General features: G+C 31.7%; 44 protein-coding genes, 1 tRNA gene and 3 pseudogenes (2 of these 48 only partly in view). 29 read left to right on the top strand and 19 right to left on the bottom strand.

Annotated elements, in window-relative coordinates:
* On the bottom strand, positions 1-342 hold the 5' portion of the coding sequence (locus AC0L4B_RS05810; protein WP_473438947.1) for a hypothetical protein. The gene continues 9 nt to the left of window position 1, outside the view; the window shows 342 of its 351 coding nt (coding positions 1-342); it begins with the start codon at positions 340-342; its stop codon lies beyond the left edge, outside the window.
* A 5-nt stretch (positions 343-347) separates the two neighbouring features.
* Entirely contained in the window at positions 348-1322 is a 975-nt protein-coding gene (locus AC0L4B_RS05805; protein ID WP_473438946.1) for a polyprenyl synthetase family protein, read from the bottom strand.
* Positions 1323-1449: 127 nt separating this feature from the next.
* Here AC0L4B_RS05805 and AC0L4B_RS05800 point away from each other — a divergent pair, with 127 nt between their 5' ends.
* The 7 genes and pseudogenes from AC0L4B_RS05800 (at position 1450) to AC0L4B_RS05770 (ending at position 12041) form a co-directional block, all read left to right on the top strand.
* The gene (locus tag AC0L4B_RS05800; RefSeq protein WP_473438945.1) at positions 1450-2058 is read left to right on the top strand and encodes a TetR/AcrR family transcriptional regulator; all 609 of its coding nucleotides are present in this window, start codon (positions 1450-1452) and stop codon (positions 2056-2058) included.
* Positions 2058-3365: a TolC family protein gene (locus AC0L4B_RS05795; protein WP_473438944.1), complete on the top strand. Its 1308-nt coding sequence runs from the start codon at positions 2058-2060 to the stop codon at positions 3363-3365. Before AC0L4B_RS05800 ends, AC0L4B_RS05795 begins: the two co-directional genes overlap by 1 nt.
* A 22-nt stretch (positions 3366-3387) precedes the next feature.
* On the top strand, positions 3388-4557 hold the full coding sequence (locus AC0L4B_RS05790; protein ID WP_473438943.1) for an efflux RND transporter periplasmic adaptor subunit: 1170 nt from the start codon (positions 3388-3390) through the stop codon (positions 4555-4557).
* Positions 4558-4569: 12 nt separating this feature from the next.
* Complete coding sequence (locus AC0L4B_RS05785) at positions 4570-8082, top strand: efflux RND transporter permease subunit (RefSeq protein ID WP_473438942.1); 3513 nt, start codon at positions 4570-4572, stop codon at positions 8080-8082.
* A gap of 94 nt (positions 8083-8176) precedes the next feature.
* Positions 8177-9931 carry an aspartate--tRNA ligase gene (gene aspS, locus AC0L4B_RS05780; RefSeq protein WP_473438941.1) on the top strand — a complete coding sequence of 585 codons (1755 nt, stop codon included), beginning with the start codon at positions 8177-8179 and terminating at the stop codon, positions 9929-9931.
* A 47-nt stretch (positions 9932-9978) separates the two neighbouring features.
* Positions 9979-11758: pseudogene (locus AC0L4B_RS05775) on the top strand (chloride channel protein).
* 43 nt (positions 11759-11801) lie between these two features.
* Entirely contained in the window at positions 11802-12041 is a 240-nt protein-coding gene (locus AC0L4B_RS05770) for a hypothetical protein (protein ID WP_473438940.1), read from the top strand.
* A gap of 138 nt (positions 12042-12179) precedes the next feature.
* On the opposite strand, the gene AC0L4B_RS05765 is transcribed toward AC0L4B_RS05770, so the two are convergent.
* Positions 12180-12629, bottom strand: coding sequence for a nucleoside deaminase (locus AC0L4B_RS05765; protein WP_473438939.1), 450 nt, complete (start codon positions 12627-12629; stop codon positions 12180-12182).
* Between the two features lie 65 nt (positions 12630-12694).
* Here AC0L4B_RS05765 and AC0L4B_RS05760 point away from each other — a divergent pair, with 65 nt between their 5' ends.
* From AC0L4B_RS05760 to AC0L4B_RS05750, 3 genes are all read left to right on the top strand, one after another.
* Positions 12695-13024, top strand: a complete 330-nt coding sequence (locus AC0L4B_RS05760; RefSeq protein WP_473438938.1) for a hypothetical protein — start codon at positions 12695-12697, stop codon at positions 13022-13024.
* 121 nt (positions 13025-13145) lie between these two features.
* Positions 13146-14144 (top strand): energy transducer TonB, encoded by a 999-nt coding sequence (locus AC0L4B_RS05755; RefSeq protein ID WP_473438937.1) that lies wholly within the window; start codon positions 13146-13148, stop codon positions 14142-14144.
* 22 nt (positions 14145-14166) lie between these two features.
* Positions 14167-15939 (top strand): 1-deoxy-D-xylulose-5-phosphate synthase, encoded by a 1773-nt coding sequence (locus AC0L4B_RS05750; protein ID WP_473438936.1) that lies wholly within the window; start codon positions 14167-14169, stop codon positions 15937-15939.
* A 40-nt stretch (positions 15940-15979) separates the two neighbouring features.
* Here AC0L4B_RS05750 and AC0L4B_RS05745 read toward each other — a convergent pair whose 3' ends face one another.
* The 3 genes from AC0L4B_RS05745 to AC0L4B_RS05735 form a co-directional block, all read right to left on the bottom strand.
* Positions 15980-16681 carry a hypothetical protein gene (locus AC0L4B_RS05745; protein ID WP_473438935.1) on the bottom strand — a complete coding sequence of 234 codons (702 nt, stop codon included), beginning with the start codon at positions 16679-16681 and terminating at the stop codon, positions 15980-15982.
* Between the two features lie 6 nt (positions 16682-16687).
* Positions 16688-20653, bottom strand: a complete 3966-nt coding sequence (locus AC0L4B_RS05740; RefSeq protein WP_473438934.1) for a thrombospondin type 3 repeat-containing protein — start codon at positions 20651-20653, stop codon at positions 16688-16690.
* Positions 20654-20743: 90 nt separating this feature from the next.
* Positions 20744-22087, bottom strand: coding sequence for a deoxyguanosinetriphosphate triphosphohydrolase (locus AC0L4B_RS05735; protein WP_473438933.1), 1344 nt, complete (start codon positions 22085-22087; stop codon positions 20744-20746).
* A 221-nt stretch (positions 22088-22308) separates the two neighbouring features.
* Here AC0L4B_RS05735 and AC0L4B_RS05730 point away from each other — a divergent pair, with 221 nt between their 5' ends.
* Positions 22309-23586, top strand: coding sequence for an autotransporter outer membrane beta-barrel domain-containing protein (locus AC0L4B_RS05730; RefSeq protein ID WP_473438932.1), 1278 nt, complete (start codon positions 22309-22311; stop codon positions 23584-23586).
* Between the two features lie 85 nt (positions 23587-23671).
* Positions 23672-26524, top strand: a complete 2853-nt coding sequence (locus tag AC0L4B_RS05725) for a TonB-dependent receptor (protein ID WP_473438931.1) — start codon at positions 23672-23674, stop codon at positions 26522-26524.
* Positions 26525-26603: 79 nt separating this feature from the next.
* On the opposite strand, the gene AC0L4B_RS05720 is transcribed toward AC0L4B_RS05725, so the two are convergent.
* The gene (locus tag AC0L4B_RS05720) at positions 26604-26960 is read right to left on the bottom strand and encodes a toxin-antitoxin system YwqK family antitoxin (protein WP_473438930.1); all 357 of its coding nucleotides are present in this window, start codon (positions 26958-26960) and stop codon (positions 26604-26606) included.
* A 284-nt stretch (positions 26961-27244) separates the two neighbouring features.
* On the opposite strand from AC0L4B_RS05720, the pseudogene AC0L4B_RS05715 reads away from it, so the two are divergent.
* The 3 genes and pseudogenes from AC0L4B_RS05715 (at position 27245) to AC0L4B_RS05705 (ending at position 31261) form a co-directional block, all read left to right on the top strand.
* Positions 27245-29541: pseudogene (locus tag AC0L4B_RS05715) on the top strand (anion permease).
* Positions 29542-29624: 83 nt separating this feature from the next.
* On the top strand, positions 29625-30344 hold the full coding sequence (locus AC0L4B_RS05710) for a DUF6503 family protein (protein WP_473438929.1): 720 nt from the start codon (positions 29625-29627) through the stop codon (positions 30342-30344).
* A 65-nt stretch (positions 30345-30409) separates the two neighbouring features.
* Complete coding sequence (locus AC0L4B_RS05705; RefSeq protein ID WP_473438928.1) at positions 30410-31261, top strand: OmpA/MotB family protein; 852 nt, start codon at positions 30410-30412, stop codon at positions 31259-31261.
* A gap of 54 nt (positions 31262-31315) precedes the next feature.
* On the opposite strand, the gene AC0L4B_RS05700 is transcribed toward AC0L4B_RS05705, so the two are convergent.
* The 7 genes from AC0L4B_RS05700 to AC0L4B_RS05670 form a co-directional block, all read right to left on the bottom strand.
* On the bottom strand, positions 31316-32062 hold the full coding sequence (locus AC0L4B_RS05700) for a lysostaphin resistance A-like protein (protein WP_473438927.1): 747 nt from the start codon (positions 32060-32062) through the stop codon (positions 31316-31318).
* Positions 32062-32340: a hypothetical protein gene (locus AC0L4B_RS05695; protein ID WP_473438926.1), complete on the bottom strand. Its 279-nt coding sequence runs from the start codon at positions 32338-32340 to the stop codon at positions 32062-32064. Before AC0L4B_RS05695 ends, AC0L4B_RS05700 begins: the two co-directional genes overlap by 1 nt.
* Positions 32341-32351: 11 nt before the next feature.
* Positions 32352-32570: a hypothetical protein gene (locus AC0L4B_RS05690; protein ID WP_473438925.1), complete on the bottom strand. Its 219-nt coding sequence runs from the start codon at positions 32568-32570 to the stop codon at positions 32352-32354.
* Positions 32571-32692: 122 nt separating this feature from the next.
* Positions 32693-33616 carry a hypothetical protein gene (locus tag AC0L4B_RS05685; protein WP_473438924.1) on the bottom strand — a complete coding sequence of 308 codons (924 nt, stop codon included), beginning with the start codon at positions 33614-33616 and terminating at the stop codon, positions 32693-32695.
* A gap of 513 nt (positions 33617-34129) precedes the next feature.
* Positions 34130-35926: a ribonucleoside-diphosphate reductase subunit alpha gene (locus tag AC0L4B_RS05680; protein WP_473438923.1), complete on the bottom strand. Its 1797-nt coding sequence runs from the start codon at positions 35924-35926 to the stop codon at positions 34130-34132.
* Between the two features lies 1 nt (position 35927).
* Entirely contained in the window at positions 35928-37202 is a 1275-nt protein-coding gene (locus AC0L4B_RS05675; protein WP_473438922.1) for a ribonucleotide-diphosphate reductase subunit beta, read from the bottom strand.
* A gap of 681 nt (positions 37203-37883) precedes the next feature.
* Complete coding sequence (locus tag AC0L4B_RS05670) at positions 37884-38453, bottom strand: DUF3109 family protein (protein WP_473438921.1); 570 nt, start codon at positions 38451-38453, stop codon at positions 37884-37886.
* Between the two features lie 153 nt (positions 38454-38606).
* Between AC0L4B_RS05670 and AC0L4B_RS05665 the strand changes: the two genes are divergently transcribed.
* The 3 genes from AC0L4B_RS05665 to AC0L4B_RS05655 are packed head-to-tail and all read left to right on the top strand — an operon-like array spanning position 38607 to position 40027.
* The gene (locus tag AC0L4B_RS05665; protein WP_028289722.1) at positions 38607-39188 is read left to right on the top strand and encodes a MarC family protein; all 582 of its coding nucleotides are present in this window, start codon (positions 38607-38609) and stop codon (positions 39186-39188) included.
* A gap of 30 nt (positions 39189-39218) precedes the next feature.
* On the top strand, positions 39219-39416 hold the full coding sequence (locus AC0L4B_RS05660; protein WP_473438920.1) for a hypothetical protein: 198 nt from the start codon (positions 39219-39221) through the stop codon (positions 39414-39416).
* Entirely contained in the window at positions 39416-40027 is a 612-nt protein-coding gene (locus AC0L4B_RS05655) for an FAD-dependent oxidoreductase (protein ID WP_473438919.1), read from the top strand. The genes AC0L4B_RS05660 and AC0L4B_RS05655 overlap by 1 nt, the downstream gene beginning before the upstream one ends.
* Before the next feature lies 1 nt (position 40028).
* Here the strand turns inward: AC0L4B_RS05655 and AC0L4B_RS05650 are convergent, their stop codons facing one another.
* From AC0L4B_RS05650 to AC0L4B_RS05640, 3 genes are all read right to left on the bottom strand, one after another.
* Complete coding sequence (locus AC0L4B_RS05650; protein WP_473438918.1) at positions 40029-41624, bottom strand: S41 family peptidase; 1596 nt, start codon at positions 41622-41624, stop codon at positions 40029-40031.
* Positions 41624-42055, bottom strand: coding sequence for a deoxycytidylate deaminase (locus AC0L4B_RS05645; RefSeq protein WP_473438917.1), 432 nt, complete (start codon positions 42053-42055; stop codon positions 41624-41626). The genes AC0L4B_RS05650 and AC0L4B_RS05645 overlap by 1 nt, the downstream gene beginning before the upstream one ends.
* 118 nt (positions 42056-42173) lie before the next feature.
* Positions 42174-42764, bottom strand: coding sequence for a HupE/UreJ family protein (locus AC0L4B_RS05640; RefSeq protein ID WP_028289717.1), 591 nt, complete (start codon positions 42762-42764; stop codon positions 42174-42176).
* A 190-nt stretch (positions 42765-42954) separates the two neighbouring features.
* On the opposite strand from AC0L4B_RS05640, the gene AC0L4B_RS05635 reads away from it, so the two are divergent.
* Positions 42955-43965, top strand: a complete 1011-nt coding sequence (locus AC0L4B_RS05635) for a LacI family DNA-binding transcriptional regulator (protein ID WP_473438916.1) — start codon at positions 42955-42957, stop codon at positions 43963-43965.
* Positions 43966-43999: 34 nt separating this feature from the next.
* On the opposite strand, the gene AC0L4B_RS05630 is transcribed toward AC0L4B_RS05635, so the two are convergent.
* Positions 44000-44081: transfer RNA gene (locus AC0L4B_RS05630), tRNA-Leu, on the bottom strand.
* Positions 44082-44224: 143 nt separating this feature from the next.
* On the opposite strand from AC0L4B_RS05630, the gene AC0L4B_RS05625 reads away from it, so the two are divergent.
* The 3 genes from AC0L4B_RS05625 (at position 44225) to pth (ending at position 46549) form a co-directional block, all read left to right on the top strand.
* Complete coding sequence (locus AC0L4B_RS05625) at positions 44225-45166, top strand: ribose-phosphate pyrophosphokinase (protein ID WP_054852078.1); 942 nt, start codon at positions 44225-44227, stop codon at positions 45164-45166.
* 46 nt (positions 45167-45212) lie between these two features.
* Positions 45213-45836: a 50S ribosomal protein L25/general stress protein Ctc gene (locus AC0L4B_RS05620; RefSeq protein WP_028289714.1), complete on the top strand. Its 624-nt coding sequence runs from the start codon at positions 45213-45215 to the stop codon at positions 45834-45836.
* A gap of 146 nt (positions 45837-45982) precedes the next feature.
* Entirely contained in the window at positions 45983-46549 is a 567-nt protein-coding gene (pth, locus tag AC0L4B_RS05615) for an aminoacyl-tRNA hydrolase (protein WP_473438915.1), read from the top strand.
* Between the two features lie 52 nt (positions 46550-46601).
* Here the strand turns inward: pth and AC0L4B_RS05610 are convergent, their stop codons facing one another.
* Entirely contained in the window at positions 46602-49625 is a 3024-nt protein-coding gene (locus AC0L4B_RS05610; RefSeq protein ID WP_473438914.1) for a reprolysin-like metallopeptidase, read from the bottom strand.
* Between the two features lie 152 nt (positions 49626-49777).
* Here AC0L4B_RS05610 and AC0L4B_RS05605 point away from each other — a divergent pair, with 152 nt between their 5' ends.
* The 7 genes and pseudogenes from AC0L4B_RS05605 to AC0L4B_RS05575 form a co-directional block, all read left to right on the top strand.
* On the top strand, positions 49778-51778 hold the full coding sequence (locus tag AC0L4B_RS05605; protein ID WP_473438913.1) for a M43 family zinc metalloprotease: 2001 nt from the start codon (positions 49778-49780) through the stop codon (positions 51776-51778).
* 82 nt (positions 51779-51860) lie between these two features.
* Positions 51861-52774 (top strand): annotated as a pseudogene (locus tag AC0L4B_RS05600) (bifunctional riboflavin kinase/FAD synthetase).
* On the top strand, positions 52764-54083 hold the full coding sequence (locus AC0L4B_RS05595; protein ID WP_473438912.1) for an HTTM domain-containing protein: 1320 nt from the start codon (positions 52764-52766) through the stop codon (positions 54081-54083). Before AC0L4B_RS05600 ends, AC0L4B_RS05595 begins: the two are co-directional and overlap by 11 nt.
* Positions 54084-54289: 206 nt before the next feature.
* The gene (serS, locus tag AC0L4B_RS05590; RefSeq protein WP_473438911.1) at positions 54290-55561 is read left to right on the top strand and encodes a serine--tRNA ligase; all 1272 of its coding nucleotides are present in this window, start codon (positions 54290-54292) and stop codon (positions 55559-55561) included.
* Between the two features lie 397 nt (positions 55562-55958).
* On the top strand, positions 55959-56576 hold the full coding sequence (locus AC0L4B_RS05585) for a tetratricopeptide repeat protein (RefSeq protein ID WP_473438910.1): 618 nt from the start codon (positions 55959-55961) through the stop codon (positions 56574-56576).
* Positions 56477-57577, top strand: a complete 1101-nt coding sequence (locus AC0L4B_RS05580) for a tetratricopeptide repeat protein (protein ID WP_473438909.1) — start codon at positions 56477-56479, stop codon at positions 57575-57577. The genes AC0L4B_RS05585 and AC0L4B_RS05580 overlap by 100 nt, the downstream gene beginning before the upstream one ends.
* Before the next feature lie 5 nt (positions 57578-57582).
* A protein-coding gene (locus AC0L4B_RS05575) for a GNAT family N-acetyltransferase (protein WP_473438908.1) crosses the window boundary here: on the top strand, positions 57583-57671 show its start. Its footprint extends 424 nt past the window's final position; the window shows 89 of its 513 coding nt (coding positions 1-89); the start codon lies at positions 57583-57585; its stop codon lies off the right edge, out of view.

Raw genomic sequence — 57671 nt, 5'->3', positions numbered from 1 at the left:
TTTTTGTCTAAACCACACTTTTTGCCATTCTCGTTTTAAGATTAAAAACGAAACGTCTTCAGACAGTTGCAATGTATCACTACCATCTAACTTTTTAATCACGTCTTCTGACACATCTATTATATAAAGCAAGTTAAGATACTCGGCAAACTTTTCTTGAATCAGTTTATAAACCGTTTCATGTAGCATTAACTTTAAACTTGCTGGCAATATATCCTGACTAAAATCTAAATCTATATTAGCATACAAAAAATCTTTATTTAATTGTTGTACTAATTTTTGATACAGATTTTGTGTGTTTGCCTGCTCTATTAATTGGTTAAAATCTGATGGTAAATCCATAAAAACTAAACACTTCTTGTCATTAAATTTGTACCAAAAGTTTTAAGCATTTGTTTTTTATCTTCAGATATACTTAGCGTGTCTAACACTTCAAAAGCCTTATTGGTATATTCTTTAATAGCTTCCTTAGTAGCTTCAGCAGATCCAGAGGCTACAAAATACTGTTTTACAGTTTCAATTTTATCGCTATTATCTTCTAAATTAACTGAAAATAATTGTTCTAATCTATACTTATCACTTCCTTCTAAAGCTTGCAATGCCTTTAAATAAAGGTAGGTTTTTTTATTTTCAATTATATCTCCTCCAACTTGTTTACCAAAAGTTTTTGGATCGCCAAATGCGTCTAAATAATCATCTTGTAATTGAAAAGCTATTCCTAAAAGACGACCAAATTGATAAATACTATTTTGATTATCTTCAGAAGTTTCGGCTACAATTGCTCCCATTTTCATAGCTGCTCCAACCAAAACAGCTGTTTTGTATTCAATCATTTTTAAATACTCAGGTATAGTTACATCATCTCTGGTTTCAAAATCAACATCATATTGCTGACCTTCGCAAACCTCCAAAGCTGTTTTGCTAAATAATTTTGCTAAAGCCTGAAACACTTGTGGATTATAGTTTTCAAATAGTTGATAAGCCATAATCAACATAGCATCACCTGACAAAATACCTGTGTTTATATCCCATTTTTCGTGCACTGTTTGTTGACCACGTCTTAAAGGTGCATCATCCATAATGTCATCATGTACCAATGAAAAATTATGAAACACCTCTATACTCAAGGCAGCATCTAAGGCCTTAGTATGATTGGATCCAAAAATTTCTGCAGTCATTAAAGTTAACACTGGTCGCAAACGTTTACCACCTAATTGCAATATATAATGTATAGGATTGTAAAGGTTAGCTGGTTCTTTTGGTGACGAATACCCTTTTAGGTAATCTGTAAAAGCAGTTTGGTATGATAAAATATTTTGCATTCTGCAAAAATAACGCAAATCCTATTAACAAACTAAAGTCTATGTAAAGAGCTGTGTTAAAAAACTATTAATACTTTGGAAACTTTTATTGTTTTTAAAGTTTCCTGTCGTACATTTGTGCCAAATTATGAGAGAAAAAATTATACTTAAATCTGCCGAACTATTTTTAACACTTGGTTTTAAAAGTGTTACAATGGATGAGATTGCTAATGCCTTAGGCATATCAAAAAAAACAATCTATCAACATTTTGCTAATAAAACTAAATTAGTAGAAGCAACAACAACACAAATTTTTGAAAATATTTGTGGAGGAATTGATTGCATTTGTGATAAATCACATAATCCAATTGAAGAACTATATGATATTAAAATGTTTGTTATGACGTACTTAAAAAACGAAAAAGCATCACCACAATATCAGTTAAAAAAATACTATCCACAAATACATAACAACTTGCATTTAAAACAATTTGAAAAAATGTATGTATCTGTAAAAGAAAGCATGCAAAAAGGTGTAGACACAGGATTGTTTAGAAAAAATATAAATGTCGATTTTATTTCAAGAATGTACTTTAATGGTATGTCTGGTATTAAGGACGAAACTATTTTCCCGTCAAGTATTTTTACAATGGAGTATCTAATGGAAAGCTATTTAGAATATCATTTAAGAGCTATTTGTACCGAGAAAGGATTACAAACACTAAATAAATTTATAAACAAAACCACCCTTAACTAATGAAAAACTTAATCTTAGTATTTAGTTTAATTCTGACGTCCTTAGCAGTTGGACAAGAAGCTCCAACCAATCTATCTTTACAAGAAGCTATTGATTATGCGTTAGAAAACAACAGAACTGCAAAAAATGCAGCGTTGGATATAGAAGCTGCCATCAAACAAAAATGGGAAACTACAGCTACAGGTTTACCTCAACTTAATGCTGCGGTAGACTACCAAAACGCACTAAAACGTAATGTATTTGTATTTGGAGACCAAGTCATTCAAGTTGGTTCTAAACATACTTTAACTGGTACTGCTACTTTAAGTCAATTATTATTTGATGGGTCTTACTTAGTAGGACTACAATCTGCAAAAGTGTATTTAGAAATTTCTAAAAACGCAAAAGCAAAGACAGATTTAGAAGTTAGAAAAGCTGTAATTAACGCCTACGGAAATGTGCTTTTAGCAGAAGAAAGTGTTGCCATTTTAGAGCGTAATATTAGTGTATTAGAAAAAAACCTAAATGACATTACCAAGATTTTTGAAAATGGTTTAGAAGAAGAAGAAAGCGTAGAGCAATTAAAAATCACTTTATCTAGTGTTAAAAGTAATTTAAATAACACAACACGTTTAAAAGACTTAGCTTATCAAATGCTAAACCTAACCATTGGTAAACCTATTAACGACACTACTGTTTTAACAGAGGACTTAGATGCTTTAGCACTTCAAAACATTAAATTAGAATTATTAGATACTGATAACAACATAGAAAATAATATAGATTATAAAATAGCCCAAAACGACAAAACGTCTAAAGAGCTATTAGTTAAGTTAGAAAAAAGCAAAGCATTACCTAGTTTAAGCGCCTTTATAAACGGAGGGTATACAGGAAACAGAGAGTCTTTTAATTTTACAAATACAAACGAAAAATGGTATGGATCATCAATATTTGGTGTGAGCTTAAATGTACCAATATTTAGCTCTGGTATGCGCAGTGCGGCAACACAACGTGCTAAAATAAATTTAGAAAAAGCAGACATTAATCTTACAGAAACAGAGCAAATGTTAAATCTGCAAATAGAATCTGCAAAAAGCGATTACCAATTTGCTATTGAAGATTACCAAAATAAAAAAGAAAATCTGACACTTGCCGAGCGTATTGAAACTAAAAACCAAACCAAATTTTTTGAAGGTATTGGTTCTAGTTTTGAACTAAGACAAGCACAAACGCAATTATATACAGCACAACAAGAATTACTTCAGACTATGCTAGATGTAATCACAAAAAAAGCAGAACTAGAAACTTTACTTAACACTACAAACTAATCAACCTTACAAAACAATAATTATGAAACATATAATAACACTTTCATTTGCTGCTATTTTATTAGCTTCATGTGGTGGAAATAAAAAGAATTCAGTCGAAAATATATTAGAAAAAAATAACCTTGAAGACATTCGTACTAAACGTGCAGAATTAGTTACAGATCAAGAAGCTATTCAATCTAAAATAAAATTATTAGACCAAAGAATTAAAACTTTAGACACCACTCAAAACATTCCTTTAATTACAACTATCAAAGCTAAAGAAGAAGTTTTTGATCACGTATTAGAATTGCAAGGTAACGTTACCACAAAAAACCTTTTAACTATAACACCAGAATACAATGGGATTTTGACCAATGTTTATGTAAAAGAAGGACAACGTGTCTCTAAAGGACAAACCTTAGCAAAAATTGATGATGGTGGATTAAGCCAACAATTAGCGCAACTTAAAATACAGTCTGCTTTAGCTAAAACTACATTTGAGCGTCAAGAACGATTATGGAATCAAAAAATTGGTAGCGAAATCCAATACCTACAAGCAAAATCATCTTACGATGCGCAACAAGAAGCTATCAATCAATTACAAAAACAATTAAACAAAACCACTGTTAGAGCTCCTTTCTCAGGAACAATTGATGATGTAATTACAGAAAAAGGTAGTGTTGTAGGTGCTGGACAAACACCATTAATGCGTATTGTTAACCTAAATGACATGTACATTGAAACTGATGTACCAGAAAGCTACATACCATCCGTAGTAAAAGGCAAGAAAGTAACTGTAGAGTTTCCTGTTTTAGGAACAACAGTAGACACTAAAATCCGTCAAGCTGGAGACGTAATTAATGCTACGAACCGTACTTTTAAAGTAGAGGTTGATGTGCCAAACAAAGACAAAACCATAAAGCCTAACTTAACTGCAAAACTTAAAATTAACGATTACTCAAATCCTAAAGCAATATTAATACCGCAAAGTATTATTTCTGAAAATGCTGAAGGCGAACAATATGTTTACGTAGTAAAAGACAAAAAAGACGACAATAAAGGCACTGTTAATAAAGTCATTATTAAAACAGGAAAAACCCAAGGTGATGTTATTGAAGTTTTAGAAGGTATTACAGGTGGAGCAGAATTGATCCAAGAAGGTGCACGTAGTGTAAAAGATGGACAAACAGTAAAAGTAATTAAATACTAAACCAATTAAATAATGACTAAAAAGAAAAAACAAGTCGATAAGGAATTTGGTTGGTCATCGTGGGCAATTAACAACAAAACCACAATGTATGTACTAATTGCAGTAATATTTTACTTAGGTATTTCTGCATTTTTCGACATGCCAAGAGAAAACTTTCCAGAAGTAAACGAAACTAAAATATATGTTAGTTCAATTTATCCAGGAAACACTGCAGAGGATATTGAAAAATTAATTTCAGATCCTTTAGAAGATAAATTAAAAACAGTTAGTAATGTTGTAGAGATCACCTCAACATCACAAGAAGATTACTCAATGTTAATTGTTGAATTTGATGACGGATTAACCGTAGATCAGGCCAAACAAAAAGTTAAAGATGAAATTGATACTGAAACTTCTGGCGAAGATTGGCCAACTTTTAATGGCGCAAAAGTAGAACCTGATGTGTTTGAGCTAAGCTTGTCTGAAGAAATGCCAATCTTAAACATTAATATCTCTGGAGATTATCCTATTCAGAAATTAAAGGAATATGCTGAATATCTTCAAGATGAAATAGAAAATCTGCAAGAAATTAAAAAAGCAGATATTCGTGGTGCCCAAGAAAAAGAAGTAGAAGTTGCAGTTGACATTTACAAAATGATGGCAGCTCAAGTTACTTTTAACGACATTATCGCAGCCATAAACAATGGTAACTTAACCATGTCTGCTGGTAACTTAAAAGCAAGCGGACAACGTCGTACTATTAGAGTTCTAGGTGAAATTGAAAAACCTTCAGAACTTGAAAATTTTGTCGTAAAATCAGAACAAGGTAACGCAATATACCTTAAAGACTTAGCTACAGTAACTTTTAAAGAAGAAGACAAAACTACTTTTGCTAGAGAGTATGGTCATCCTGTAGTGATGTTAGACGTCAAAAAACGTGCTGGTAAAAACATGGTTGCAGCTGCTGAGCAAATTCAAGTTATAGTTGCAGATGCAATAGACAATGTATTCCCTCCTGATTTAACCGTTTCTGTTGTTAACGACCAATCTTCAAAAACTATTGGTCAAGTCGATGATTTGGTAAACAACATCATCTTTGGTGTTATATTAGTTGTTACCGTTTTAATGTTCTTTTTAGGGTTTAAAAATGCCTTATTTGTTGGGTTTGCAATCCCAATGTCTATGTTTATGTCCTTAATGATACTTCAATTATTAGGTCAAAGTTTAAATACAATGGTATTATTTGGTCTTATTATGGGACTTGGTATGCTTGTGGATAATGGTATTGTTGTTGTTGAAAACGTATATCGTTTAATGGAATCTGAGGGTATGAGCAGAATTGAAGCTGCTAAAAAGGGTATTGGCGAAATCGCTTTTCCTATTATTATATCTACAGCTACTACAGTTGCAGCCTTTATTCCGTTAGGTTTATGGCCAGGAATTATGGGAGAATTCATGAAAATTCTACCCATAACATTATCTGTAGTACTAGGGTCTTCATTATTTGTGGCTATCTTTTTCAATTCGGTTTTAGTATCAAGATACATGACTATTGAAGATAAGGATATGCCTTTAAAGCAAATCATTAAAACCTCTTCGATTATTGCTATTATCGGTATTTTAATATTAATATTTGGAGGTGCTTACAGAGGCTTAGGTACAGTAATGATTTTTACTGCTGTAATGCTTTGGGCTTACCGTTTCTTTATTAGAAAAGCAGCTAATTATTTCCAAAACAAAACATTAGTTTCATTAGAAAACTGGTACGAACGTAAACTTCGTTCGGCACTTTCAGGTAGAAAGCCTTATTTATTAAGTATTGGGACTTTCTTATTATTAATTGCATCATTTATTGCTTTTGGTATGTCATTAGGTGCAAAACGAACTAAAGTAGAATTTTTTCCAGATAACAAACCTAATCAGATTATTGTTTACATAGAATATCCAGAAGGTACAGCCATAGAAAAAACAAATGCTATTACCAAAGAGATAGAACAACGTGTATTTACTGTACTAAATGATGACCACTATATGGATAATGGTTATAATTATTTAGTAGAAAGTACAGTATCTCAAGTTGGTGAAGGTGCAGGAAACCCTCAAACCGATGGTGGATCCGCTGCAGAAATGCCACACAAAGCTAAAATCACAGCTTCAATGCGTGAGTATAAATTTAGACGTGGTGAAGATAGTGAAGCGCTTAGGCAAAAAGTACAAACTGCCTTAGTTGGTATTTATCCTGGAGTTTTAATTTCGGTTGAAAAAGACGCTAACGGACCTCCTGTTGGACCTCCAATTAACGTTGAAATTGAAGGTGAAGATTACGACGAGTTAATCGCTACTGCAGAATCAATGCGTGAGTTTATTAACACCAAAAACATACAAGGTATTGACGAGCTTAAAATTGATGTTAATAAAGCTAAGCCAACCATGCGTGTCACTATAGACAGAGAAAAAGCTGGTGAGTTAGGTATTAGTGCTGCACAAGTTGGACAACAATTACGTAGCTCTGTATTTGGATCTAAAGCTGGTGTTTATAAAGAAGATGGTGATGATTACGATATTTATGTTCGTTTTAATAAAGAAAACAGATATAATAAAAGTGCTTTATTTAATCAAAACATTACGTTTAGAGACAATACTGGACAAATAAAAAGTGTACCTGTTTCTGCTGTAATTAAATACGAAAACAATTCAGGTTTTAGTGCTATTAAACACAAAGACACTAGACGTGTTGTAACCGTTTATTCTGCATTATCTCCAGGTTTTACAGATGCTGCTGCTATTGTAAGTCAAATTCAAAACGAAATGAAAAGTTATGAAAACTTACCTAAAGGCATTAAAATAGATTATACAGGTCAAATTGAAGAACAAAATAAGCAAATGCTATTTTTAGTTGGTGCCTTTTTTACTGGACTTGGATTAATCTTTTTCATATTAATATTCCAATTTAATTCGGTTTCAAAACCAACTATAATCATGATTGCTATTTTCCTTAGTTTTATTGGTGTATTTGGTGGTATTGTAATTTCAGGAAGTTCATTCGTAATTATGATGACCATGGTTGGTATTATATCGCTAGCCGGAATTGTTGTAAACAATGGTGTGGTATTATTAGATTATGCTCAACTCCTTATTGATAGAAAGAAAGCCAAATTAGATTTAGATGAAGACGACTACCTTTCAAACGAAGATTTATTTGAAAGTATTGTAAATGCAGGAAAAGCACGTTTAAGACCTGTACTATTAACTGCAATTACCACCATTTTTGGATTAATCCCACTAGCTATTGGATTAAACATCAACTTCTTTACATTGTTTGCAGATCTTGATGCTAACATATACATGGGAGGAGATAACGTAATATTTTGGGGACCATTAGCATGGACTGTAATTTACGGTCTATTAATAGCTACATTCTTAACGTTAATAGTTGTTCCAATATTATTTTTCTTATCTGTTAAATTAAAAATGTGGATAAAAACTAAATTTTCTTCAGATGAAAATGAAAACGATATTATATTAGAAACTACAATTGAAGAGTAAATTTTCAGTTTAGTACATACATTTAAATGATTTAAACAAAAAATCCGAAGTCTTTACTTCGGATTTTTTACTTTTGCATTTCTAATAGATAATTATGTACAGAAGTCACAACTGTGGTGAGCTAAATGCATCACATATAAATACAGAAGTTACCCTTTCAGGTTGGGTACAAAAATCAAGAGATAAAGGATTTATGATATGGGTCGATCTTCGTGATCGTTATGGTATTACTCAACTTATTTTTGATGAAGAGCGTACATCAAAAGACATTCTTGAACAAGCTCAAAAATTAGGTCGTGAATTTGTAATACAAGTTAAAGGAACTGTAATTGAGCGTGCTTCTAAAAACCCAAATATCCCAACAGGAGACATCGAGATTTTAGTAAAAGAATTAAACATTCTAAACGAATCATTACTTCCTCCTTTTACTATCGAAGATAAAACGGATGGTGGTGAAGATATCAGAATGAAATACCGTTATCTAGACATTAGAAGAAACCCTGTTAAAAATAATTTGATTTTCAGAGCAAAAGTGACTCAGGAAGTTAGAAATTTTTTATCAAACAATGAATTTATTGAGGTTGAAACACCTTACTTAATAAAATCTACTCCAGAAGGCGCAAGAGATTTTGTTGTCCCTTCTAGAATGAATGAAGGTGAATTTTACGCACTTCCACAATCACCACAAACCTTTAAGCAATTGCTTATGGTTGGAGGTATGGATAAATACTTCCAGATTGTAAAATGTTTTAGAGACGAAGATTTACGTGCAGACAGACAACCAGAATTTACGCAAATTGACTGCGAAATGGCATTTGTAGAACAAGAAGATATATTAAATATTTTTGAAGGCTTAACACGTCATTTATTAAAAGAAGTTAATGGTGTAGAAGTTGACAAATTCCCACGTATGCTTTACGATGACGCAATGCGTTTATACGGAAACGACAAACCAGACATTAGATTTGGAATGGAGTTTGGAGAGCTTAACGCTGTAGCGCAACACAAAGATTTTGGTGTTTTTAATAATGCCGAATTAGTTGTTGGTATTGCTGTTCCTGGAGGAAACAGTTATACACGTAAAGAAATAGACAAATTAATTGATTGGGTAAAACGTCCGCAAGTTGGCGCTTTAGGTATGGTGTACTCACGTTGTAATGACGACGGAACATTCAAATCTTCTGTAGATAAATTTTACGACCAAGACGATTTAGCAAAATGGGCAGAAGTAACTGGAGCCAAAGCTGGTGATTTAGTTTGTATATTATCTGGAGACACTAATAAAGTACGAGCACAACTAAGTGCTTTACGTATGGAATTAGCAGAGCGTTTAGGCTTAAGAGACCCAAAAGTATTTGCTCCATTATGGGTTATAGATTTCCCATTATTAGAACTTGATGAAGAAACAGGTCATTACCATGCTATGCACCATCCATTTACATCTCCAAAACCTGGTCAAATAGAATTATTAGACACTAACCCAGGAGATATTAAAGCTAATGCTTACGATTTAGTCCTTAACGGAAACGAAATTGGTGGTGGATCTATACGTATACACGATAAAGCAACACAAGCAATCATGCTTAAACATTTAGGATTTAGCGAAGCAGAAGCTAAAGCTCAGTTTGGCTTTTTAATGGATGCTTTTGAGTATGGCGCACCTCCACATGGCGGATTAGCTTTTGGACTAGATAGATTAGTATCTATATTAGGTGGTCAAGAAACCATTAGAGATTTTATTGCCTTCCCCAAAAACAATTCTGGTCGAGACGTCATGATTGATGCGCCTGCACCAATTGATGATACACAATTAAAAGAATTAAATCTTAAATTAGATTTACAATCATAAAAATAAAAAATCCTGCAAATCGCAGGATTTTTTATTACATTTAATTAATGCCAAAGCAACCATTACATAAACGTTTTTTTATATGGAGAATTAAAAACATCTCCGAAAAAAACTTCACTTATATTCTAAGTGGACTAGTTGGTCTATTGGCAGGATTAGCAGCAGTAACATTAAGAAACACAACATTTACTATAGAAAGTACTTTAGATAATTTAGTTGTATTTTCTAAAAACCAAATCTATTTTATACTACCCGTTTTCGGGTTATTTTTAGTGTATGTATTTACAAAATATGTGACTAAAAAAAGTAGAACACGCAATACCATCCATATTATTTAAATTATCAAAACGTAGTGGACTAATAGAACGTTCTAAAATTTACATTCCGTTAATAACTGCACCTCTAACTGTTGGTTTTGGAGGATCTGTTGGATTACTTGGACCTGCAATTGCTTCAGGATCTGCAATCAGTTCTAACTTAGGCAAACTGCTTCATGTTAATCAACAAACACGTACTTTATTAATTGGTTGTGCAGCAGCAGGTGCTATTTCATCTATATTTAAATCGCCAATTGCAGCTATTATTTTTGCGGTAGAAGTATTTAGTTTGGATTTAACCTTTGCTTCATTATTACCATTACTTATAGCTTCAGTAGCTTCAGTGTTAACCTCATATTTCTTTTTGGGTGACGACTTATTATTCAACTTTAATTTTTCTGATAAATTTCAAATTAAAGACACTCTATTTTATGTAGTATTGGGTGTAGGTACTGGATTTGCTTCGATTTATTTTACAAAAATGTATTTCTACATTTTAAAATTTTTCGAACGATTTGGATCAAGACTCACTAAATTAATTATTGGTGGATTAGCAATTGGTGTGATGTTATACTTTATTCCACCATTGTATGGAGAAGGTTTTGGTTTTATAAATAATCTATTAGCCGGAAACCATTTGGCTGCATTAGGCACCACGCCTTTTGATCATTTTAATGACAATATTTGGGTTGTTATAGCATTACTAATTGGCATAACTGTTTTTAAAGCCATAGCCATGACCACTACATTTGCAGCTGGAGGAGCTGGAGGAATTTTTATACCAACCATGGTTATGGGTAGTGCTTTGGGTAATGTCGTTGCTAAAATAATCAACAACCTAGGCTTAGGTTTTAATGTGTCAGAAACCAATTTTACTTTAATTGGTATGGCTGGGTTAATTGCAGGTGTATTACATGCACCTTTAACAGCCATTTTCTTAATTGCCGAAATCACTGGAGGCTATGAGTTGTTTATTCCGTTAATGATAGCAGTAAGTATGTCTTTCATTATTAAAAAAAACGCTATAGATTTTACCATTTACACTAAAGAGCTAGCTTTAAAAGGCGAGTTATTAACCCATAACAAAGATCAGAGTGTATTAACTTTAATGTCTTTAGATAGTGTGATAGAGACCAATTTTGTTAGACTTAACCCAAACATGAGCTTAGGAGATATGCTACATAAAGGCGTTGCAAAATCCACCCGAAATCTATTTCCTGTGGTCAATAAAAATAAAGCTTTAGTTGGGATTATACTTTTGGATGACGTTAGAGAAATCATGTTTAACCAGGCACTTTATGAGACTACTTTAGTCGAAGACCTGATGCACAATCCACCAGATATTATAGATTACAAACTGGATTCCATGAAAACCGTAATGGCAAAATTTCAAGATTCTAACGCCTGGAATTTGCCAGTAATTAAAGACGGTAAGTACATAGGTTTTGTTTCAAAATCTAAATTATTAACCGCTTACAGACGTCAATTAATTAACTATACCACCACTTAGTAAAGCATTTTATATCTTTACAAAAAATAACGTCTTTTAAAACATGAAATACATCATCGCATTATCTTTTATAGCCTCAGTTGCTAGTATTATTTGTGGCTATTGGCTAGAGGTAGACTATGCACAAAAGTTAATAGGTTTTGGTGTTTTAGGGTTGTTTTTTGTAGTTATCCCATTATTTACGTACCACAGATGGAAAGACAGAGATGCCAAAGAGTACATGTTAACTAAAGAAAAAATAGAAGACATGCGCAAAAAAGAAGGCGATAAAAGACGATTTTAAAATTTTATTTGGGCATTACCCTTTTCCGCTAAAAAACTACAAAGGGTCGCGCTATCCACTGTATCTTTTTGTTTTTTTAGTAAAACAAAAAGGATGTCGTTTCTATCCCTAATGCACTAAATCGCTAACAACAATCTATTAATTTAAGTTACGCTTTTCTATAAAAAAACGTTTTAATATAGCCGAAGCTTCCTCAGCTAACACTCCACCAACCATTTTTGTTTTAGGATGTAATTTAGTATTCAATGCAATACAACCACGATCCTCATCTCTAGCTCCATAAACAATTTTAGAAATCTGACTCCAATACAACGCTCCAGCACACATTTGACAAGGTTCTAAAGTGACATATAACGTACAATCTTTTAAATATTTTCCACCTAAAAAATTAGCAGCAGCAGTAATAGCTTGCATTTCGGCGTGTGCAGTGACATCATTTAAAAGTTCGGTTAAATTATGGGCTCTCGCAATAATACGGTCTTTTATAACAATTACAGCTCCAACAGGTATTTCACCTTTATCAAAAGCCTCTTCAGCTTCCTGAAGTGCTTTTTTCATAAAATAAGTATCGTCGTATGGATTTATCATAAATTCAAACTTACAAATTATTAATAAAACTATATATTTGATTTCAATTTAAAAAAAACAAACCAATGAAAATCAAATTATTATTAGCAGGAATAGCATTATCGTTTATGTCTTGTGCAGGAACTCCTGAAGAAGAAACTGCAAAACGTTTTTGTGAATGCTCAGGCGATATGGCTGAACTTACAAAACAAATGAAAGAAGATCCTGCAGCAATGGATTTTGCTAAATACACTAAAGTAATGGAAGATTTTCAAAAATGTGTAGATCCAGATGGCGAAATGAAAAAGAAAGAAGATGCCATGAACGAAGAAGAGAAAAAAGCGTATGGAGAAAAAATGAAAGCGTTAGTAAAAGAATCATGTCCTGATGTTGCAAAAGCAATGGGTATGGAATAAGTTTTAAAGAAAAAACTTAAAACAGGGAATTGCTAAAACAATTCCCTGTTTTTTTTACATAAAAAACTCAATAACAAACGGTTCGGCAAGACTTTTGATGCCTATTAAAAAATTGTTTAATATGGCCAACTACTACTCTATTAAAATCCCAAAACCATGTCATGAAAATTGGGATACAATGTCACCACAAGATAAAGGTCGCTTTTGCGAATCATGCAATAAAACGGTTGTCGATTTTACTAAAATGGACACTTACCAAATCCAAGATTTTTTACAAGAAAATAAAGACAAACGCGTTTGTGGACACATTAAGCAAACACAACTGGACTCTATAAACTTACTAATCCCGTTAAGCTTAATACAGCAAAAGCATAGTGTTTATAAATCGTTCTTTTTAGCAGCCATGATTATTATGGGAACAACTTTATTTAACTGCTCTTCTAAAAACGGAACGTCAAAAAAAATTGATACTATAGAAGTTATCGATTCGACTAAAAATGAAGTTATCGATGTTTTAGGATTAATCGAGATGCCTATTGAGACAGATAGTTTAATTACAAAAAAGAAAGATTGTAAAGCTCCACAAATAATTAAAGCTCCAATCCCTCTTGTTGATGGCATGATTGTTATTGAAAACATAACCACAGGAGAAATTATCACAACTCCAGATCCTGTAAATATAGATTCGTTAAAAATAGATATTCCTATACCTGAAATAATGGGTGACATGGTATTAGAAACTCATAACACACAAGAACCTTTTCCTTTTAATACGGTAGACGAGTTTCCAAAATTTAAAAACTCACCCGAATTCTCTAACACGCATTATGAAACTAAATATTTTGAATCTCAGCTAGGTAACTTTGTAAAAAACAACTTTAGCAAAAAATCAATAACAAAATTAGATTCAGCTATAATGACACATCGCATTTATGTGAATTTTAAAATTGAAAATAATGGCTCTACTAAAATACTTAAAATTAGAGCACCTCATCCAAAACTTAAAAAGGAGACTGAACGCGTAATGAAAAAATTACCAAAATTTATTCCAGCAAAAAAGGATGGTAAAAACGTTTCCGTTTTATATACTTTACCCATAATTTTTAATACAGAAGACTAATAAAATCTTGTATTTTTGCTAAGTGCAAAATAAACTTTTAAATACCATTGATTCCCCAAAGGAACTTCGTCTTTTAAGTCAAGAAAAATTACCGCTTCTTGCTAAAGATTTACGTGATTTTATTATAAATGTAGTAGCAACTAAAGAAGGACACTTAGGTGCTAGTTTAGGAGTAATAGAACTTACTATTGCTTTACACTATGTATTTGACACACCAAAAGATCAATTAGTTTGGGATGTTGGACACCAAGCCTATGGACATAAAATTTTAACTGGTAGACGAGACACCTTTGATACTAACAGACAAATTGGTGGATTGAGTGGTTTTCCTAATAGATTAGAAAGTGATTTTGACACCTTTGGTGTTGGACATTCATCCACTTCAATTTCTGCTGCATTAGGTATGGCTATTGCTTCTAAACTAAAAGGAGATTTAGACACGCAACATATTGCTGTAATTGGTGATGCGTCTATAGCTAGCGGAATGGCTTTTGAAGGTTTAAATCATGCAGGAGTTACAGATGCAAACTTACTTGTAATATTAAATGACAATGCAATAGGTATTGATCCAAGTGTTGGTGCTTTAAAACAATATTTAACAAACGTAAAAAAAGGCACAGAAAAGCAAGATAATATTTTTGAAGCTCTTAATTTTGACTATTCTGGACCAATAGATGGTCATGATTTACCATTATTAATCACAGAATTAAAGCGTCTTAAAAACACAAAAGGCCCTAAATTTTTACATGTAATTACAACTAAAGGGAAAGGTTTACGTCAAGCCGAAGAAAATCAAGTTACTTATCATGCACCAGGAAAATTTAATAAAGAGACAGGCGAATTAAATCCTAAATCAAACATAAAACAACCACCAAAATATCAAGATGTTTTTGGGCATACTATTGTTGAATTAGCAAAACAAAATGAAAAAATAATTGGGATTACACCAGCAATGCCCACAGGTAGTTCGTTAAAATATATGATGGAACAAATTCCGGATCGTGCTTTTGACGTTGGTATAGCAGAGCAGCATGCTGTGACATTTGCAGCAGGATTAGCAACTCAAGGTATGATTGCGTTTTGTAATATCTATTCTACCTTTTTACAACGTGCTTATGATCAAATTATACATGATGTAGCCTTACAAAACCTTCCTGTTATTTTTTGTTTAGATCGTGCAGGTTTAGTTGGTGAAGATGGCGCAACCCATCATGGAGTTTTTGATTTATCATATTTACGCTGCATCCCAAATCTAATTATTATGGCTCCTCGTAATGAAATGGAGCTACGTAATATTATGTATACAGCTCAATTAGGACTAAAACATCCAATTGCTATAAGATACCCAAGAGGACGAGGTCAAAATTTAGACTGGCAACAACCATTTAGTAAATTAGAAATCGGAAAAGGTGAATGCTTAAAACAAGGAACAAAAACTGCTGTTTTATCAATAGGCAATATGGCCAAAAACGTAACTGAAGCCTTAGTCCTATTAGATAATACCTCAGCATTTTCTCATTACGACCTTCGCTTTATAAAACCATTAGATGAGACTATGTTACATGAAGTATTTAAAACTCATGAGACTGTCGTTACAATTGAAGATGGGACGTTATTAGGAGGCTTTGGAAGTGCTATTGCAGAGTTTAAAACTAAATACAATTACCCTAACAAATTAATTTTAAAAGGCATTCCTGATCATTTCATAGAACATGGAACGGTTTTAGAATTACAGAAAACGATTAATTTAGATTCTAAGAATTTGAGTATATTTCTAAAAAAAATGACAGACTAAATTAGTCTGTCATTTATAAATAATTATATATTTATATAGATTAGTTTGTCGTAAACGACCAAACTTGACCTATACTTTTAGTTCCATTGTTATCTTTAGTATCAATCTTCCAATAGTAAGTTGTACCAGCAGCTATTGTTACATCTAAAATTGTTGTTGTAACATCTGATTGTAGTAAATCAGGAGTATCGGTTGTACCCAAAAAGACATCGTAAGTTAATGTATCATCTACATCAACATCACTTCCAGACCATTCTAAAGATACATTTCCAGAATCTAAAAACGCATCCATTTCTGGAGCAATAATAGAAGCCGCAAAAGGCACATAGTTAGAAACACCTTCACCTTCTGTATAAAAAGCTAAAGTAGGAGACGCTTCTGCTTCATCTTCACCATCAGAAGCCACAACATTCCAATAATATGCAATTCCTGGATTTAAAGTAATTAATACAGAAGTATTACTAGTTGTTTGTTGAGCTACAATATTAGTTTGGTCTCTATCTGTTGCTACTCTTATTATGTACTCTAAATTATCATTATCTGCATCTGAAGCTGCTGCCCATTCAAACTCTATATTAGTATCAATACAAAGTAAATCAGAACTTGGATAAATTAAATTTGACACAGCTGTTGGTGCTGTATTTGGAGTTGGAGGAGTTGAACCACCATCATCACTTCCACCACAAGCCATAAATGTAATTGCTATTAGCATTACAGGAACTATTTTTATTAACTTATTCATATGTCTTTATTTTTTTATAATTTTTATAACCTCAGGAGAATCTACATTTAATTTAATAAAATAAATACCTGGATTTAAGCTTGCAAAAGGAACTTTAATAAAGTTTGAATTTCCTTTAACATAGTTTTTATTGATAACCATTTTACCCGTAACATCGTAAACTTGAACAATTACCTCTGATTGAGTTATCGTGTTTGGAAACGATATTTTCAAGTCATTTATAACAGGATTTGGACTTGCGATAATACTTAATGTGTTTTCTATTGAAGTTTTAAATGTTCCCTCACAAGCTTCAGCTGTTTTAATTTCTAATTCACCCGAACCAACTAGGTCTAACTCAAAATTTTGATCACTTGTAATCTTAACAATTTCTCCATTAAATAACACTGTGTAAGGCGCTGTACCTCTACTCATTTCCACGTAAGTGGTATCATTATCAATAGTATTGTTTATAATTTGTAAATCAATAACATCAGCTTCATCAATATTAATTTCAAAACATTGCTCATGAGATGTTCCGTCAACAGAAACACAAACAGTATACGCACCAACTGCTAAATCATCAAATGTGAATGAGTCAGCTGTAATTTGTTCTGACACATTCACACCATTACCTACAAGAGTTGCTGTGTAAGTCACATAAGTTTCGTTTACATTGACTATTACGGATCCATTATCTTGATTTTCACATCTTTCAGAAATAACTTCTAATGAAATATTATCAGCATTTAAATAACTTGTATCACAAGCATCACCAATACCATTTCCATTAGTGTCTTCTTGATTGGGATTTGCTGTTTCTAAACAATTATCAACATCATCAAAAATTCCGTCTCCATCATCATCTTGACAAACATCACCTACACCGTTTCCATCAGAATCTAATTGATCAGGGTTAGCTGCTAATGGGCAATTATCATCAATATCTAAAACTCCATCACCATCTGTGTCCTGACAAACATCACCAATACCGTTTCCATCAACATCGGCTTGATCTGGATTAGATGTATTTAAGCAATTATCTAGTTCATTAATGATTCCATCACCATCCTCATCTCCATTACCATCAATTTTAAATTCTCCAGAAAAAATTCCACGACCATAAGTAGCTGCAAACACCATATTGTCATCACGCACATCTAAATCTGTAACTTTAACATTTGACATACCATTGAATGCTTGATTCCAGTTAGGATTTGCATCTGAAAAATTATTAGTAAACCATACACCTAGTTCAGTACCGATTATAACTTCATTTGGATTTAATGGATTTTGCAAAATTGTTTTTACAGGCATATCTGGTAAATCTCCTTCTTTTTCTAACCAAGTTGTACCTCCGTCATTTGTATACCATATACTTTGAACACCGTAATTATGTATTGTTAAAAATATTTCATTTTCAGAAGAACCTATTTCAATATCCGAGATACTTCCGACAATTACATTATCTAAGTCTAACTCTGAAAAAACAGGTGAAGCATCTGCGTTTTCGACTTTAAAAACATCTCCTAAAATTGTTCCAATATAAAGTGTTGAAGATGTAGTAGTATGTGGAGAAACTGTAAAAGCAGTTGGAGTACTATCCAATTCTGGATCAGAAATATCTGAAGCCACTAATGTATTCTGAGCTTTAATACCCGAATATCTTTTAACTATGACACCTGCACTATTAGTATAATTAGAATATAAAATATCTAAATTAGAATCTAAAGCCTGAGGATTTATAAAAGCACCATTAGATTCAGATTCATTGTTAACAGTTATAATAGTATTAGCTGCATAATTAAAAACATTAATACCCGAATTATATACATAGTTTGTAACTAGGTACTGATCTGTTCCATCTTGATCAAAAAAGGTAAATGCACCATCACCTCCTGAAGCTTCTTCTGAAGAAGAAGCTTGATTTGGATTTGCGTCTTCGAACAAATGCGTTCCATTATCTTGTAGTCCACCTGCAAAATAATCTCCTTCAAATGCAGTTGTAGGTGCGACACCTACGGTATAAAATTGAGACGTATTATAGTCTTTATTTCTTGACGAGGTTATTGCCCCAGAATTAGCAGAATAATACACTCCTCCATCATTACCAAATGCAACAGTTGTCGAAGATCCGTTGGCAAAAGTCATGGCGTGTTGATCAGAATGAACTTCTTGATAACCAAACCCGCCATACCAATGAGAAAATTGAGCCCAAGAAGAGCCACCTGTATTGGATTTAAATAAATCAATCCCTCCTGCATAAATGATTTGATCATTGTTAGGGTCTACTTCAAGCATTAAATCGTAAAAAGCTTGATTTCTTGTAAAATCATTAGCATCTATCCCAGTGTCTGCATCATTAGGCAAAGTCATAGAGTTACTAGTAGCGAATGCATCTGATGTTTTTTCCATTACTACAGGATTAACTGTGCCCTGCGCTAAAACATAAACTTTTTCTGAATCTGATGATGACACAGCAATTTGAGTTCTATTAGCGTTTGGGACATTTCTTACAACATTAAAATTATCACCATCACTAGAACGAAATATAACTCCACCTCCTTCACCAAACACAGCACTGTTAATTGTTGATAACCATATATTATTATCTGCACCTATTTCAATATCATTTGGACAATATTTTCTATTATTACTAGTTAATGGCATATTTATTTCTCCCCATGTAGAACCATTATCAACAGACTTATATAAACCATAATCTGGACCTGTTAAAAATGTCGTAGAATTTGCTGCTCCATAAAAACTATCTCCTGCTGCAACATAAACTTCAGAAACACCGTTATTATTTCTTACTTTAATATCGTTAACAAACTGTATGCCTGGAACTAAATTTCCAGTAAAAGTATCAATTAAAGGACTTAACGAACCATTAACAGTTCCTGATAAAATAGCTTGTTCAATTATGTCTCCATCTTCTTTAGAAATCATAACTGATGGAATTGTTATGGTAGTATCATCTCCTCCCATTGGTATTGGAGTACCGTATACATTATTAATCATTATAACACCTATAGCTCCTGCATCTTCAGCGTATCTAACTTTATCATCAAAATTACAGCTCCCTCTTCTTATCACTGCTATCTTACCTGTCGCATCTCCTCCAAAAGAAATACATCCTAATGTTGGGTCCGCTGATTCAGTATCATTGGATAAAATTAGGTCAGCAGTAATTACAGTTGAAATTTCTGTACCAAAAGCTACTGTAGGATATGATGCGTAATCTGCAGCGATACTACTTGGTGTATTAATAGTTACATTAGAAGCAGACTCAAATGTTGTAGGTCCAGATATTCCTCCAAAAACTTTTGTCCATGTTGTTCCTGCGTCTTCAGACTTCCAAACCCCATCACCATTTACATCTCCACTAACATATGACTCTCCAGTACCTAAATAAAAAACATTTAAGTTATTTGGATCGTAAGTGATACAACTTACTGCTAAATTCTCTGGAATATCAATCCTTTGCCAACCTGAGTCAGGATTTGATATATTTGTATTTTTCCATAAACCTCCACTTACTCCACCTGCAAATAAAGTTTCGTTTGTAGTATCATTAGGGTCAAACATTATAGCTCTAGTACGACCACCAACATTATTTGGACCTCTTTCAATCCAACTATTATCTATAGCGTCTCCAGGTACTCTCCCCGAAGCTAAAAAGTTTTGTCGTTTTAATTTTTGATCAGCTCTAATTTGTTTTAAATTCTCTGATGTTGGTCTACCTAAAACAGGATTCATGGTTAATTCCCATTCTTGCTCATAATATTTATTTGGAGTTAAACCTGCAGCTTTTCGCTCTGGCTTAGACAGTTTCAACACTTCCTTATAAGGACTTGCCTCTAAGTGTTTTTTGTGTATTTCTTTTACGCTAAGCTGTTTGGAAGATTTTGATTGTTCAAAATTAAACAAAACAAAAAACGCAACACATGCAATTGCAAATGCTGCTAGGATAGTGATTTTCTTTTTCATTAGTTATATTTAGGAACTCAAAAATAAATACTTTTATCATTTATTTAAGAGTTTTTTTGTTAAAATAACAACACAAACCCAAAAAAACTACTACAAATTAAACCCTCTAATCTTTTTGTACTCTAAAATAGCTTGACTATCTGTCATTAATGAAACGTAATGACAAACATTTAGCAACCTATGGTATAAACTATCAATATTAAAATCTAAAACTTTAGGCAATCCTTTTAAGATTAAGGTGTCATAATTAGAGTTATTACCAGAATAATTATTGTTCACAGCTTTAGTATAAGTATGTAAAAGCGTATTTAAGACTTGGTAACCAGAAATCTCTTTATCAACGACTTCTTTAGATTGATAAACTTTTTGAACACTAACTTTGATTATATCGTTAATTTGTGCTTCATATTTACTTTTATCTAATAAACCTATATTAAATTCTCCTTTTAATATAGGTTCTTCATTATCCATAAATATATTTACAGCTTCATTTATTAATGTATTAATAGCCAAAGCCCTTAAATAACTTATTCTATCCTTAGTATTAGTTAATTGATGATATTTGTTAGTATTAATAGTATCTCTAACTAAATTGATCAAATACTCTAAAGCGTATTCTTCTTCTATTAAACCTAAATTAATTCCGTCTTCAAAATCAATTATAGTATAGCATATGTCATCTGCAGCTTCAACTAAAAATGCCAAAGGATGACGAGAATAGTTTACTGAGTTAACCTCACCTCTACTAGACATACCTAGCTCATTTGCGACATCAATAAATGCTTCTTTTTCAGATTGAAAAAAACCATATTTTTTATCAGCAATATGCTTTGTTGGTTTTTTAGGTAAAGATTCTTTTGGATATTTTGTAAAAGCACCTAAAGTTGCATAACTCAAACGCAAACCACCTTCGCGACCAGCTCTACTTTGTGTGACAATTTTAAAACCATTGGCGTTACCTTCAAAATCACATAAATCTTGATACTCTTTTTTAGATAAATCTTCTTTATACTTTTGTCCTTCTCCAGATATAAAATACTCACCAATAGCTTTCTCTCCAGAATGACCAAATGGAGGATTACCAATATCATGCGCTAAAGCTGCAGCTGCTACAATAGCACCAAAGTCATTAGGTTGATAGCCATGAACGGTTTGTAAATGTGGATATTTAGCTAATATTTTTTGTCCAACACTACGTCCTAAAGAACGCCCTACAACACTAACCTCCAAACTATGTGTTAATCGTGTATGTACAAAGTCTGTTTTAGACAAAGGTATTACCTGAGTTTTATCTTGAAGACTTCTAAACTCTGAAGAAAAAATAATACGATCGTAATCCACCTCAAAACCTAAACGTGTTTCGTTCTGTTCTTTTCTTAATCTTTTATTAGTATCTCCAAAACGCTTTAAGGATAGTAGTTGTTCCCAATTCATGTCATTTATTTTTAGTGGCAAGATAAGTAAATGCAATAAAATCTAATACATCTTTTAGTGTTAACTAAATGTTTTGTATCCCTAAAAAATACAAATATCTCATAACATTAATCTAACCTTTTAGTGATTAACAGTTAATTTCTAGTTAACATAGACTTTACAGTTTAGAAGTTTCTTTGTGAAAATATTTAAAACCAAAAAACACAACTAAATTTTATAAAATGAAAAAAGTATTATTCCTATCATTTGTCTCATTATCTATGGCATTTACCTCTTGTATTCAAGATGATGATACACCAATTATTATTGAAGAAACTACTATAATAAATAACAATGACCCATCTGTAGATGAAACTAGTTGTATAGTAAAATCTGGTGGTATAGCAATTGACGAAACATGGACTGCAGACAACTGTTATATTATAGACAGAAAAGTAGTAGTACAAGAAGGTGTAACTTTAACAATTGAGCCAGGAACTATCATCAAAGGTCGTGCTGGACAACAATCTTTATCTTCTGCATTAATCATTGCTAGAGGAGGTAAAATCATGGCTGAAGGAACAGCTGACCAACCAATTATTTTTACTGCTGAAGCAGACAACATCGAGATTGGATCTACTACTGGTACTAACTTAAACGAAACTAACGTTGGTCTTTGGGGAGGAATTATCATTTTAGGAAGAGCTACTTCTTCTTTACCTGGTGATGTTACAGAAGCACAAATTGAAGGAATTCCTGCTAGTGATACTTTTGGATTATATGGTCCTGGTGATGAGCCAGCTGTTGATGACGAAAACTCAGGTGTTTTAAAATATGTTTCTATCCGTCATGGTGGAGCTTTATTAGGTGAAGGAAATGAAATTAACGGATTAACACTTGGTGGTGTTGGATCTGGAACGACTATTGACAACATTGAAGTTGTTGCTAACAAAGATGATGGTATCGAATTTTTTGGAGGTACAGTTAACGCTTCTAATTTATTAGTTTGGGCTCAAGGTGATGATGCATTAGACGTTGACCAAGCTTGGTCAGGTACAATTACAAATGCTGTTGTAGTATTAGGAGACGATTCTGATCACGCTTTAGAAATTGACGGACCAGAAGGATCTATCAACGGATCATGTATATTAAACGACTTAACTTTAATTGGAAATGGTGATATTGGATCAGAATATGCTGATTACAGAAGTAACGCTCAAGTTTCTACTAACAACGTATATGCTTACGGATTTGATGCTTCATCTGATGTAGAATTAGATAATGATGGTGTTGCAACAAACTACAACAACGGATTAGTAAGCTTTAGCAACTGGGAAGTTGTTTTACCAACTGGTATTACTGCTGTTGAAGACATTTTTGTAAACAAAGCTACTACAGTTACTGTTACAGGTTTTGGATCTGAAGCAAATGCTGTTGCACAAGGAAGCCAAACTACAGGAGCTAACACTGCTAACTTAAGCTGGACATACTCTAATGTTGCTGGTAGTTTAGGATTCTAAAAAACATTAAATATTAAATGCTCACATCCTTTTGAAATATACTGGAGTGAGCATTGCTTTTATTTCTCATTCATTCTTAATTAAAATGAAAAAACTTAAACACATATTACCTTTTATTCTCTTTCTAATCACCTTTTCTGTTTTTTCACAATCAGGATACGTAACAGGTAAAGTAATAGATGGTGACATAAACGATGTATTAGCATTTGCTAATGTTGTCGTTAAAAACACAACAAAAGGAACGACTACTGACTTTGATGGTAAGTATAGTTTAGAATTAGAAGAGGGTACTTATACAATTGAGTATTCTTTTTTAGGTTATGAAACTAAAGAAATCACAGACGTTGTTGTTTCTGCTGGCAAAGAAGTAATTGTTGACGTTACTATTAATCCTGCAAATAGCCTAGATGAAGTGGTTATAACAACTTCAACTAAAAGAAATACAGAAAGTGCATTGTTAAGCATACAGAAAAAATCTGTTGTAATGCTAGATGGACTATCTGCACAATCTATCAAAAAAACAGGTGCAGGTGATATTGCAGCTGCAGTCAAGAGTGTTCCCGGAGTTTCTGTACAAGGCGGTAAATACGTTTATGTTAGAGGTCTTGGAGACCGTTACACAAAATCTATTTTAAATGGTGTTGATATTCCTGGTTTAGATCCAGACCGTAACACAATACCTATGGATATATTCCCTACAAACATCATTGATAATGTAATTGTATTAAAATCTGCTTCTGCAGAATATCCTGCAGATTTCACAGGAGGTATTGTAAATATTGTAACTAAAGATTTTCCGACTAAAGCAGAATATTCATTATCTATTGGTACAGCATACAATCCCGACATGCACTTTAAAGACAACTTCTTATCTTACAGCGGAAGTAACACAGACTTTTTAGGATATGACAATGGTAAACGTAACAGAAAAATCAACAGATACCAAAACATTCCTGGGACTTTTGAAGACAGAACACTACTTACATCTTTAACTAAAAGGTTTGACTCACAACTTGGTGCAGACGTAACAACTAGCAACCCAAATTACAACTTCGGATTTACTCTAGGTAATCAATATGATGTTGGAGACGATAACAGGTTAGGGTATCAAGCGTCTTTCTCTTATAAAAGCAACACAACACTTTATGAAGACAGAGTGGACGGAACTTATATAAAAAACCGTTTTGACTCTTCAGTAACAGATTTGGGTATCAATAGAGTTGTAACTGGTACATCTGGTCATGAAGAGGTACTTGTAAATGGACTTTTAGGTTTAACTTATAAAACAGATCATTCTAAATACAAATTAACTGGTTTACATATTCAAAATGGAGAATCCACAGGTGGACGTTACAACTTAGTTATAAGTGAAGATAATGCTGGAGGTGCTTTACTAGACGCTACAGGAGACGAGATTTTATATACACAAAGATCTCTTACAAATTTTGCTTTAGAAGGAGACCACTCGTTAAATAGTGATTCTGACTTAAAGTTTGACTGGGTTTTATCACCATCTTTTTCAACTGTACAAGACAAAGACCACAGAACAACCACTTTAAGAATTGTCGACATAGGTAACGATGTTCAATATCAAATTGACCCAAGTTCTGTTGGTAATCCAACACGTATCTGGAGAAACTTATCTGAAGAAAGCTGGGTATTGAAAGGAAATATCACTAAAAACTATAAGTTATTTGACAGAGCTGCTAAATTAAAATTTGGAGCTGCATACACTTATAAATATCGTGATTTTAATTCTGATCAATATATTTTTGAAACAACATCTTCAGTGGTAGAAAACGGAGACGTTAACACCATATTAGCTGATGAAAATATCTGGACACCAACCACTGGTGAAGGGACATTTTTAGATTCTAATAACATTTTTCAACCTGCTAACTCATATGAAGGAGAATCTAACGTTGCTGCAATGTACATCTCTAACGAGTTTAATGTAAGCGAAAAATTAAAAGCTATCTTAGGTTTAAGAACTGAGCAATACTATTTATTTTACACAGGTGAAATTGATGGCGAGTCTGTTACTGGAGAAAAAACTATCGACGAGTTTGATTTGTTTCCTTCGGCTAACTTAATCTTTGCTTTAAATGATGATTCAAACTTAAGAGCGTCTTATTCTAGAACAACTGCAAGACCTTCTTTTAAAGAAGCTTCTACAGCACAAATCTTTGATCCAATTACAAACAGATTCTTTATTGGAGGTTTAGACAACAAAACTTTCGATCCAATTAGACCTACATATGTAAATAACTTTGATGTACGTTATGAGTTATTTAGAGAAAAAGGTCAAATGATTGCTTTTAGTGGATTTTACAAAACCTTTACGGATCCAATCGAATTAACATTTTTCCCTTCTGCTCCAAGACAAATGACTGTTGCTAACTTTGGTGATGCACAAGTACTTGGTGCTGAGGTAGAATTTAGACAAAACTTAGGATTCATTACTGAAGATTTCAGCAACTTTAACTTTAACTTTAATGCATCTGTTATAGAATCTAGATTAGAAATGACTGATCAAGAATACAACAGAAGAGTTACTAATGCTAGAGATGGCGAAACTATTGAGGACACTCGTGATTTACAAGGTCAGTCTCCTTACTTAATCAACGCTGGATTAGATTATAATAATTCTGAAATAGGTTTTAGAGCTGGTTTATTTTTTAATGTACAAGGAGAAACTTTAGAAGTAGTTGGTACAGGAGATGTACCAGATGTCTACACATCTCCTTTTAACAGTTTCAATTTTACTTTAAATAAAACTTTTGGTGAAAACAAAAACTCTGCAATTGACTTTAAGGTTAAAAATATCTTAGGAGACAAAAGAGAAAGTGTTTATCAATCTTTTGGTACTGAAGACCAATTATTTTCTTCTAGAAACCCAGGAACTGAAATCTCTTTAGGTTACAGCTACAAATTCTAGATATAGATTTAATTATCAATAAAAAAAGAGCTTTTACAATGTAAAAGCTCTTTTTTTGTGTTTTATACTTTTGTATAATTTAATCTCTTGTAGCAATAGTTGTTTTGTTGTTCCAAGTGTTGACAGTTACAATAGCGTTATTAGAATAATCTACTTCGCTTAAGTTATTGTCTGACCAGAAAAACCATTTTCCAACTTTTACACCTTTGTCATACTCACCAACAGCTAATTTTTTTCCTTCTACATCGTACTTTGTCCAAACACCTTCTAGTTTGTTGTCCTTTGTAAAAAAACCTGTTTGAGCAACCTGTCCATTGTCATAAAAGAAAGTCGCTTCTAGTAAATTTCCTTTTTTCTCTATAGTAGGTGTATTAACGTCCTGTGCTGATACAAAAGCTGTAAATAGTAATGCTAATGCTAAAAATATCTTTTTCATATTCGTTTGGGTATTAATGATTACATAACAAATATAACATTTATTTTACGATAAACAAACATTTGCGTAACATTAAATTAACATTAGAATTTCAATATGCTGATTTTAAGGTATTTAAAAACAGTTCGATTTGACCATTCAGTTAACATTAGGAATCTATTATCTCTAAAATTAGGATATTAATAACAAATATTGTGATTTATTATGATTAGAACATAACATTAAATTAACATTGCGTTGGATTTAAAACAAGAAATTTGTGCTCGAATATTACATTCTTTTCAATGGAAAACATTTATCTATTTATGATTATTGCTTTAGCTATTTTAGCTATTGCAGATTTAGTTATTGGTGTTAGCAATGATGCAGTTAATTTTTTAAACTCTGCTATCGGATCCAAAGCTATATCTTTTAAAACCATAATGTTAGTCGCTAGTATTGGTATAGCGCTTGGAGCAATATATTCTAGCGGATTAATGGAAGTTGCTAGAAAGGGAATTTTTAACCCTGAACAATTTATGTTCAGCGAGATCATGATAATTTTTATGGCAGTTATGATAACTGACATATTATTATTAGATTTTTTCAATACGGTTGGAATGCCAACATCAACTACTGTTTCAATAGTTTTTGAATTACTTGGTGCTGCTGTAGCTGTTTCGTTATTAAAAATATGGAGTAAAGGCGGTTCTTCTTCAGAAGTTATCCAATACATAAATACATCTACAGCAACAGATATTGTTGTTGGTATTCTACTCTCGGTCGTTATAGCCTTTTCAATTGGAGCAATAGTACAATGGGTTACAAGGGTATTAATGTCATACGACTTTCAGGATAAAGCTAATTGGATTGGTGCACTTTTTGGAGGTATTGCATTAACTTCTATAACATATTTTATTTTTATAAAAGGGATAAAAGGAACGCCATATGCAAATCAACAATTTGATTTCACAGATGGTTTAAAAATTAAAGACTATCTAGAAGCTCATGTTTTTAAAATTGTTAGCATTAGTTTGATACTATGGACAACAGTTTCATATTTAATTATGACTGCTTTAAAAACTAATATTTATAAAATAATCATTTTAGTAGGTACGTTTGCTTTGGCATTAGCGTTTGCTGGAAATGACCTGGTTAATTTTGTTGGAGTACCAATTGCTGCTTGGCATGCGTTTCAAGAATATGTTGCGCAAGGCATTCCTGCAAATCAATTATCTATGGCATTTTTAACAAAGCCAGTAGAAACGGATTCCTTGCTATTACTAATAGCAGGTATGATCATGGTTGTTACTTTATGGTTTTCTAGTAAAGCAAAAGACGTCGTAAAAACATCATTAGATTTATCTAGTCAAAGTGATACTAAAGAACGTTTTGAACCTAACTTTTTATCTCGTGGATTTGTACGTCTAGCTGTAGCAGCATCAGAAATGAGCAGCTACATTATACCTGAAAAGTGGCAAAAAAAATAGACAAAAAGTTTGAACAACCAGCTGATACTGTAGTATATAAAGAGGACGAAAAACCAGCTTTTGACTTAGTAAGAGCTGCTGTCAACCTAATGGTTGCTGCTGTATTGATATCTATAGCAACTTCTATGAAACTACCTTTATCAACAACTTATGTTACTTTCATGGTTGCAATGGGTACCTCTTTAGCTGATAGAGCTTGGGGAGCAGAAAGCGCAGTCTATCGTGTTGCTGGAGTTATAAATGTTATTGGAGGATGGTTTTTTACTGCTTTAATCGCTTTTGTTGCTGCTGGACTTATTGCTTATTTGTTAAGCCTTAACGTCAGATTAATGACACCAATATTACTTCTGGTTGCCTTTGGTTTACTAATTAGAAATTATGTATCGCACAACAAGAAAAATAAAAAAAATAAAGAAGAAGACAGCTTAATAAAGGCAGAAAGCAGCTCTGTACAAGGTGTAATTCAAGAAAGTGCTCAAAATATTGCTAATGTAATAAGACGTGGTAATAAAGTTTATACAAATGCCATTAACGGATTAGCAAAACAAGATTTAGATTTATTAAAGAAAAATAAAAAACAAATCACCAAATTGTCAAGTGAAGTTGATGATTTACGTGACAACATTTTCTACTTTATTAAAAATTTAGACGAGTCTAGTTTAAGTGCTAGTAACTTTTATATAAATATTTTAAGTTATTTACAAGACATGACACAATCTTTAGAGTACATTTCTAAAGTCAGTCATAAACATGTACATAACAACCACAAAAAACTAAAATTTAGTCAAATTAAAGAATTAAAAGAAATTGACGATCGTTTTGAGCGTCTGTTTGAAAATACTCGTGTAGTTTTTGATACAAGATCTTTTGAAGATATTGGCAGAATACTGACTAAAAAGAATGAGATTATAGGACTTGTAACGTCTAAAATACAGAAACAAGTGGAACGAACTAGAACTGAAGAATCTAGTCCAAAAAACACAACACTATACTTCAGCCTATTATCCGAAACTAAAGACTTACTTAGTGCTACAATGAATTTATTAGAAGAATATCATAACGCACATGATAGTTCTGTTACTCCAGCATCAATCATTGATGAGTCAGAATAAATCATAACAAGTTACAAAAACACTAAAACCATCAGTTTAACTGATGGTTTTTTTATACATTAGTCTCAAACACAAGCCATACCATGAAATTAATCTACATAATGATCTTACTGTTAACGACAACCTCTATTACAGTAGCTCAACAAATATCAGGTCCTCAATTACTTGATAAAGCAATACAATACCATGATCCAGAAGGTAATTGGTCAACATTTAATGACACATTAAATATTATTATGACTATGCCTAAAAGCGATGCTAGAACTAGCCAAATTGTAATAAATCTTCCAAAAGAATATTTTTCTGTTACAGCAAAAAAAGACACCACTACAACACAATACACAATCATAAAAGATTCTTGTATTATAAGTCTAAATGGAAAGCAAAAATTAACAGAGAAACAATTAAAAAAGCATAATCTAAGTTGTGATCGTGCGACATTGTATAAAAACTACTACACCTATTTATATGGACTCCCAATGAAACTAAAAGATAAAGGGACAATAATAAATCCTATAATAAAAACTGTAAACTTTAAGGGTAAAACTTATTTGCAACTAAAGGTAAATTATGATTCAGAAATAGGTAGAGATGTATGGTATTTTTATTTTAATCCTAAAACGTATGCAATGGAAATATATCAGTTTTACAAAACAGATAGCAAAGGACAATTGGATAAAAACTCAGGAGAATACATTATGCTTACTGATATTAAAACCATAAAAGGAATTAAAATCCCTAAATCTAGAGCATGGTATTATAATAAGGATGACAAGTATTTAGCCACAGATAATCTAAATTAATTTTAAGAAAACATCTAAAAGCACTTTTTCTTCGTAGATACAATAACTAAAAATTTTAAGTATTTATGAAAAAAACATCCATAGCACTAATCGCTTTAGTAGTATTAAGCTCTTGTGTTTCTAAAAAGAAATACGTTGCATTAGAAGAAAAAAACGGAGAAATTGCTAGTCAACTACAAAAAACTCAAGTTGAGAAAGAAGATCTGGAAGCTAAATTCGCTAAAATTGAAGCTAGAGTTACCGAGTATAATTCTAAAATAAATAATCTTACTGATGAAGTTGGTGTACTTACTGAAGAGAATCAAACAAAATTTGATGCTGTTGGTAACAAAGCTGTAGTTTCTGAAAAAGCAAAAATAGGGATGCGTAAAACGTTAAGTGACGTTGATCCTGAAATAATGAAAAACTACACTACTTTAGAAGATTCTATGAACTTAGCTTTATCACTTAACTTAAAGAAATTTGTAGACACTACAGATTTAGACGAAAGTGATGATATTGCAATTAACATAGATGAAACTGTTGTTATGATATCTATCTCTGATAAAATGTTATTTAACAGCGGAAGCTACAGAATAAGCAATAAAGCGGATAAGATTTTACAAAAATTAGCTGATGTTATAAATTCTGAGCCAAGTATTGATGTTATGATTGAAGGTCACACAGACTCAAGAACAATCAGTACAGACAAGATTGCAGACAATTGGGATCTAAGTGTACTACGTGCAACATCTGTGGTTAGAAAGCTTCAAAAAGACTTTGATGTAGCTCCAGAAAAATTAATTGCATCAGGAAGAAGTAGCTACCAACCATTAACAGAAAATGATACTAAAGATGGACGATCTAGAAACAGACGTACACGTATTGTGATCTTACCTAATATTGATAAGTTTTTTGCTTTAATGGCATCTAACTAACACCTATTACTTATAACACTATTTAAAGCATCCAGAAATGGATGCTTTTTTGTTTTAAAACGAATAAAAGCTATAATAATCCAACATAAGAATTATAAAATTGTGTGAAAAATGGATAATAATACCTAACCAAAGCGTATTGTATTTATACCTTAAATAACCTAATAGCAATCCAAATGGAAAAATCCACAAAAAAGAAAATATTGAAAAATGAATCAATGCAAATAAAAAAGCGGTTGCTATTATTGTCAGTTTTTGATTGGTGACTTTTAATAACTGATTAAACAGAACACCTCTAAAAGCTAACTCTTCAATAATTGGTGGTAAAATAGCTATAAATAATATGGACCAAAACAATGGATAGTCAAGGTACTGGTAAGATTCGTAATAATTTGCTGCTTCAATATCAGAAAACAAGTAATTGGCATATTCTATAAAAAAATAAACAAAAAAACTAGTAATTATTGGTGTGAGCACTGCAAAACCAATAAGCTTAAAGTTTAATTTTTTAAAATTATAAAGACGTAAAACAGGTTTAAAATCTAAAGATGCAAAACCTAACACAATACAAGCAAAACCAGTTTCTACTATTAAATCGGCTTCCAGATTAAAAGGAAAATTAAGATCTATAAAATACACTATTACCATAAACACTAGCATAGCAATGTAAAAAGCAATAATAATGTTTACGTTTTTTATTTTAGTATTGGTCACAGTTTTTACAACTGACTGTCCACATTGCGAGCAAAACTTAACTTCTGGTTTCAATAAATTATTACAATGCTTACAGTTTATATCCATTAAGCTAATTTATTTACAGAAGATGCAGAGTGAATTCCTTTGCCTAAGTAAGCTATTATTACAATTTTCCAAATAATACCAGACACTAAAGTCAATGGATCTGCAATAGCAGTTATTACAATAATGGTAAGGTACAATAATAGACCTAATAGCAATGCTATCAAAGGTTTTTGTTTAGACCAAGTCCCTAAAACAATATAAATAACACCTACAATAATATTAATAATTAAAGCAGTAACATCTTTACTTCTTAAAAATATAAACAAACCAAAAACCATTATAATTCCGGCTATAACATATAGCGTTGTTCTAGCAGACTTAATCTTTTTTCTGCGTCCTTAGATCTTCTTTTATCCATGACACGCTTTGCATAAAATTTAGCAACATCCTCTTCAGTTCCTTTTAAAGGATAACCACATTCATGACAAAAAAGCGAGGCTTCATCATGAGGTGTGTCACAATGATTACACTCTAACGCATTGGTTATAATTTTTGGTGCTTCTTCCATTATTAATTAGTTAACGACTAGTAATATACTATAATATTATAGTTTTTAAATAAAAAAAGCATCCAGAAATGGATACTTTTTTATTATTTAAAACTCAAACCATCTCAAACGAGATGTTAATATTAAGCAGCAATACTCATGTTTGAAAAATTATATCCTAAAATTTCGCTAATCAAGTTAATCGATGCCTTAACTACAGAATCGTATGTTGGCTCACCTTCAACATAAACTAACTCATTAGAAACATCTATTAAAGGTCTCATACTGCTTCTTTCTTTGATATAAAAGACTTTAGAAGCTCCTTTGTAATTCATTTCAAATGAAATTTCATCAACTGTATAGTTATCCCTAAATTGTATTTTTTCATTTTTATTTAACTTAGAAAAAAACAATTTATATAATTCATTCTTACAAATAGCATGATCTCTATTACCTAATAATCTAAACTCCCTTATATCTTTTCCTTTATAACTGCCATTACCCCATAATGTTAATTGAACATCTTCTTTGATAACATTTTCAATTAACTTTATTTTTTTAAGCTTGCCATGAATAATAAAATTAGACAAATAATTATAATTCAAAGCTGGTGTCATTATAAGTCTATAATCTTCATAACCTGACACTTTTAAAAAAGACTGAAAACCTCTTTCAAATGCAATTTTAACACCATGCTTAGATTTGCTTTCAAAAACAACATAACCATATTTAGAATTTTTAGGAATATAAAATAAAGAAAATAAGGTTCTACTCTGAAGTTCTTCTATATTCACTCTATAATTCAATTTATTTGTCTTTGCATTTCTAACACAAACTTCTTCTCCAGTGTAAGCTGAATCAAAACTAGTTATTAGAGTCCTATCTGCTCTTAAAAAATCTATTTTTGAGCTTATAGAAAACGCTCTTTCCCCTCCTCTAGCATCAAAATACTTTATTCTTTCTTTTCTTAAAGAATGATAATATTGATTACAGATTTGAAGTAAATCATTTTCTCCATTAAATAAACTTAATGTTTGTTCTTCTTTGTCATTGTTAACGAGTGCCACTCGATAAAAATTCAAATTCATTTTAAAATTAGAATTATAGTCCTTGTTTTATTTATTAACAAGAACTGTTAATAATTTAATTATCAATGGAAACCTTTGTTTACATTGAGGTTACATGATAATTCTTCTTTATCGAAATTATTAACTTGTCAAGGTGAAACTATTTTTGTTTCTTTGAAGAAGAAAGTAAGAGATTTACATCTCGTATTATTCTTTACAAAATAGGAGTAGGAACCAATTATTGTACAAAATATAGACAAGAGGGATATTTCACGATGTCCCTTTTTCTGTACTTATCTTCAGCTTTAAAATACACTACATATAATTTTATTTTTTAAAAAAACAACACAAATAACTGTAAAACAGATATTTAAACGTGTTTTCACATTCTAAATTAGGCGCTAAAAAAAAGTACCCTGAGTTGCATCAAGGCACTTTTAAGATTATAACACTATAATTTGACAAGCCTAGCAACCTTGTCATTATTTCTGGTGAAAGTTAACCAATTATATATTAACCTTCACAACTTGCGCATTCCTTTTTCTGTTTAAATTTTTGAGCTGCATTCATACTGTGTTGGTAGTACAATGACTTAACTCCTAATTTCCATGCTGTAACATATATATTGTTAATCTCTTTTACAGGCATATCTGGATGCACCATAATATTTAAAGACTGACCTTGGTCTATATGATTTTGTCTATTTGCTGCTTGATAAATGATTGTCATTTGATCAATTTCAGAATAAGTTTTAAACACTTCTTTTTCATGCTCTGTCAACCCTTCTAAATGCTGTACCGATCCATCAAAATCACGTATGCTTTTCCAAGTCTCTACGTTGTTCATCCCTTTTTCTTCTAACAAATCTACTAAAAACGGGTTTTTAATAGTTGTCTTTATTTTAGCAATGTCTTTTACATAACTATTAGACCAAATTGGCTCAATACCTTGTGACACTTGCCCTAAAATAAATGCAGATGATGTTGTTGGTGCGACAGCATTTAATGTAGTATTACGTCTACCGTATCCTTTTAACACTTCTGGCTCACCAAATAACTTAGCTAATTCTTCTGATGCTTTTTTAGACTTTTCACCAATGGTTTTAAAAATTTCACTATTTAAATTGAAAGCTTCTTGACTATCAAAAGACATCATTTTTGATTGTAACAAACTATGCCATCCTAAAGCACCTAAACCTAAAGCTCTGTTTTCTTTAGCAAAGTTGTATGCTTTTTCCATAAACATAAACGTCTGTCTATCGTCTCTACTAGGCGAATCTCTATAATCTTCTAACTTAGTAATAAACTCTTCTAAAACAGCATCTAAAAAGTATACCATTGTTTCTACTGCATCAGTATCTTTCCACTTATCGTAATGCAATAAGTTTATTGATGATAATACACATACAAAAGACCATCTGTCGTTTGTTGGCAACATGATTTCTGAACACAAATTACTTGCATAGATTTCATGATTTTTATCTTGATACACATCTGGTGAAGTGTTGTTAGCATTGTCTTTAAAGAAAATATAAGGATATCCTATCTCTCCTCTACGCTGTAATACTTTTGCCCAAATGGCTCTTTTATCAGTATCTCCATCAATCATTTCTTGCATCCATTGGTTACCAACGGTAACACCATGCGTTAATTCTTGTATTGGATTACCTTCTGTTCCTATTTCTAAAAACTCATGTATATCTTCATGCTCTATTGGTAAATAAGGTGAAAAACGACCTCTCCTAACCGATCCTTGACTTACAACATCAACCATTTTTTCAAATAATTGCATGATGTGTACAGCACCAGAAGACTCTCCGTTATTTTTAACAGGAGCACCACGATGACGTAACTTACCAAAGTAACCAGAAGTACCACCTCCTAATTTTGACATCATTCCCACTTCAGATTGTGTATATAGGATGTCTCCCATATCATCATCTATATGAGAACCAAAGCAACTAATTGGCAATCCTCTTCTCTTACCAAAGTTTGACCACACTGGAGACGCTAAAGAGTAATACCCTTCTGCCATGTAACCGTAAAATTTATCTGCAAATCCATCAATTTTTAAGATAGATTCTGCTCTTTCTGCAATTTCTCTAATTCTTTGTTCTGGAGACGTTCCTTCTGTTAAGTAACCTGACGCTAAAAATTTGCGACTATTTTCTGTTAACCATTTTATTTCTGGTTCATCTTTATGAGCTTCTTTTCTGGCCTCTTTTCTAGCGTTAATTAATTGATCATAATTTGAAGCTGTAGCTTCTTGGCTTACATTAGCCTCAGTGTTTTGTTTTGTTTGATTACTCATATTAAAATAAATCGTCGCTAGTTATACTTTTTGTTCTTTTACTGTAGTTTATTGAACGCTTAACAAAGAAATCTCCGTGTTTTGTTCCAATTATTTCGTCATCAAACCATTCGGTTTGTGCAATTAATGCTTCATTAACTTCAAATACTTTTCCTATACCAATACTTTCTAAAGAATTATTGAAACGGTTTTTAATAAACTCGTTAATCACATCTTTTGGTAAGAAATCTAATTCTCCTGCTTCAAAAATCCAGTCAATAATATCACTTTCAGAAGCAAAAGCTTCTTTACATAGGTCTTGCACTTGTTTTGCATGTGCATCATCAAACCATGTAGGGTTTTCTTCTTTAATAATTTTGATAATATCTATACCAAAATCTCCGTGTATTTGCTCTTCTTTTGAAGTAGCTTCCACTACATTAGATACTCCTTTAAGCATATTTTTGTGCTTATTAAAAGCCATAATTATCAAAAACTGAGAGAATAAAGACACATGCTCTATAAACAATGAGAATAATAAAACAGATTCTGCATACTCTTTATTGTCTTCGCTTTTAGAATTTTTTAAAGCAGTTTCTAAATAATGCACACGACGCATTATTACTGGTTTTTTCTTTATGTTTTTAAACTCGTTGTTAAGTCCTAAAATTTCTAGTAAATGCGAGTAAGCATCTTGATGACGCACTTCACTCTCGGCAAAAGTAGCACCAACAGACCCAATTTCTGGTTTTGGCATTTTATTATAAATTTCTCCCCAAAAATTCTTTACTGCAACCTCAATTTGCGATATAGCTAGCATTGTGTTTTTAATCGCATTTTGCTCTACAACCGTCAATCGGGTTTTAAAATCCTGAATATCACTAGTGAAATTAAATTCAGAATGAATCCAATAAGAGTGTCTAATAGCATCTACATAGTCGTTAAGTGCTGGATACTCATAAGGTTTTAGGTTAATACGTTTTTCAAAGATGTTAGTTTTTCTATTTCTAGTTTGTTCATCTCTATAAAGTATATATGCCTTTGCTACATCAGGAAATTGGCTTTTCATTAATTTTTCCTCCACTAGATCTTGTACTTGCTCAACTGTAGGCACGTATCTGTAATCTTTCTCTTTTCTTTCTAATAAAGCTTGTAATACATTTACAGAAATAGTATTTGCATCAGCTTTTGTTCCATTTCCAACTGAAAGCATTGCTTTTTCAATAGCGTTAGAAATTTTATTTAAAACAAAAGGACTTGTTTCATAATCTCGCTTAATAATCTGAGTAATTTCCATAATTTTTTAGTTAAATAGCTAGTCATTTTTTCGGAATGAAAACTCATTCTAAAAACAACAATAATAAATCTGTAAAAACGTGTTATATTTTCCTTTTAAGGGAATAAAAAAAGGGCGTATTATTAAAAAAAATGGATTTATCCTTACTTTTTATTTTCAAAAAAATATTGAAAATCTATTTTGTTTTTTGCCTCGGACAAAGATTGACATTTAGCCTCGAAAATGAAAGGGGATTCTGTAAACGTTGTCAACAAGTTTTTAACAAAGCTTGTAATCCCTTTGTTTTAGGGGACTCTGATAAAAAAGCTTACAACTAATTGATTTGCAGCGATTTTTTAACTGAAAAAAGACCAGAAATTTGCTAGTAAATTAAGTGCCAGCACTTTATTTCAAGGCCTTTATTGAGCATTTTTTTATTTATAAAAAAAGAAAAAAATGATAGCATTTAAGCTTACAATTCACTATTAATAATAGTTATTTTTTTTAATAAACCAAAGTCTTAAAGACAAATTTTAACAAGAAATTTCATTCTATTTTTTTATTGTAAAAACTTGATTAAAATTTAAAAAAAAGTGAATTTTAACATCAAAAAAAACGCTTTTTCTGTTAAAAAAAAGCGTTTTAATTTCATCTATTTAGATGAAAATTTCCATCTAAAATTCCTAATCGTTATTTCATCGATTATTTTGTCATTTTATCTGCTACTTTTTCTAATTCAGAATACCAATCTTCTCCAAATTTTCTAATTAAAGCTTCTTTTACAAATTTGTAAACTGGCACCTGTAATTCTTTTCCTAAAGAACAAGCATCATCACAAATATCCCATTTATCATAATTTACTGCAGAAAACTCAGAGTAATCTTTTATTCTAATTGGGTATAAATGACAAGAAATTGGCTTTTTCCAATCTACATCACCTTGATTATACGCTTCCTCTATACCACAAAGCGCTGTTTTTTTCTTATCAAAAATTACATACGCACAATCTGCACCATTTATTAAAGGCGTTTCAATATCACCAAAAGGAGTCACAATAGTGGTTCCTTGAGCTTCAATTGCCTCAACACCTTCTTTACGCAAATAAGGTTTTACTTTAGGATAGATCTCCTTCATAATTTGCGCTTCTTCTTTACTAATTGGCGCACCAGCATCTCCATCGATGCAACAAGCCCCTTTGCATGCCGAAAGGTTGCACACAAAATCTTTTTCTATTATATCCTCTGAAACAATGGTTTTACCTAATTGAAACATAAAGTTCTATTTTTTTAGCAAATATAAAGTATCTTACTAAAGTAAAAAGTTGTTTCAAATTAAAACCAAAAAAGTAATTTTTATATATTATTATTTTTTTAAATGAATAAAACTACTTTTATCAAAAATTAAAACTTTTAAATTATACTAACCATGGCTATCAATTTTAAAGAAATATTTACTGTTTTTATGGTACTTTTTGCCGTAATAGATATTGTAGGAAACATTCCTATTATTATTGATTTACGTAAAAAAGTAGGTCATATACAGAGTGAAAAAGCAGCAATAATTGCTGGAGTTATATTAATTGCTTTTTTGTTTTTAGGAAAAAGCATCCTAAATTTAATAGGTATTAACGTTAGCTCTTTTGCTGTTGCAGGCTCTTTTATCCTATTTTTTATTGCTCTGGAAATGATTTTAGGGATCACCTTATATAAGGAAGAGGACACCAACCCAATTACAGCGTCTGTATTTCCGTTAGCGTTTCCTTTAATTGCTGGTCCAGGTAGTTTAACAACCTTATTAGCTTTAAGAGCTGAATATGATATTAAAAACATTATAATTGCTGTTATATTAAATGTTATTGTGATATATATAGTACTAAAAACGTCAAGACGTATTGAGCGCTTTATTGGACAAAACGGAATTAGTATTATTAGAAAAGTGTTTGGCGTAATATTATTAGCAATAGCCGTTAAGTTGTTTACTGATAATATCAAGATACTGTTAGCCTAATTTTGTATTTTTGCAGAAACATTTATTACAATGAAAATCTTTACTTATATCGTTACTGCCTTAGCAGTTGCTTTAATTATTTATAATTTTACTAAGGTTAACTTTTCAGCTTTATTTTCTAAGGAAAGCACTGTTGCACTAATCACAATCTTGGCATCCTTATGTGCTATTGCTTTATTACAGATTTTAAGAATTTCTAAAAAAATTGAAGCTAAATCAAGATTATAATGGATTTTGACACTTTAATTATTGGTGGAGGAGCTGCAGGATTGTCTTGCGCTTTGGTTTTTGGCTCTGGTTTAAGCAAGCCTTTTGCTAAAGGTAAAACCGTTGGTATTATTACACACCAAAAGACATCACATTTACAAAACGCCTTATTTAATAACGTTTTAGGATTGTCTCCAGGAACTTTAGGCAAAGATATTTTAGAAGATGGCAAACAACAATTAGCCCATTTATATCCTGAAGTTGTACAAATTGATAAAGAAAAAGTTGAAGCTATAACTGAAGTTGAGCAACATTATCAAGTTACAACAAACAAAAAAACATATACTGCACAACGAGTTGTTATTGCTGTTGGCTATACAAACTTATTAAACATTACAGGTTTAGAAAACTATATTAAACCACATCCAAAATCTGCTATTGAAAAAGACCGAATTTGGTTAGAAAACACAGATCATTTAATTAAGGATAACTTATATGTAGCTGGTACGTTAGCTGGTTGGAGAAGTCAGTTTGCTATTGCGTCTGGAAGTGGCGCACACGTCGCAACTGATATTTTAACACTATGGAATAATGGTAAACATACCAAAGTCCACGATAAGACACATAGCTAAATTAATTGCTCTGAACTTGGCTTAACCATATTACTTTATCAATCATAATATCATGCTTATTTAGTATCTTATAATAAGCTCCATATCCATATAATTGTTCAGCAAGTGTTGCTTTTAAATAATGCTTAACTTCGTTTTTATAAGCTACAAACACGATATTAGATCTTGTTTTTAGTTTTAAAAAATCCTCTAAAGATGTTATAACGCTATCTGTTACAGTAAAGTTTTCAAAAAACTCTTGTCTAGAAATATCATTAAACTTATTTCTATCTTTTTCTAATTCTTCAAAAACAAAATTATCTAAAAAGCCTCTTCTTTCTAAAAATGTTAAGGTTTCGTTTTGCATTTGTGTATCATAAGGCACAAAAACATCAGGAATAATTCCACCACCACCATACACAACTTTACCTTTAGGTGTTGTAAACTTTAGTGAGTCCGCTACTTCAATTTTATTTTCATCCAACAATTCACCTCTATTTAATCTATCAGCATAATCATCATAATAATCTCGGTTTCCGTTTTCATAAGAGCGCTGAATAGATCGTCCTGTTGGAGTATAGTATTTAGAAACCGTTAATCTTACAGCACTACCATCACCTAAATTCATTTCTCTTTGAACTAAACCTTTTCCGTAAGATCGTCTTCCTACTATGGTACCTTTATCATTGTCTTGTAATGCACCTGCAATAATCTCGGAAGCAGAAGCCGAGTTTTCATCAATCATGACATACACGTGACCTTTTTCAAAATCACCTTTAGTAGTTGCATAGCTTCGGTCTTCTTTACCTTTTTTATTTCTTGTGTAAACAATAAGTTTATCATCCTCTAAAAACTCGTCTACAATTGCAACTGCTATTTCTAAAAAACCTCCAGGATTACCTCTTAAATCTAGAGCTAAACTGGTTGCTCCTAGTTGTTTCAATTTATCTAAAGCTGTTTTAAACTCTTGGTAAGTACTTTCGGCAAAACGGTTAATTTTAATGTATCCTAAATTATTAGTTAACATATATGACGCGTCAACACTTTTAATTGACACAACGTCTCTAGTAACATTAAAAGTTAACAATTTTGGATTTCCCTTTCTGAAAACCTCTAATTTTAATTTAGAAAAACGTTCGCCTCTTAATTTATCAACTAAAGTATCATTATTATAACCACCTCCTAAAAGGGATTCTCCGTTTGCAGATACAATCCTGTCACCTCCTTTGATTCCTACTTTAGCACTTGGCCCATTTTCTACAGTTTTAATAACCGTTATGGTATCTTTAAAAGTGTAAAAGTTAATACCTATTCCAACAAAGTTTCCTTTCATATTATCGGCAACTTCTTGCATGTTTTCTTTAGGAATGTAAACCGAATGTGGATCTAGATTATTTAAAATACCATTAACAGTTACATCAACAATACTATCTGTATTGACGTCTTCTACGTATTCATAATCAATATAATCAATAAGTCTATTAAGCTTATCCTTTTTACTGTTAGAAGAAAACAACCTATCTGATGTATCAGCAAAATCTAATTTTCCACCAATAAAGATACCAGCTGCAATTGCTGCACCAAGTATAAATGGAAATAAAATTTTGCTTTTTGACATTAATCTTCTAATTCTTCAATTAATTGAATATCGATTCCTGCTTTTTCTAAAAATTTTAAGCCAGAATCGTCTTTGTAACCTTGATTATAAACTACACGTATTATTCCTGCTTGATGTATTAACTTACTACATTCTTTACAAGGCGACATGGTAATATATAGTGTAGCACCTTTACAAGACTGTGTAGACGAGGCTACTTTTAAAATGGCATTGGCCTCAGCATGTAGGACATACCATTTAGTATACCCTTCTTCATCTTCACAAAAATTTTCAAACCCACTAGGTGTACCATTGTAACCATCAGAAATAATCATTCTGTCTTTAACTATTACTGCACCTACTTGTTTTCGTTTACAATACGATAGTTTTCCCCATTCTGTAGCAATCCTTAAGTAAGCTTTATCGTATTTAAGTTGTTTGTCTTTTGGCATAAATAGTTAAATAGAAATAATAAGTATCAATAGATACATAACAATACTAACGAAGATACTCGCTTCATATTTTAATTACAATTCTTATTCTTAAGTTTTATGAAAACTTTAATGAAAATTAGCCTAAAAAGGGACTATTAAGTAACATTGGTATTACTAGACCAATTACGATTGCAGAAATTACCATAATCCAATCACGTTTTGAAAACCTAAATACAGTTTGAAAAATGTAACCTAAAAATAATATAATAAAAACAATTATAACTTGGGCTATCTCAATACCCAAAGCAAATTCAATTAATCTTAAAAACTTACTATCACCTTTATCCAAACTCATTCTAAATTCTCTAGCAAATCCAAAACCATGAACAAGTCCAAAAAACAAAGTAGAAACAAATAAGAGACCTATTTTCTGACTTTTTGCGGTTTTACCTGCTGTAAACACATTATAAATTGCAACAATCATGATCGTTACAGGAATCAAAAACTCGATTAAATTAGCATCAACTTTCACTTTTCCATAACTAGCCAACACTAAAGATATAGAGTGTCCAACGGTAAACATCGTGACTAACCAAAGTACACGTTGCCAATCTTTAAACAAATAAGGAACAGCTAATACAATTAAAAATAAAACATGGTCGTAAGCGTTAATATCCAGTACATGGTTCATACCATATTGTACGTTTATCCAAAATTCTTGGAACATAAAAAATTAGTTTTAGGGTTGTGGTAAATATACATAAAAACAAAAAAGCTAACCAAAATTGTAAACGAAATAGATTGCAGAAAAAAGGAATACTCAAAAAACTATAATATATAATGATAGTTTGGTAAATTTGCCTCAAATATTATTTCAAAAAACGAAAGTTGTTTGAGGCCAAATTACAAATATTGTTATGAAAAAAACCACATTAAAAGATATAGCTAATCATTTTGACGTTTCAATATCAACTGTATCAAAAGCTTTAAACGACAGTCCTGAAATTAGCAAAACGACTTCTGAAGAAATAAAAGCATACGCTAAAGAAATAAATTATACACCAAACTTTAACGCCTTAAGTTTAAAAAACCAACGCACAAAAACCATTGGTGTAATAATACCAAACATGCTTAATTATTATTTTGCCCAAGTTTTAAAAGGTATTGAAAAGACAGCAACTAAAAAAGGTTACAAAATTATTACTTGTATTTCTAACGATTCTCTTCAAAAAGAAATTGAAACTATTGAAATGTTATCCTCTGGAGTTGTTGATGGATTTATTTTATCTGTAGCAGAAGAAACAGAAGCAAAAAAAGAATACAATCACTTTAAATCAAGTATTTCTAAAGAGATTCCTTTAGTAATGTTTGATCGTGTCGTTGAAGATATTGACTGCGATAAGGTCATCACAAATGATTTTATGGCCTCAGTAAATGCTGTAAATTACTTAAAAAATAAAGGTTGTAAAAAAATCGCTTTTGCAGCAGCCAATATGGATTTAAGTGTTGGTAAACTTAGGTATGATGGCTATTTAGCTGGTCTAAAAAACAATAATCTAGATAAAGATGATAGCATTATAATTACCACTCATGAGATGTATTACAAAAAACATGAAGCTATCGTAAAACCTTTATTTGACCAATCTTTTGATGCCATTATAGCCTCAAACGAATCCGTAGCAATTGCAGCCTTAAGAGTTGCCAAAGACAAAGGCATCAAAATACCTGAAGACCTATCTGTAATTGCTTTTTCTAACGGGATTCTAGCAAGACATTCTAACCCAAGATTAAGTACAGTTAGTCAACACGGAGAAATTATAGGTGAAAAATCTGTAACACTATTAATTAACAAACTAGAAAACAAGATTAAAACTACAACTTCAGAGACCGTAGAAACAGATATTGTAATCAGAGATTCTTCAAAATAAAAAAGCTCCAAAACATTAGTGTTTTAGAGCTTAGTACTCAAAGTGGGAATCGAACCCACACTCCCGAAAGAACTGGATTTTGAATCCAGCGCGTCTACCAATTCCGCCATTTGAGCAATTACGTTTGCAAAAGTAAATATATTTTAGATAAATCATCTAAAAATAACATCTAATATCTTTTAAAGCTCAAAAATTATAGTAAATTTGCACCTCATAAAAAATCACGTAGCCTAAAAAGCTACATAACAACATTTTAACAATGCCCAACACAAAGCCTGAAGCTAAAATATTTTCGATTACGCAAAGTAAAGCTTTAGCAGAGAAAATTGCTGCTGCTTATGGATCTGAATTAGGTAAAGTTATTACCTCAACTTATAGTGATGGAGAATTCCAACCTTCTTACGAAGAATCTATAAGAGGTTCTAGAATTTTTATTATTGGATCTACTAATCCAAGTTCTGAAAATTTAATGGAAATGTTATTAATGATTGATGCCGCAAAACGTGCGTCTGCAAGACACATAACAGCTGTACTACCTTATTTTGGCTGGGCTAGACAAGACAGAAAAGACAAACCTAGAGTACCAATTGCTGCTAAATTAGTTGCTAAAATGCTAGAAACAGCAGGAGCAACTAGAATTATCACAATGGACTTACACGCAGACCAAATTCAAGGATTTTTTGAAAAACCTGTTGATCACTTATTTGCTTCAACTATATTTTTACCTTACTTAAAAGAGTTAAACCTTGATAATTTAACCATTGCTTCTCCAGATATGGGAGGATCTAAACGTGCATATGCTTACTCTAAAGCATTACAAAGTGATGTTGTTATTTGTTATAAGCAACGTGCTAAAGCCAATGTCATTTCTCACATGGAATTAATTGGAGACGTTACAGGTAAAAATGTTGTGTTGGTAGATGACATGGTCGATACTGCAGGAACCTTAACAAAAGCTGCAGATTTAATGATGGAACGTGGTGCTTTAAGCGTAAGAGCAATATGTACACACCCAATTTTATCAGGTAATGCTTATGAGCGTCTAGAAAACTCTAAACTAGAAGAATTAATTGTTACAGATTCAATTCCTTTAAAACAAGAAAGTAAAAAAATAAAAGTATTAAGTTGTGCAGATTTATTTGCTGAAGTTATGCAAAATGTACACTTTAATAAATCAATAAGCTCTAAGTTTTTAATGTAATTTAAAGCTTACAATCAAGTATATTAATAAATAAATATAAATAAAAATGAAATCAATTACAATCAACGGATCTAAAAGAGAAAGCGTGGGTAAAAAGGTAACTAAAGCCTTACGTAATGCTGGTCAGGTTCCTTGCGTATTATACGGAGGAGACAACCAAGTGCATTTCTCTGCACCAGAATTAGCTTTCTCTAAACTTGTATACACTCCAAATGCGCATACAGTTGTTATTGAGTTAGAAAGTGGAGAAAAATTTGATGCTATCTTACAAGACATCCAATTTCACCCAGTTACAGACAAAATCTTACACGTAGATTTTTACCAAACATTCCCAGACAAAGAAATCACAATGGATATTCCTCTTAACTTTACAGGAAATTCTCGTGGTGTCAAAAGTGGTGGTGTTTTACGTAAAAACAGACGTAGCTTAAGAGTTAAAGCTATTCCAGGAAACTTACCAGATTTTATCGATGCTGACATTACAGATCTTAAAATTGGAAACAAACTTTACATTACAGCTTTAGAAACTGAAGGATACAAATTCATGCATCCTGATAACACTGTAGTATGTTTAGTAAGACGTTCTAGAGCTGCTATTACAGTTGACGAAGATGATGAAGATGAAGATGTACCAGCAACAGAAACAGATGATGTAGCTGCTGTTAAGTAATAATCATATTACCATAATTTTATAAAAGCGTCCTGTTAATTCAGGATGCTTTTTTATTTTTACAAAAAACACTTATTATGTTTGAATGGCTTATTAAATTCTTAAAAAACAATAACTCATCAAATACTACTGAAACACAAGATCCCATGAAAAAATTTTTAATTGTTGGCTTAGGTAATATTGGCGAAAAATATGAGAACACACGTCACAACATAGGCTTTAAAATTTTAGATTTTTTAGCTAAAAAGGAAGACATCACCTTTGAAACACAAAAACTAGGAGACGTAGCAACCTTTAGATTTAAAGGTCGAACCTTTATATTACTTAAACCAAGTACATATATGAACCTTAGCGGAAAAGCTATATTATATTGGTTAACTAAAGAAAAGGTTCCTTTAGAAAACCTATTAGTAATTACTGATGACTTGAATCTGCCATTTGGTAGTCTAAGAATAAAAACCAAAGGAAGTGATGGAGGACATAATGGACTTAAAGATACACAAGACAAATTAAATACCTCAAAATACAATAGATTTAGATTTGGAATAAGTGATGCTTTTTCAAAAGGAAGACAGGTTGATTATGTTTTAGGCGAATGGGAAGAAGAAGAGAACAAAAGACTTCCTGAACGATTAGAAAAATCTGCTGAAATAGTCAAATCATTTGGTACAGCAGGCATCAACAACACCATGAATTCATTTAACGGTAAATAAAAAAAGGAAGCTTAATAGCTTCCTTTTTTCATTAATAAACACTTTACTAAATTTACTTGATTACAAGCTTTTTGGTCATTGCTGAATTTCCGTCAGAAACATTTAATAAGTACAAACCTGATTCGACATTATTCAATTGAATTGTTTGTTTAAAATCATTCGAATTCACAAACGAAGTATTATAAACTTTTCGTCCTCTTACATCATAAACAACAACATTTAATTTACTACTTAAATTATTATTTTTTAATTCAATAGTAAATTCCCCATTATTCGGATTTGGATATACGTTAAAATTACCAGCAAAATCAAATTCAGAAACAGATAGAGAGGTTTGCACGTTAACCGTATAGTCTTCCACTTCTGCATCATGATTGTTATCACAAGACCCAGCAGCTGAGGAGTACCTAGTCGTTACACGCATTGTTGTAGCTCCTATAACTGCATCAGAAGGAACAACTACATTTAAACCTGAATTGCTAGTAGGTCCATCTAGTACGTTTGTCGCAGTTCCTAAGTCGTAATACTCATTAGAATCAAAAATACAATTCTGATTCCAATCAATCCAGACACTAGAAACACAAAGATAATTACCATCTGTATTTTGATTGACCGTTAAAGTATAAGATGCATCTCTATTTACGTCTGTAATTTGAGTAGCTGTTGGTGCAATGCGATAATCACTATAACCAGATGGTTTACCTGATGGATTATCAATATCTCCAAACTGCACTAAAGTTGTACTTGTATCATAAGTAGTATTTGCAACTGAAGTACACAAACCATCTACAATTGTTAATTCTAAGTCTACTGCTTTAGTTTGAGTAGTAGAAGTCCCTGTTACTGTAATAGTATAATCACCAGCTGCAGCTCCTGTTAAGCCAGACACATTAACTAAAGTTGAACCGTCAGAATTTAAACTTGAAGGTGTAAAGGTTACAGTAGCAGCTAACGCTGGACTAATTGAAGATGTAAAATTTGTTGTTTCTGAAAAACCATTAGCAGTTATCATATCAACAGTATATTCAACCTCATCAATAGCACAAGCTGTTCGATCTCCTGACGAATTACTTAAAACAAATGAAGGCGTACTATTTATTGGAAAGACCTCTGATAAAGCATAAAATATATTATCTACAGCTTCAACCATTACTCTAGCATTATTAGTATCTGCTATACTAGGAATTGTAACCGTTTCTGAACCATCATTTGCAACTCCAGAAGCAAGAGTTGTTGGAAAAGTTAATCCTCCATCAGTTGAAAATAAAATATTAACAGATTGACAATTAATAATAGCACCATTAGTATCACCAACATTCCAAACTAATGTTTGATTACTTCCTGAAGCCCAAGCTGGAGGAGTAACAACCGTAAAAGGCTGATCGCCTACTACATCAACAGTCATTAAATCAGCATCTGTTTGACCTATTCCATTAGCAAAACCACTAGCATTATCTCTAACAATAAAAGAAAAATTCATAGTACGTTCTACTGATGGTGTCACTTCCCAAGTTGGAGTTAAATTTCCTGCAACCACATCACTGTAGCTTGGCATGTATCTATCAGGTGAATCAGAAGGCAATATAGATCTGTACATTGGTCCTGTTGTCCAAGTAGGTTGAGGAGCGCCATTTGAAGGTGCTTGAGATGGGTCATTAGGACTCCAATTATAAGTTAAACTTGCTAATCCATCAGGATCAGTAGCCGAACCTCTTAACACATAAGCTGTACTTGGCGGAATTGAATAATCTAAACCAGCGTCGGCAACTGGAGGCTGATTTGTTAATGCCATAGTAGCACCACAATCACTTGTTCCACCTGGTTGAATGTTTGCCGAAATATCTCTTATATTGACATAATTAAAATGTGCATCACTATTGGATTGGACATTGGTTGGACATATACCAGCATAACCCATTATTGAACTTCCTGAAGCTGGCTCAACCTCAGTCATTCCATTTCCTGAACGACTACATGTATTCATACTATGCCAACCATCAAATTGGTGACCCATTTCATGAGCCACATAGTCAATATCAAATGCATCACCTGTTGGATTTGGTCTTCCTGTATAGCCTCTTCCCTTTTGATTTCCAGTATATGGAGCTCCTCCATCCAAACAAACACAACCTAAACAACCTGCACTACCACCTCCCGAAGTATTGAAATTGTGACCAATATCATATAAACTTTCATCATTTAAAGTTGTTGATATAACCTCTTGCGTTTTGGTATTATACTCTCCAGTCCATGGATCTGTAGCTGGATCATAATAAATTAATTGATCATTTTGATTAATAAAAACTAACGTTACTGCTAAATCTCTTTCATAAACCTCATTAACTCTATTAATAGTTATAGCCATTTGAGCTTGAATATTTTGTTTCTTTTGAGCATCTGTACCTGTTCCAGCAAAAATTTCTCCATATTCACCATTACAAGTTTGTGCTAACCTGTAGGTTCTTAATTGCATATCATCAGTATCAGCTAATTGACTTGCTCTTTCGTTAGTTAATGAAGATAGCTCTACATCTTTATCAGTCAAGCATTCAAAACCTTGTAAATCTTGACCTAGGGCATTTCTTTCATATACAATATAAAAATTATTAGTAGTTGTGTAAGGATCTATAAACAACGAGCTTCTTTTTCCTGACAAAGACATCGTATGTAAACCAAATTGTGTAACACTAAAACTCATAGTAGCAGTTTGATCATCCAACCCAGCAGCCTTGTATGTTTTAATCATTGCGTATCTTGCGGCTAATTCTGACTCCATTATTGGTGCTTCAGTAACACTAAAACGTTCTAATTCACCTTTGGCATTTGGAAAATAGACAATAACATTTGATTTACCGATATTCTCACCTCTTACAGGAGCATTAATTATTTTAGTTTTAAACTTATCTAGATCTAAAGAAAAAACCTGATAATCAGAGGGAAAAGAAGCACGTCTTACTTTATCCAAATTTTCAACTTTGTCTTCAGAACTTAATGTCCAATAATCTTGTTGTCCAAAAGCAACAACGCAAAGCATCATTGTAATGATCTTTATTGATTTAAGTAATAGTTTTTTCATACTAATAAATAGTTAAGGGTTAGTTATGTTACACTAAAAATAACAATAATTATAAATATTTAATGAAAAATAAACATTTAACTAGAAAAATTAACAGTAGCATCTCTATAAAATACTTAAATTCACCAAAATTTTAAATTCTTCCTAATTAAATGAAAAAAATTACTTTACTATTTTTTATAATTTGTTTTACACAAATCAGTGTTTGTCAATCTCAAACAAAAAATAAAAACGCTAAACTGTTTAATCAAGAATTAACAGTATCAAATAAAAAAAGCATTGAAGAAACAGGACATATCAGATGTGGGACTGTTGAATACGAAAACTATCTTCAAGAAAAAAATAAAAACATAACAACTAAAGCTGAATTTGAAAGATGGTTAGCTCCAAAAATTGAAGAAATCAAAGCAAAACGAGCAAATAGTCCATCTGTAATTATAACAATACCTGTTATATATCATATTTTTACTGATGGTAGTGGATCAGAAAATTTAAGTGCTGCTGCAATTCAAGCACAAACAGATCAGTTAAACATTGATTTTGGTAACACAGCAGGAAGTAATTATTCTGTTGCAGCTGACACAGAAATAAGATTTTGTCTAGCTTTACAAGATGAAAATGGAATTGCTTTAGCAGAAGATGGTATAAATAGAATAACAACTTATGGAGAAGGTCCATTTTCCACTACAGACTTTGAAAGTGGTATGAAAGCAGATACACAATGGGACCCAACTCAATATTTTAATGTATGGGTAGCAAACCTTGATGGAGGTCTATTAGGTTATGCTCATTGGCCAGAAAACTCAACCCTTTCAGGCGTCCCATCAAATTCTGCAGGCTCAACTAGTGATGGAGTTGTTGTTTTAAGCTCATCTGTAGGTAGTATAGCAAATCCAAATCCAAACGGAGGAGTGTATGCTTCTGGAAGAACGTTAACTCATGAAACTGGACACTGGCTAGGATTGAGACATATCTGGGGAGATACAACTGCATGTTCAAATGATGATTATTGTTCTGACACTCCTGATGCAACAGAATCTCACGGTGGTTGTTCTATAAATACTGATACATGTGACCTTGACGGATTAGGTAATGATATGGTGGAAAACTATATGGATTATTCGGACGATACTTGTATGCACACTTTTACAGCTGACCAAAAAGCAAGAATACAGGCTGTAATGGCTAACTCACCTAGACGTGTAGAATTAGCTAGCTCTGACAAATGCACACCTGGATTAGTATATGATTTAGATGGTCAAATTGAAATTGATGATTTAAATTTAGTAGATTGTGCTACAACTATTTCTCCTGATATAATTTTAACAAATCAAGGAAACTTAAATATTACATCGGCAACAATCATTTATGATGTTGACAGTAATAATATAACAAACTATTCTTGGACAGGAAATTTAGCTAATGGTGAATCTGAAGTTATTTCATTACCAAGTATTGATATTGATTCTGGTAATCATATTTTTAATGTAGAATTATCTAGCCCAAATGGAGGTACTGATGATAACATTACTAATAATACTGATTCATCAAACTCTTTTTCAGCATTTTTTGACACTACTACAATAACTTTTGATTTAATCCCAGATAATTATGGTTCTGAAACCACTTGGGAATTTAAAGATAGTAATGATATTGTTTTATATTCTGGTGGAAATTATCCTGATTCAGACAATACTCCTGTTAGTGAAATTTTTGATGTTACAATTGGCGAATGCTATACTTTCACGATAAATGACAGTTTTGGAGATGGTATATGTTGTTTATATGGTTTAGGTAGTTATACCTTAAGTGATGACAATTCTAACACAATAGCTACAGGAGGTGAATTTTCATCTACAGAAAGCATAACTTTTGGTGTAAATAGTTTAAGTACAAATGATTTCGAACTACAAAATTCTATCAGCATCTACCCTAATCCAACGGTTAGTTCATTAAACATTAAAATAAGTAATAGTAATGATTTACCAAATGCTTACAAAGTTTATAACATGCTTGGTCAATTAGTTACAGAAAAAGCTATTAATACAACTCAAGATTTAACAATAGATACTACTCCATTTAGCAATGGTATGTATTTTATTAAAATATCTAAAGATGGTAATGCAGCAACATTTCCTTTTATAAAAAAATAAGACGGTAATTTTTTAAATAACTTAAAGGCCAATTGATTTAATTCAATTGGCTTTTTTACTTTTGTAAAATAACTACAAGGCATTGAAAACAAATCTTAAACAACATACTGTATTAACCATCGGAACTTTTGATGGTGTACATATTGGTCATCAAAAAATTATTAAAAGATTAGTTGAAGTCGCTAATGTAAAAAGTTTACAACCATCATTGTTAACTTTTTTCCTCATCCAAGAATGGTATTGCAAAAAGATGCCAACATTAAATTAATTAATACTATAAGCGAAAAAGAACAACTTTTAAAACGCTTTGGAATTACTAATTTGGTTGTTAAAAAGTTTACAAAAGAATTTTCAAGATTAACAGCTCAAGATTATGTTGAAAACCTACTGGTTAATCAGTTAAAATCTAAATATGTTATCATTGGTTACGACCATCATTTTGGTAGAAATAGAAATGCCAATATCAATGATTTAAAACAATTTGGAGAAGATTTTAATTTTGAAGTTGAAGAAATATCTATGCAAGATATTAACGACGTTGCCATCTCTTCTACCAAAATAAGAACAGCTTTAAATGAAGGAGATATCAAAACAGCTAATACTTATTTAGGTTATAATTTTATGCTTACAGGCACAATAGTAAAAGGCAAGGGTTTAGGCAAAACCATACAATACCCAACAGCTAATTTACATATTGAAGAAACCTATAAACTAATACCAAAACAAGGGGTTTATATTGTCAAAGCACTAATTGATGATACTATCCAATACGGTATGATGAATATTGGAAACAATCCAACCGTCAATGGACAATCTCAAACCATAGAAACTCATTTTTTTAATTTCAACAACTCTTTGTATGATAAAAACATTAGTATTCAATTACTAGCACGCTTAAGAGATGAACAAAAATTTGATGGATTAAAACAATTAACAACACAATTGGACCAAGATAAAATCCAAGCGCTACAGTATATTAAAGACTATGCTAAATAAAATTTTATTCAAACAAATTGACAATAGTGCATTAATAGTATTCAGGATTATTTTTGGACTACTTTGTTTTTTAGAATCCGTTGGCGCAATCTTTACAGGTTGGGTAAAATATACTTTAATAGACTCAAAATTCACTTTTAATTTTATAGGCTTAGACTTTTTACAACCATTACCTACTCCATGGATATATGTTTATTATATAGTTATGGGAATATTTGGTTTAGGAATTATGCTAGGATACAAATACAGATTTAGCATCATTGCATTTACCGTATTATGGACAAGTATATATCTAACTCAAAAAGCCTCTTACAATAATCATTATTACTTATTGTGTTTATTAAGCGGGATTATGGCTTTTTTACCAGCCAACACTTACGCATCAATTGACGCAAAATTAAATCCTAAAATTAAAACTATAAGCATGCCTAGTTGGTGTAAATGGGTATTTGTACTCCAATTATTTATAATGTACACTTATGCAGCTGTCGCAAAAATATATCCAGATTGGCTAGATTTAACAGTTCCAACACAGCTCATGCAAGGTAAAGCCAACTACCCAATAATAGGAAGTGCATTACAACACCCTTTTGTACCATACTTAGTTGGTTATGGTGGTATTTTATATGATGGTTTAATCATACCTCTATTACTGTTTAAACCAACAAGACGATTAGCCTTTTTTGGTTCAATCTTTTTTCATTTGTTTAATTCTATTGTATTTGGAGTTGGGATTTTCCCATATTTAGCACTAGCATTTTCACTATTCTTTTTTGACGCTAAGATTATTAAAAATCTCTTTTTAAAGAAAAAAGAATTTTATTCTATAAACCAAGTTAAACCACTTAACTACAAACCTTATCTACTTACAATAGCTAGTATTTACTTTATCATTCAGATTATTTTACCAATAAGGCATCACTTTATAAAAGACAATGTATTGTGGACAGAAGAAGGTCACAGACTATCTTGGCGCATGATGCTGCGCTCTAAATCTGGTTACGCAACATATAAAGTCGTTAATAAAAAAACTAACAAAACAACTATCGTCAATTTAGACCATTATTTATCAAGAAAACAAAAACGAATGATTGCCACAAAACCTGATGTTATTTGGCAATTTGCACAACGTTTAAAGCAAGATTACAAAAATAAAGGTCAAGATATTGCAGTTTATGTTAATGCAAAAGCAAGCGTAAATGGTAGACCTTATAAAACACTTATAGATCCTAAAGTAGATTTAGCTAGTGCAAGCTGGAATGTGTTTAAACATAATGATTGGATATTACCATCTCAATTAGATAAATAAAATATTTTTAGCTACACAAAATCTTACTACTTTTACATCTTAAATTTGTAGTCATACTATTGCGTTAAGGATTACTCGTTAATTACTATTTAATAAATACCAGCTTAACAAGTATTTTTAAATAGTATATTTTTTGCTATTATAATTAGTAAAAAACGTTCTAACGAAAAACCTGAGCTTTAGGTAACGCCAAAAAACAAAAACACATGTTACAAGTACCATTTATCAGAGAAAACAAACAGCTAGTTATTAACAGATTATCGGTTAGAAATCTGGATGCAACAGCAATGATTGAAGATGTCATTAATTTAGATGAAGAGCGTCGTGCTTTACAAACTAAATTGGATGCTGTATTAGCAGAATCCAACTCAATCTCTAAAGAAATTGGTATTTTATATAAATCCGGTCAAGCCGAAAAAGCTAATGCTTTAAAAACTAAAACGTCAGATCTTAAAGAGGAATCTAAGGTTTTAAATGAAGCTTTAAATACTAAAACGGAAGCTTTAAGCCAATTACTTTACAAAATACCTAATGTACCACATGAATCTGTACCAAAAGGTAACAGTGAAGAAGACAACGAAGAAATATATACAGAAGGTGATATTCCTAAATTACACGATGGCGCATTGCCACATTGGGAATTAGCTAAAAAATATGACATCATAGATTTTGAATTAGGTAATAAGATTGCAGGAGCAGGATTTCCGGTTTATAAAGGAAAAGGAGCCAGATTACAACGTGCTTTAATAGCCTATTTTTTAGATAAAAATACAGCTGCAGGTTATACGGAGTACCAATTACCTCATTTAGTAAACGAAGCCTCAGGTTTTGGGACAGGACAATTACCAGATAAAGAAGGTCAAATGTACCATGTCACAGAAGACAACCTATATTTAATTCCAACTGCAGAAGTACCAGGAACTAATATTTTTAGAGATGTTTTATTAAACGAAGCAGATTTACCAATTGGTATAACAGGTTACACACCTTGCTTTAGACGTGAAGCTGGTAGCTATGGTGCTCACGTACGTGGTTTAAACCGTTTACATCAATTTGACAAGGTAGAAATCCTTCGTGTAGAACATCCAAGCAAATCATACCAAGCATTAGACACTATGGTCGACCATGTCAAAGAGATTTTAAACGAACTAAAATTACCTTTCAGAATCTTACGTTTATGTGGTGGTGATACTGGATTTACTTCCGCTTTAACTTATGACTTTGAAGTGTTTTCAACCGCTCAAGATAGATGGTTAGAAATTTCTAGCGTCTCAAACTTTGAAACATTTCAGGCCAATCGTTTAAAACTACGTTTTAAAAATAGTGATGGTAAAAATGAGTTAGCTCATACCTTAAACGGAAGCTCTTTAGCATTACCTAGAGTACTTGCTGGAATTTTAGAAAATTACCAAACCGAAGACGGTATTAAAATACCTGAAGTTTTAGTACCATATACTGGTTTTGAATACATTAACTAATGTTCAACAAAAAAGACGTTAAACAACGTCTTTTTTTGTAAAAAAATTTTGTTTTCACTTTAAAACATACTCAATTTGATATATAAATTATTGAAAACAAGTAAATTACTGCAGACAAGTTTCAATCAAGTAATAACACATTAATTAGATAAGCTTAATGCCTAAACTTTGTTTAGGCATTTTTTTACATAATATTTACAAATACTAGGTTTTGTATTTTTATATTTACAGTTATGATGCTTAAACGCCTAATTATACTATTTATCTTTTTTTAGCTTGGTCTACACAAGCTCAAGAAGAATTTCTTGCTAAACAATATTTCAAAGAAGGCCAGTTTGAAAAAGCGTTATCTAACTACAAAAAACTATACGCCAAAAATCCAAACTCAGAAAGCTACTTGTTAAAAATTATTGCTATTGAGCAGCAATTAGAGTTATACAATAGTGCAGAAAACCGCATATTACTACATCTTGAAAATAACAATAAACCAGATTTTTTAGTAGAATTAGGTTTTAATTATCAATTAAAAAAAGATACTATAAATGCTAATGTATTTTATAACAAAGCAATCGCTAGTTTAGACACAAAACCTATCTATGCTTTTCGTGTTGGTCAGGCTTTTGAAAAACACACGTTATTAAATCAAGCCATAACTACATACACTAAAGCGATGGAACTAAAACCATCACTAAATTTTAATTTTCAATTAGCAAAAATTTATGGTGCACAAGGTGATGTAGAAAAAATGTTTAATAGCTATATCACTTTGGTTGAAGACAGTCATGCCTACCTTAACACTATTAAAAGAAACGTAAGCGAATTTATTACTGATGATAGCAATAATGAATACAATATATTATTAAAAAAATTCTACTTAAAAAGATACAAACCACACAAGATGTTATCTGGAATGAAATGCTTAGTTGGTTATTCATACAGCAAAAAGACTACTATAAAGCTTTTGTTCAAGAAAAAGCAATCTATAAACGAGAGCAAAAAAGCTTCTCAAGATTAGTTGAGTTAGGTTTAATTGCTCAAGACCAAAATCAATATGAAGATGCACTAACTGTGTTTGATTACATAACAGAAACCACACAAGAAGTGTCTATGCAGTTATCTGCATTAAAAAAAGTATTAGAAATTAAAACAAAAATCGCTTTACCTAAAGACTATCAAGCAATTAACGATAAATACGTTGAAGTACTTAACACCTTTGGTAAAACACCACAAACATTAGATTTACAAATTAATTATGCTCATTTTTTAGCATTTTATTTAAATCAAGAAGTAGATGCTATCAAATTACTTAAAAACACTTTAAAATATAATGCATCAAGATTACAACTAGCTAAAGTAAAACTAGAGTTAGGAGACATTTTAGTACTTCAAGAAAAATTTAACGAAGCCTTGATTTACTATACGCAAATAGAACGTAATATAAAAAATAGTACGCTTGCTCAAGAAGCAAGATTTAGGGTTGCTAAAGCGAGTTATTATAAAGGTGATTTTAAATGGGCAGAATCTCAGTTAAAAATACTTAAATCGTCAACATCACAACTTACAGCTAATGATGCTTTAGATTTAAAACTGTTAATCAGCGATAACAGAGCTGAAGACTCATTACAAATTGCTTTGACAAAATATGCAAAAGCAGATCTATTGGCATTTCAAAATAAAAACACTGATGCTATAAACCTTTTAAACCAGATTTTAGACCAACATAAAACCGAAGTCATTATACCTCAAGCCTTACTTAAACAAGCCTTGTTATATGAAAAACAACAAGACTATCAAAAAGCTAAAGCTAATTACCAACGTATAATTTCAGACTACAAAGACAGTATTCTTATGGATAATGCCTTATATTATTTAGCCGAAATATTTGCAAATAAATTAGCACTCCCAGAAGAAGCAAAAGCACTGTATGAAAATTTGTTATTTAATTATTCCGATAGTATTTATGCTGTTGACGCAAGAAAAAAGTTTAGAGCACTTCGTGGTGATGCAATAAATTAGAAGTTATGATCGTAGCAGAAACTCAACGTCTTTTAATCACTAAATTTACATTGGACGATGCTCAGTTTTTTATAGAGTTAGTTAACACTCCAAA

It is taken from the genome of Olleya sp. NP1-10 (assembly GCF_055804415.1).
This window is presented reverse-complemented; position numbering and strand designations above follow the sequence as displayed.

What these genes read in the sequence shown, in the direction of transcription:
- AC0L4B_RS05805 (WP_473438946.1), bottom strand. Translation starts at nt 1,322, where the DNA reads ATGCAAAATATTTTATCATACCAAACTGCTTTTACAGATTACCTAAAA.
- AC0L4B_RS05800 (WP_473438945.1), top strand. Translation starts at nt 1,450, where the DNA reads ATGAGAGAAAAAATTATACTTAAATCTGCCGAACTATTTTTAACACTT.
- AC0L4B_RS05795 (WP_473438944.1), top strand. Translation starts at nt 2,058, where the DNA reads ATGAAAAACTTAATCTTAGTATTTAGTTTAATTCTGACGTCCTTAGCA.
- AC0L4B_RS05790 (WP_473438943.1), top strand. Translation starts at nt 3,388, where the DNA reads ATGAAACATATAATAACACTTTCATTTGCTGCTATTTTATTAGCTTCA.
- AC0L4B_RS05785 (WP_473438942.1), top strand. Translation starts at nt 4,570, where the DNA reads ATGACTAAAAAGAAAAAACAAGTCGATAAGGAATTTGGTTGGTCATCG.
- aspS (WP_473438941.1), top strand. Translation starts at nt 8,177, where the DNA reads ATGTACAGAAGTCACAACTGTGGTGAGCTAAATGCATCACATATAAAT.
- AC0L4B_RS05770 (WP_473438940.1), top strand. Translation starts at nt 11,802, where the DNA reads ATGAAATACATCATCGCATTATCTTTTATAGCCTCAGTTGCTAGTATT.
- AC0L4B_RS05765 (WP_473438939.1), bottom strand. Translation starts at nt 12,629, where the DNA reads ATGATAAATCCATACGACGATACTTATTTTATGAAAAAAGCACTTCAG.
- AC0L4B_RS05760 (WP_473438938.1), top strand. Translation starts at nt 12,695, where the DNA reads ATGAAAATCAAATTATTATTAGCAGGAATAGCATTATCGTTTATGTCT.
- AC0L4B_RS05755 (WP_473438937.1), top strand. Translation starts at nt 13,146, where the DNA reads ATGGCCAACTACTACTCTATTAAAATCCCAAAACCATGTCATGAAAAT.
- AC0L4B_RS05745 (WP_473438935.1), bottom strand. Translation starts at nt 16,681, where the DNA reads ATGAATAAGTTAATAAAAATAGTTCCTGTAATGCTAATAGCAATTACA.
- AC0L4B_RS05740 (WP_473438934.1), bottom strand. Translation starts at nt 20,653, where the DNA reads ATGAAAAAGAAAATCACTATCCTAGCAGCATTTGCAATTGCATGTGTT.
- AC0L4B_RS05735 (WP_473438933.1), bottom strand. Translation starts at nt 22,087, where the DNA reads ATGAATTGGGAACAACTACTATCCTTAAAGCGTTTTGGAGATACTAAT.
- AC0L4B_RS05730 (WP_473438932.1), top strand. Translation starts at nt 22,309, where the DNA reads ATGAAAAAAGTATTATTCCTATCATTTGTCTCATTATCTATGGCATTT.
- AC0L4B_RS05725 (WP_473438931.1), top strand. Translation starts at nt 23,672, where the DNA reads ATGAAAAAACTTAAACACATATTACCTTTTATTCTCTTTCTAATCACC.
- AC0L4B_RS05720 (WP_473438930.1), bottom strand. Translation starts at nt 26,960, where the DNA reads ATGAAAAAGATATTTTTAGCATTAGCATTACTATTTACAGCTTTTGTA.
- AC0L4B_RS05710 (WP_473438929.1), top strand. Translation starts at nt 29,625, where the DNA reads ATGAAATTAATCTACATAATGATCTTACTGTTAACGACAACCTCTATT.
- AC0L4B_RS05705 (WP_473438928.1), top strand. Translation starts at nt 30,410, where the DNA reads ATGAAAAAAACATCCATAGCACTAATCGCTTTAGTAGTATTAAGCTCT.
- AC0L4B_RS05700 (WP_473438927.1), bottom strand. Translation starts at nt 32,062, where the DNA reads ATGGATATAAACTGTAAGCATTGTAATAATTTATTGAAACCAGAAGTT.
- AC0L4B_RS05695 (WP_473438926.1), bottom strand. Translation starts at nt 32,340, where the DNA reads ATGGTTTTTGGTTTGTTTATATTTTTAAGAAGTAAAGATGTTACTGCT.
- AC0L4B_RS05690 (WP_473438925.1), bottom strand. Translation starts at nt 32,570, where the DNA reads ATGGAAGAAGCACCAAAAATTATAACCAATGCGTTAGAGTGTAATCAT.
- AC0L4B_RS05680 (WP_473438923.1), bottom strand. Translation starts at nt 35,926, where the DNA reads ATGAGTAATCAAACAAAACAAAACACTGAGGCTAATGTAAGCCAAGAA.
- AC0L4B_RS05675 (WP_473438922.1), bottom strand. Translation starts at nt 37,202, where the DNA reads ATGGAAATTACTCAGATTATTAAGCGAGATTATGAAACAAGTCCTTTT.
- AC0L4B_RS05670 (WP_473438921.1), bottom strand. Translation starts at nt 38,453, where the DNA reads ATGTTTCAATTAGGTAAAACCATTGTTTCAGAGGATATAATAGAAAAA.
- AC0L4B_RS05665 (WP_028289722.1), top strand. Translation starts at nt 38,607, where the DNA reads ATGGCTATCAATTTTAAAGAAATATTTACTGTTTTTATGGTACTTTTT.
- AC0L4B_RS05660 (WP_473438920.1), top strand. Translation starts at nt 39,219, where the DNA reads ATGAAAATCTTTACTTATATCGTTACTGCCTTAGCAGTTGCTTTAATT.
- AC0L4B_RS05655 (WP_473438919.1), top strand. Translation starts at nt 39,416, where the DNA reads ATGGATTTTGACACTTTAATTATTGGTGGAGGAGCTGCAGGATTGTCT.
- AC0L4B_RS05650 (WP_473438918.1), bottom strand. Translation starts at nt 41,624, where the DNA reads ATGTCAAAAAGCAAAATTTTATTTCCATTTATACTTGGTGCAGCAATT.
- AC0L4B_RS05645 (WP_473438917.1), bottom strand. Translation starts at nt 42,055, where the DNA reads ATGCCAAAAGACAAACAACTTAAATACGATAAAGCTTACTTAAGGATT.
- AC0L4B_RS05640 (WP_028289717.1), bottom strand. Translation starts at nt 42,764, where the DNA reads ATGTTCCAAGAATTTTGGATAAACGTACAATATGGTATGAACCATGTA.
- AC0L4B_RS05635 (WP_473438916.1), top strand. Translation starts at nt 42,955, where the DNA reads ATGAAAAAAACCACATTAAAAGATATAGCTAATCATTTTGACGTTTCA.
- AC0L4B_RS05625 (WP_054852078.1), top strand. Translation starts at nt 44,225, where the DNA reads ATGCCCAACACAAAGCCTGAAGCTAAAATATTTTCGATTACGCAAAGT.
- AC0L4B_RS05620 (WP_028289714.1), top strand. Translation starts at nt 45,213, where the DNA reads ATGAAATCAATTACAATCAACGGATCTAAAAGAGAAAGCGTGGGTAAA.
- pth (WP_473438915.1), top strand. Translation starts at nt 45,983, where the DNA reads ATGAAAAAATTTTTAATTGTTGGCTTAGGTAATATTGGCGAAAAATAT.
- AC0L4B_RS05610 (WP_473438914.1), bottom strand. Translation starts at nt 49,625, where the DNA reads ATGAAAAAACTATTACTTAAATCAATAAAGATCATTACAATGATGCTT.
- AC0L4B_RS05605 (WP_473438913.1), top strand. Translation starts at nt 49,778, where the DNA reads ATGAAAAAAATTACTTTACTATTTTTTATAATTTGTTTTACACAAATC.
- AC0L4B_RS05595 (WP_473438912.1), top strand. Translation starts at nt 52,764, where the DNA reads ATGCTAAATAAAATTTTATTCAAACAAATTGACAATAGTGCATTAATA.
- serS (WP_473438911.1), top strand. Translation starts at nt 54,290, where the DNA reads ATGTTACAAGTACCATTTATCAGAGAAAACAAACAGCTAGTTATTAAC.
- AC0L4B_RS05580 (WP_473438909.1), top strand. Translation starts at nt 56,477, where the DNA reads ATGCTTAGTTGGTTATTCATACAGCAAAAAGACTACTATAAAGCTTTT.